The sequence below is a fragment of the Clavibacter sp. B3I6 genome (assembly GCF_030816895.1).
GTDB lineage: Bacteria > Actinomycetota > Actinomycetes > Actinomycetales > Microbacteriaceae > Clavibacter.
Map to the genome: position 1 here is coordinate 1,920,866 of NZ_JAUSYL010000001.1, position 56,046 is coordinate 1,976,911.

The 56,046-nt window shown below is 73.7% G+C and carries 54 protein-coding genes (2 of these 54 only partly in view); 29 read left to right on the plus strand and 25 right to left on the minus strand.

Annotated features, from left to right (window positions below; genetic code table 11):
* The 4 genes in view from QFZ62_RS09140 to QFZ62_RS09155 are tightly spaced (at most 20 nt apart) and all read left to right on the plus strand, a layout consistent with a single transcriptional unit that may run on beyond the window.
* On the plus strand, positions 1–782 hold the 3' portion of the coding sequence (locus tag QFZ62_RS09140; protein WP_307504561.1) for an ABC transporter permease. 208 nt of this gene lie to the left of the window's left edge; only the last 782 of its 990 coding nucleotides appear in the window; its start codon lies beyond the left edge, outside the window; its stop codon occupies positions 780–782.
* 20 nt (positions 783–802) lie between these two features.
* Positions 803–1,798 carry an ABC transporter permease gene (locus QFZ62_RS09145; protein WP_307504563.1) on the plus strand — a complete coding sequence of 332 codons (996 nt, stop codon included), beginning with the start codon at positions 803–805 and terminating at the stop codon, positions 1,796–1,798.
* The gene (locus QFZ62_RS09150) at positions 1,795–2,700 is read left to right on the plus strand and encodes an ABC transporter ATP-binding protein (RefSeq protein ID WP_307504566.1); all 906 of its coding nucleotides are present in this window, start codon (positions 1,795–1,797) and stop codon (positions 2,698–2,700) included. Before QFZ62_RS09145 ends, QFZ62_RS09150 begins: the two co-directional genes overlap by 4 nt.
* Positions 2,697–3,605: an ABC transporter ATP-binding protein gene (locus tag QFZ62_RS09155; RefSeq protein WP_307504569.1), complete on the plus strand. Its 909-nt coding sequence runs from the start codon at positions 2,697–2,699 to the stop codon at positions 3,603–3,605. The genes QFZ62_RS09150 and QFZ62_RS09155 overlap by 4 nt, the downstream gene beginning before the upstream one ends.
* Before the next feature lie 102 nt (positions 3,606–3,707).
* Here QFZ62_RS09155 and QFZ62_RS09160 read toward each other — a convergent pair whose 3' ends face one another.
* From QFZ62_RS09160 to QFZ62_RS09190, 7 genes are all read right to left on the minus strand, one after another.
* A complete protein-coding gene (locus QFZ62_RS09160) occupies positions 3,708–4,280 on the minus strand; it encodes an NADPH-dependent FMN reductase (RefSeq protein WP_307504572.1) in 573 nt (190 codons plus the stop codon).
* Positions 4,281–4,410: 130 nt separating this feature from the next.
* Positions 4,411–7,401: a glycoside hydrolase family 2 TIM barrel-domain containing protein gene (locus QFZ62_RS09165; protein WP_307504575.1), complete on the minus strand. Its 2,991-nt coding sequence runs from the start codon at positions 7,399–7,401 to the stop codon at positions 4,411–4,413.
* Between the two features lie 79 nt (positions 7,402–7,480).
* On the minus strand, positions 7,481–8,242 hold the full coding sequence (locus QFZ62_RS09170) for a glucosamine-6-phosphate deaminase (RefSeq protein WP_307507751.1): 762 nt from the start codon (positions 8,240–8,242) through the stop codon (positions 7,481–7,483).
* Positions 8,242–9,171, minus strand: coding sequence for a carbohydrate ABC transporter permease (locus tag QFZ62_RS09175; RefSeq protein WP_307504578.1), 930 nt, complete (start codon positions 9,169–9,171; stop codon positions 8,242–8,244). The genes QFZ62_RS09170 and QFZ62_RS09175 overlap by 1 nt, the downstream gene beginning before the upstream one ends.
* A complete protein-coding gene (locus QFZ62_RS09180; RefSeq protein WP_307504581.1) occupies positions 9,168–10,202 on the minus strand; it encodes a carbohydrate ABC transporter permease in 1,035 nt (344 codons plus the stop codon). Before QFZ62_RS09180 ends, QFZ62_RS09175 begins: the two co-directional genes overlap by 4 nt.
* Positions 10,199–11,485 (minus strand): extracellular solute-binding protein, encoded by a 1,287-nt coding sequence (locus QFZ62_RS09185; protein WP_307504584.1) that lies wholly within the window; start codon positions 11,483–11,485, stop codon positions 10,199–10,201. Before QFZ62_RS09185 ends, QFZ62_RS09180 begins: the two co-directional genes overlap by 4 nt.
* A gap of 67 nt (positions 11,486–11,552) precedes the next feature.
* Entirely contained in the window at positions 11,553–12,560 is a 1,008-nt protein-coding gene (locus QFZ62_RS09190; RefSeq protein WP_307504587.1) for a carbohydrate kinase family protein, read from the minus strand.
* Positions 12,561–12,767: 207 nt separating this feature from the next.
* On the opposite strand from QFZ62_RS09190, the gene QFZ62_RS09195 reads away from it, so the two are divergent.
* The 3 genes from QFZ62_RS09195 to QFZ62_RS09205 all read left to right on the plus strand — a co-directional run bounded on the left by QFZ62_RS09195 (position 12,768) and on the right by QFZ62_RS09205 (position 18,126).
* Positions 12,768–13,514: a DeoR/GlpR family DNA-binding transcription regulator gene (locus QFZ62_RS09195; RefSeq protein ID WP_307504590.1), complete on the plus strand. Its 747-nt coding sequence runs from the start codon at positions 12,768–12,770 to the stop codon at positions 13,512–13,514.
* Positions 13,511–14,854: a 6-phospho-beta-glucosidase gene (locus QFZ62_RS09200; protein WP_307504593.1), complete on the plus strand. Its 1,344-nt coding sequence runs from the start codon at positions 13,511–13,513 to the stop codon at positions 14,852–14,854. The genes QFZ62_RS09195 and QFZ62_RS09200 overlap by 4 nt, the downstream gene beginning before the upstream one ends.
* A gap of 71 nt (positions 14,855–14,925) precedes the next feature.
* The gene (locus tag QFZ62_RS09205) at positions 14,926–18,126 is read left to right on the plus strand and encodes a glycoside hydrolase family 38 C-terminal domain-containing protein (RefSeq protein WP_307504596.1); all 3,201 of its coding nucleotides are present in this window, start codon (positions 14,926–14,928) and stop codon (positions 18,124–18,126) included.
* An 86-nt stretch (positions 18,127–18,212) separates the two neighbouring features.
* Here QFZ62_RS09205 and QFZ62_RS09210 read toward each other — a convergent pair whose 3' ends face one another.
* Positions 18,213–18,605: a hypothetical protein gene (locus QFZ62_RS09210; protein WP_307504599.1), complete on the minus strand. Its 393-nt coding sequence runs from the start codon at positions 18,603–18,605 to the stop codon at positions 18,213–18,215.
* A gap of 251 nt (positions 18,606–18,856) precedes the next feature.
* Here QFZ62_RS09210 and QFZ62_RS09215 point away from each other — a divergent pair, with 251 nt between their 5' ends.
* Positions 18,857–19,399: a hypothetical protein gene (locus QFZ62_RS09215; RefSeq protein ID WP_307504601.1), complete on the plus strand. Its 543-nt coding sequence runs from the start codon at positions 18,857–18,859 to the stop codon at positions 19,397–19,399.
* 81 nt (positions 19,400–19,480) lie between these two features.
* On the opposite strand, the gene QFZ62_RS09220 is transcribed toward QFZ62_RS09215, so the two are convergent.
* Positions 19,481–20,575: a spore photoproduct lyase family protein gene (locus tag QFZ62_RS09220; protein ID WP_307504604.1), complete on the minus strand. Its 1,095-nt coding sequence runs from the start codon at positions 20,573–20,575 to the stop codon at positions 19,481–19,483.
* A 215-nt stretch (positions 20,576–20,790) separates the two neighbouring features.
* Here QFZ62_RS09220 and QFZ62_RS09225 point away from each other — a divergent pair, with 215 nt between their 5' ends.
* The 12 genes from QFZ62_RS09225 (at position 20,791) to QFZ62_RS09280 (ending at position 31,111) form a co-directional block, all read left to right on the plus strand.
* Positions 20,791–21,732, plus strand: coding sequence for a ferritin-like domain-containing protein (locus QFZ62_RS09225; RefSeq protein ID WP_307504607.1), 942 nt, complete (start codon positions 20,791–20,793; stop codon positions 21,730–21,732).
* A 155-nt stretch (positions 21,733–21,887) separates the two neighbouring features.
* Positions 21,888–23,057: a helix-turn-helix domain-containing protein gene (locus tag QFZ62_RS09230; protein WP_307504610.1), complete on the plus strand. Its 1,170-nt coding sequence runs from the start codon at positions 21,888–21,890 to the stop codon at positions 23,055–23,057.
* 211 nt (positions 23,058–23,268) lie between these two features.
* Positions 23,269–23,703 carry an Asp23/Gls24 family envelope stress response protein gene (locus QFZ62_RS09235; protein ID WP_307504614.1) on the plus strand — a complete coding sequence of 145 codons (435 nt, stop codon included), beginning with the start codon at positions 23,269–23,271 and terminating at the stop codon, positions 23,701–23,703.
* Positions 23,700–23,888, plus strand: coding sequence for a DUF2273 domain-containing protein (locus QFZ62_RS09240; protein WP_307504617.1), 189 nt, complete (start codon positions 23,700–23,702; stop codon positions 23,886–23,888). Before QFZ62_RS09235 ends, QFZ62_RS09240 begins: the two co-directional genes overlap by 4 nt.
* Before the next feature lie 80 nt (positions 23,889–23,968).
* A complete protein-coding gene (locus QFZ62_RS09245; protein ID WP_307504620.1) occupies positions 23,969–24,259 on the plus strand; it encodes a hypothetical protein in 291 nt (96 codons plus the stop codon).
* Positions 24,256–24,831: a DUF6286 domain-containing protein gene (locus QFZ62_RS09250; RefSeq protein WP_307504623.1), complete on the plus strand. Its 576-nt coding sequence runs from the start codon at positions 24,256–24,258 to the stop codon at positions 24,829–24,831. Before QFZ62_RS09245 ends, QFZ62_RS09250 begins: the two co-directional genes overlap by 4 nt.
* Positions 24,831–25,436 carry a hypothetical protein gene (locus tag QFZ62_RS09255; RefSeq protein ID WP_307504626.1) on the plus strand — a complete coding sequence of 202 codons (606 nt, stop codon included), beginning with the start codon at positions 24,831–24,833 and terminating at the stop codon, positions 25,434–25,436. The genes QFZ62_RS09250 and QFZ62_RS09255 overlap by 1 nt, the downstream gene beginning before the upstream one ends.
* A gap of 83 nt (positions 25,437–25,519) precedes the next feature.
* Complete coding sequence (locus QFZ62_RS09260; protein WP_307504629.1) at positions 25,520–25,942, plus strand: phage holin family protein; 423 nt, start codon at positions 25,520–25,522, stop codon at positions 25,940–25,942.
* 178 nt (positions 25,943–26,120) lie between these two features.
* The gene (locus QFZ62_RS09265) at positions 26,121–27,347 is read left to right on the plus strand and encodes a glycoside hydrolase domain-containing protein (protein ID WP_307504635.1); all 1,227 of its coding nucleotides are present in this window, start codon (positions 26,121–26,123) and stop codon (positions 27,345–27,347) included.
* 118 nt (positions 27,348–27,465) lie between these two features.
* A complete protein-coding gene (locus QFZ62_RS09270; RefSeq protein WP_307504638.1) occupies positions 27,466–28,872 on the plus strand; it encodes a serine hydrolase in 1,407 nt (468 codons plus the stop codon).
* Positions 28,873–28,908: 36 nt separating this feature from the next.
* Complete coding sequence (locus QFZ62_RS09275; RefSeq protein WP_307504641.1) at positions 28,909–29,280, plus strand: hypothetical protein; 372 nt, start codon at positions 28,909–28,911, stop codon at positions 29,278–29,280.
* Positions 29,281–29,335: 55 nt separating this feature from the next.
* Complete coding sequence (locus QFZ62_RS09280; RefSeq protein ID WP_307504643.1) at positions 29,336–31,111, plus strand: DUF2207 domain-containing protein; 1,776 nt, start codon at positions 29,336–29,338, stop codon at positions 31,109–31,111.
* Positions 31,112–31,203: 92 nt separating this feature from the next.
* Here QFZ62_RS09280 and QFZ62_RS09285 read toward each other — a convergent pair whose 3' ends face one another.
* From QFZ62_RS09285 to mgrA, 3 genes are read right to left on the minus strand one after another with little or no spacing between them, the layout of a single operon-like run.
* Complete coding sequence (locus tag QFZ62_RS09285; protein ID WP_307504645.1) at positions 31,204–32,052, minus strand: GNAT family N-acetyltransferase; 849 nt, start codon at positions 32,050–32,052, stop codon at positions 31,204–31,206.
* Positions 32,049–33,266, minus strand: coding sequence for a dipeptidase (locus tag QFZ62_RS09290; protein WP_307504647.1), 1,218 nt, complete (start codon positions 33,264–33,266; stop codon positions 32,049–32,051). Before QFZ62_RS09290 ends, QFZ62_RS09285 begins: the two co-directional genes overlap by 4 nt.
* A 7-nt stretch (positions 33,267–33,273) precedes the next feature.
* Positions 33,274–34,278 (minus strand): L-glyceraldehyde 3-phosphate reductase, encoded by a 1,005-nt coding sequence (gene mgrA, locus QFZ62_RS09295; RefSeq protein WP_307504649.1) that lies wholly within the window; start codon positions 34,276–34,278, stop codon positions 33,274–33,276.
* A 112-nt stretch (positions 34,279–34,390) separates the two neighbouring features.
* On the opposite strand from mgrA, the gene QFZ62_RS09300 reads away from it, so the two are divergent.
* Together QFZ62_RS09300 and QFZ62_RS09305 are read left to right on the plus strand one after the other, a co-directional pair.
* A complete protein-coding gene (locus QFZ62_RS09300) occupies positions 34,391–34,744 on the plus strand; it encodes a hypothetical protein (RefSeq protein WP_307504652.1) in 354 nt (117 codons plus the stop codon).
* 93 nt (positions 34,745–34,837) lie between these two features.
* Entirely contained in the window at positions 34,838–37,021 is a 2,184-nt protein-coding gene (locus tag QFZ62_RS09305; protein ID WP_307504654.1) for an alpha-galactosidase, read from the plus strand.
* Positions 37,022–37,112: 91 nt separating this feature from the next.
* Here the strand turns inward: QFZ62_RS09305 and QFZ62_RS09310 are convergent, their stop codons facing one another.
* Positions 37,113–39,305: an ATP-dependent Clp protease ATP-binding subunit gene (locus QFZ62_RS09310; protein WP_307507754.1), complete on the minus strand. Its 2,193-nt coding sequence runs from the start codon at positions 39,303–39,305 to the stop codon at positions 37,113–37,115.
* A 474-nt stretch (positions 39,306–39,779) separates the two neighbouring features.
* Between QFZ62_RS09310 and QFZ62_RS09315 the strand changes: the two genes are divergently transcribed.
* Positions 39,780–40,478: a hypothetical protein gene (locus QFZ62_RS09315; protein WP_307504656.1), complete on the plus strand. Its 699-nt coding sequence runs from the start codon at positions 39,780–39,782 to the stop codon at positions 40,476–40,478.
* A 136-nt stretch (positions 40,479–40,614) separates the two neighbouring features.
* Here QFZ62_RS09315 and QFZ62_RS09320 read toward each other — a convergent pair whose 3' ends face one another.
* The 5 genes from QFZ62_RS09320 to aztB form a co-directional block, all read right to left on the minus strand.
* A complete protein-coding gene (locus QFZ62_RS09320) occupies positions 40,615–41,637 on the minus strand; it encodes an NAD(P)/FAD-dependent oxidoreductase (protein WP_307504658.1) in 1,023 nt (340 codons plus the stop codon).
* Positions 41,638–41,765: 128 nt separating this feature from the next.
* A complete protein-coding gene (gene aztD, locus QFZ62_RS09325; RefSeq protein ID WP_307504662.1) occupies positions 41,766–42,977 on the minus strand; it encodes a zinc metallochaperone AztD in 1,212 nt (403 codons plus the stop codon).
* Between the two features lie 35 nt (positions 42,978–43,012).
* On the minus strand, positions 43,013–43,957 hold the full coding sequence (gene aztC, locus QFZ62_RS09330; protein ID WP_307504665.1) for a zinc ABC transporter substrate-binding protein AztC: 945 nt from the start codon (positions 43,955–43,957) through the stop codon (positions 43,013–43,015).
* Entirely contained in the window at positions 43,954–45,186 is a 1,233-nt protein-coding gene (locus tag QFZ62_RS09335) for an ABC transporter (RefSeq protein ID WP_307504667.1), read from the minus strand. The genes aztC and QFZ62_RS09335 overlap by 4 nt, the downstream gene beginning before the upstream one ends.
* A gap of 56 nt (positions 45,187–45,242) precedes the next feature.
* Positions 45,243–46,178, minus strand: a complete 936-nt coding sequence (gene aztB, locus QFZ62_RS09340; protein ID WP_307504669.1) for a zinc ABC transporter permease AztB — start codon at positions 46,176–46,178, stop codon at positions 45,243–45,245.
* A 56-nt stretch (positions 46,179–46,234) separates the two neighbouring features.
* Here aztB and aztA point away from each other — a divergent pair, with 56 nt between their 5' ends.
* Positions 46,235–46,888 carry a zinc ABC transporter ATP-binding protein AztA gene (aztA, locus tag QFZ62_RS09345; RefSeq protein WP_307504672.1) on the plus strand — a complete coding sequence of 218 codons (654 nt, stop codon included), beginning with the start codon at positions 46,235–46,237 and terminating at the stop codon, positions 46,886–46,888.
* Between the two features lie 26 nt (positions 46,889–46,914).
* On the opposite strand, the gene QFZ62_RS09350 is transcribed toward aztA, so the two are convergent.
* A complete protein-coding gene (locus QFZ62_RS09350) occupies positions 46,915–47,988 on the minus strand; it encodes a GTP-binding protein (protein ID WP_307504675.1) in 1,074 nt (357 codons plus the stop codon).
* Positions 47,989–48,085: 97 nt separating this feature from the next.
* Here QFZ62_RS09350 and QFZ62_RS09355 point away from each other — a divergent pair, with 97 nt between their 5' ends.
* The 3 genes from QFZ62_RS09355 (at position 48,086) to QFZ62_RS09365 (ending at position 49,531) form a co-directional block, all read left to right on the plus strand.
* Positions 48,086–48,454, plus strand: coding sequence for a histone-like nucleoid-structuring protein Lsr2 (locus QFZ62_RS09355; RefSeq protein ID WP_307504678.1), 369 nt, complete (start codon positions 48,086–48,088; stop codon positions 48,452–48,454).
* 52 nt (positions 48,455–48,506) lie between these two features.
* On the plus strand, positions 48,507–49,097 hold the full coding sequence (locus QFZ62_RS09360) for a GNAT family N-acetyltransferase (protein ID WP_307504681.1): 591 nt from the start codon (positions 48,507–48,509) through the stop codon (positions 49,095–49,097).
* A gap of 83 nt (positions 49,098–49,180) precedes the next feature.
* Positions 49,181–49,531 carry a hypothetical protein gene (locus tag QFZ62_RS09365; protein WP_307504683.1) on the plus strand — a complete coding sequence of 117 codons (351 nt, stop codon included), beginning with the start codon at positions 49,181–49,183 and terminating at the stop codon, positions 49,529–49,531.
* A 24-nt stretch (positions 49,532–49,555) separates the two neighbouring features.
* Here QFZ62_RS09365 and QFZ62_RS09370 read toward each other — a convergent pair whose 3' ends face one another.
* From QFZ62_RS09370 to QFZ62_RS09385, 4 genes are all read right to left on the minus strand, one after another.
* Entirely contained in the window at positions 49,556–50,269 is a 714-nt protein-coding gene (locus QFZ62_RS09370) for a GAF and ANTAR domain-containing protein (RefSeq protein WP_307504686.1), read from the minus strand.
* Between the two features lie 83 nt (positions 50,270–50,352).
* On the minus strand, positions 50,353–51,342 hold the full coding sequence (locus QFZ62_RS09375) for a diacylglycerol kinase family protein (RefSeq protein WP_307504690.1): 990 nt from the start codon (positions 51,340–51,342) through the stop codon (positions 50,353–50,355).
* A 122-nt stretch (positions 51,343–51,464) separates the two neighbouring features.
* Positions 51,465–51,746 (minus strand): hypothetical protein, encoded by a 282-nt coding sequence (locus QFZ62_RS09380; RefSeq protein WP_307504693.1) that lies wholly within the window; start codon positions 51,744–51,746, stop codon positions 51,465–51,467.
* Positions 51,747–51,891: 145 nt separating this feature from the next.
* Positions 51,892–52,281 carry a cupin domain-containing protein gene (locus QFZ62_RS09385; protein ID WP_307504695.1) on the minus strand — a complete coding sequence of 130 codons (390 nt, stop codon included), beginning with the start codon at positions 52,279–52,281 and terminating at the stop codon, positions 51,892–51,894.
* A gap of 250 nt (positions 52,282–52,531) precedes the next feature.
* Between QFZ62_RS09385 and QFZ62_RS09390 the strand changes: the two genes are divergently transcribed.
* Positions 52,532–53,398 carry a GyrI-like domain-containing protein gene (locus QFZ62_RS09390; protein WP_307507756.1) on the plus strand — a complete coding sequence of 289 codons (867 nt, stop codon included), beginning with the start codon at positions 52,532–52,534 and terminating at the stop codon, positions 53,396–53,398.
* 117 nt (positions 53,399–53,515) lie between these two features.
* On the opposite strand, the gene QFZ62_RS09395 is transcribed toward QFZ62_RS09390, so the two are convergent.
* A complete protein-coding gene (locus QFZ62_RS09395) occupies positions 53,516–55,039 on the minus strand; it encodes an alpha-N-arabinofuranosidase (RefSeq protein WP_307504698.1) in 1,524 nt (507 codons plus the stop codon).
* Between the two features lie 172 nt (positions 55,040–55,211).
* Here QFZ62_RS09395 and QFZ62_RS09400 point away from each other — a divergent pair, with 172 nt between their 5' ends.
* Positions 55,212–55,769 (plus strand): AAA family ATPase, encoded by a 558-nt coding sequence (locus QFZ62_RS09400; protein ID WP_307504700.1) that lies wholly within the window; start codon positions 55,212–55,214, stop codon positions 55,767–55,769.
* 4 nt (positions 55,770–55,773) lie between these two features.
* Here QFZ62_RS09400 and QFZ62_RS09405 read toward each other — a convergent pair whose 3' ends face one another.
* Positions 55,774–56,046, minus strand: partial view of an AAA family ATPase gene (locus QFZ62_RS09405; protein WP_307504703.1) — the 3' end only. 966 nt of this gene lie beyond the right edge of the window; 273 of the gene's 1,239 nt are visible here — the last part of the coding sequence; the start codon falls outside the window, past its right edge; the stop codon is at positions 55,774–55,776.

Here is a 56,046-nt window from a genome sequence, read left to right on the forward strand (position 1 = left end):
CGCAGTACGGGAGCTACCTCGTCAACGTGTTCCGCGGCGACCTCGGGGTGTCCGTCAGCTACTTCCCCGCCCCCGTGTCGGAGGTCATCGGCGGCTCGCTGCCGTGGACCATCGTGCTGGTCGGGCTCTCGACCGTCGTCGCGGCGGTCATCGGGGTGGCGCTCGGCGCCTTCGTCGGCTGGAAGCCGGGCACCTGGCTCGACTCCCTCGTGCCGGCGACCACGATGCTCGCCGCGGTGCCGTACTTCTGGCTCGCGCTGATCCTCGTGTACGTCTTCGCGACCACCATGCGGCTCTTCCCCTCGCAGGGCGGCTACGACGTGGTGCTCGACCCGGGCTGGAACGCGGAGTTCATCTCCTCGGCCGTCCAGTACGGGATCCTGCCCGCGGCGACCATCGTCATCGCGTCGCTCGGCGGCTGGCTGCTCGGGATGCGCAACATGATGGTGTCGACGCTGAGCGAGGACTACATCCTCACCGCGCAGGCCAAGGGGCTCACGCAGGGCCGGATCCTCCGGGCCTACGCCGCGCGCAACGCCGTGCTGCCGTCGGTCGCGGGCTTCGCCATCTCGCTCGGGTTCGTGGTCTCCGGCTCCATCGTCACGGAGCAGGTCTTCTCCTACCCGGGCATCGGATCGAAGCTCCTCAACGCGGTCACGAACAACGACTACGCGCTCATGCAGGGGATCTTCCTGTTCATCACCCTCGCCGTGCTCGGCGCGAACCTCGTGGTCGACCTCCTCTACGGGATCGTCGACCCGCGCACCCGGGCCCGGGCCTAGGCGCCACGGAAGGAACGGACATGACCGAAATCCAGCCCTCCACCCAGCCGGACGTCGCCCAGGCGACCGAGCGGCTCGCCGCGGAGGCCGCCGACCGGGGGAAGCCGCCGCGCTCCGCCTGGCGCCTGATGCTGCCGACGATGACCCCGTGGCTCGCCGCCGGGATCGCGCTCGTCGGCCTCATCTCCCTCTTCGGCCTCGTCGGGCCCGCGCTCCTGCAGGACCCGACCACCATCCGCGACTCGGGCCTCCAGCCGCCGAGCGCGGACCACCTCCTCGGCACCACCCAGACCGGGCAGGACGTGCTCGCGCAGCTCGCGTACGCCACGCGGGGATCGCTCCAGATCGGCCTGCTCGTGGGCGTGCTCGCGACGGTGCTCTCGGCGTTCTTCGGGATCTTCGGGACGTACGTCGGAGGGTTCGCCGACGAGGCGTTCTCGCTGCTGTCGAACGTGTTCCTCGTGATCCCCGGCCTGCCGCTCGTCATCGTGATCTCCGGCTTCGTGCCGCGCGAGTCCCGCGGCCTCTGGACCATCGCGGTGGTCCTCGCCGTCACCGGATGGGCGGCGTCCGCGCGCGTGCTCCGGGCGCAGACGCTGTCCATCCGCACCCGCGACTACGTGGCCGCCAGCCGCGTCGCCGGGGAGCGGGCGTGGCGGGTGATCGCCGTGGAGATCCTGCCGAACCTGCTGCCGGTGCTCGCGAGCCAGTTCGTGTTCGCGGTGATCGCGGCGATCCTCGGCGAGGCGGGCCTGTCCTTCCTCGGGCTCGGGGCGAGCAACTCCTCGACCCTCGGCACGATGCTCTTCTACGCGCAGAACGGGTTCGCCCTGTCGCTCGGCGCGTGGTGGTGGTTCGGGCCGCCCGGGCTCCTCATCGCCCTGTTCGGCATGGGCCTGTCCCTCATCAACTTCTCGATCGACGAGATCATCAACCCGAAGCTCAAGAACGTGCGCCTGCACCGCAAGCGCGCCCGCCTCGCGAGCCGGCTCGAGCGCAGGAAGGCCGCCTCATGACCGCCACCGTCCCCACCGTCCGACCGGGCGGCGCCGCGGGGGGCCAGCGGTCGAGCGTGCTCACCGTCGACGACCTCACCGTCGTGTACGAGACCGAGAACCCCGTCACGGCCGTGAAGCACGCGTCGTTCACGCTCGCGCCGGGCGAGATCCTCGGCCTCGCGGGTGAGTCCGGCTGCGGCAAGACCACGCTCGCGTACGCGATCAACCGGCTGCACCGGCCGCCGGCCCGCATCGCCTCGGGGTCGGTGACCTTCCACGACCGCGGCGGCCAGGACGTCGACCTGCTCGCGCTCGGCGACGAGGAGCTGCGGGCCTTCCGCTGGTCGAAGCTCTCGATGGTGTTCCAGGGCGCGATGAACGCGCTCAACCCCGTCACGACCGTCCGCGCGCAGCTCGACGACACGCTCCGGGCCCACCGCCCCGGCATGTCGAGGGCCGAGCGGCGCGCGCGCTGCGCCGAGGTCCTGGAGCGCGTGAGCGTGGATCCGGCCCGCCTCTCGTCGTTCCCGCACGAGCTCTCCGGCGGCATGCGGCAGCGCGTGATGATCGCGATGGCGATGCTGCTCGAGCCGCAGATCATGATCATGGACGAGCCGACCACCGCGCTCGACGTGGTCGTGCAGCGCGACATCCTCCGGGAGATCGTGCGGCTGCGCGACGAGCTCGACTTCGCGGTCGTCTTCATCACGCACGACCTGCCGCTGCTGCTGGAGATCAGCGACCGCATCGCGATCATGCTGCGCGGCGAGATCGTGGAGCTGGCGAGCGCCGAGGACATCTACCGCGCGCCCCGGCACGAGTACACGAGGAAGCTGCTGCGCTCGTTCCCGAGCCTCAGCGGCGAGCGCGGCGCGTTCATCCGCAGCGGCGCCGACGAGGACATGGAGGAGACGCGATGACGCGGGTGGCGGTCACCGACCTGACGAAGGACTTCACGATCCGGAAGGGCCTCGGCCGGCAGGCGTTCCGCGCCGTCGACCGGGTCTCGTTCGACCTGCTGCCCGGGCGCACGGTCGCGCTCGTGGGCGAGTCGGGATCCGGCAAGTCGACGATCGCGCGCATGCTCGCGAAGCTGGAGAAGCCGACGTCCGGCCGCATCGAGGTGGAGCTCGACGACGGCACGCCCGTGGTCGGATCCCTCTACCGGCGGCACGTGCAGATGGTGTTCCAGGACCCGTTCGCGTCGCTGAACCCCTTCCACGCGGTCGAGCACCACATCGCGCGACCGCTCCTCCTGCACCAGCGCACGCGCGGACGGGAGCAGACGCATCAGCGCGTGCTCGAGATGCTGGAGCGCGTGAACCTGACGCCGGCCGAGGACATGGCCGCGCGCCGGCCCCACGAGCTCTCGGGCGGACAGCGGCAGCGCGTCGCCATCGCCCGGGCGCTCGCCCCGGGGGCGCAGGTGGTGATCGCCGACGAGCCGGTGTCGATGCTCGATGTGTCCATCCGGCTCGGCGTCCTGAACCTCCTGGGCCGGCTCCAGCGCGAGGACCACCTCGCCGTGCTCTACATCACCCACGACCTCGCGACCGCGCGGCACTTCTCCGACGAGATCCTCGTGCTCTACAAGGGCCGCGTCGTGGAGCGCGGGCCGAGCGACCAGGTGATCCTCGACCCGCACCACGACTACACGAAGCTGCTGGCGCTCGCGGCGCCGGACCCCGAGCGGCTCGGCAAGGTCGTGTCGGGCGAGGCCGCGCCGGATCGCGCGGGCCTCGACGGGAGCGTCTGCTACAACCACCACTCCGGTGCGTGGGAGGGCGTGGGCGACCCGGTGGGCCGGGCGGTGCGCGCCGGCTGACGGACGCGCGGCGGAGCGGAGCGGACGCCGAGGAGGGCAGGGCGACGGTGGTCGTCCCTGCCCTCCTCCGCGTCGCGGTCGCGGTCGCGGTACGCGGTCGCGCTACGCGGCGACGGCCGTGAGGTTCCGCTCGATGTGCGCGTGGAACGCCTGCAGCCAGGTGAGGAGGAACTCCTCGGTGCCCGCGTCCGAGATCGCGCCCTCGGGGGAGATGAGCCCCTCGGTGGTCTGGATGTACGCCTCGGGCTGCGAGAGCTCGGGCGAGGCGAGGAACGACAGGATGCTGCGGAGGTGCTGCTGCGCGACGGCGGTGCCGACCGAGCCGATGGACGTGCCGATGACAGCGCTGGGCTTGCCCTGGAACGCGTTCTCGCCGTAGGGGCGGCTGGCGAAGTCGAGCGCGTTCTTGAGGACGCCGGGCACCGAGCGGTTGTACTCGGGCGTGACGATCATGATCGCGTCGGCGTCGGCGATCGCGGCCTTGAACTCGTTGGCGACCTCGGGGTAGTCGCCGTCCATGTCGGCGCTGTAGAAGGGCAGCGGGGCGATGGGGATCTCGGTGAGCTCGAGGCCGGCTTGGGCGCTGAGTCGCGCGAGGGCGAGCGACAGGGCCCGGTTGATGGAGGTGGACGACAGGCTGCCGACGAGGTAGCCGACGCGGTACGTGGTGCTCATGGTGTGCTCCTTCCCGCATGGACCATTCCATGCGCGCGCATGGAGCCTAGCCGCGGCGGATGGGCGCTCCCTCCGTGTCGCCGAGCCCGCGCGGATCCCGGACAGCCCGCGCGCACGCTGTGCACGCCCCTCACCCCAGCAGCACCTCCCACGTGCGGAGGGACGGCCAGAGCGCGTGGCGCGGGAGGACGTCGGGGCCGCACGCGCGGGATCCGAGCCCGTGCTGCGCGTCGTCGAGGAGGAGGTGCAGGCCCTCGGGGTCGGGCAGCTCGTGCGGGTGGCCGACGTCGGTCATCGCCTGCGGCGTCCAGCGGGAGAGCTGGAAGCCGGCGCGGTGCCCGGCGGCGTCGGGCACGGTCGTGACGATGAGGGGCGTCGCGGATCCGTCGCCGATCTCGAGCGAGCGCAGCTCCGGTCGGTGGCCCGTCTCCTGCGGGCGCGCGTACGCGACGGAGAGGCCGTCGACGCTCGAGGCGAACCGGCCGACGTGCACGGCCGTGCGGCTGTCGGGGTACGACTCCCCCGGCCCGGTGCCGTGCCAGGCGACCGGGTGCTCGGCGAGCGCGGCGGGCAGGTCGATCCGCACGCCGACGCGCGGCCACGTGCAGTCCCACGTGCCGAACGGCACGACCTCCGTCGCGAGCAGCAGGCCGCGGTCGGTGGCGGTCCAGCGGAACGCGACGTCCACGCCCGCCCCCGAGTGGGCGGCCTGCACGCGCAGGCGGGTCTCGAGGCCGTCGGCCGAGCGCTCCGTCCCGAGGAGCCGGTGGGTGAGGCGGTGCAGGCCGCGCTCGCGCCAGCGGTCGGCCGATGGCGGGGTCTCCTCCGCGCCGCGGCCTCGGGTCAGCTCGGGCTCGGCGAGCTCGTACGATCCCTGGCCGGCCCCGCGGTCGTTCTCCGTGGGCGCGCGCCACAGCTCGAGCCGCGGACCGCGCACGGGGACGCCCGCCCACGACACGAGGTCGCCGCGCGCGTCGAACCGGCCGACGCCGAGCTCGTCGCCCCGCCAGCGACCCGCCGGCCGCGGCCGGGGCGCGGGTCGCCGACACACGAGCGCCTGGTGCCGCGCGACCACGTGCGCGGCCTCCGCCCAGGACGCGTCGTGGCGCGTGACCACCTCCACCGTCACGTGCACCTCCTCCGCGTGACCGGCGGCGCGCGCCTCGGCCGGGAGCGGGAGCGTGACCGCCCCGCCGGCCGGGATCGGCGCGTGCTCGAGCACCCCGCGCGCGACCCGCCGACCGTCGTGGTGCGTGGACCAGGACAGGTCGACGTCGTCCGTCGGCGCGGAGTGGCGGCGGTTCTCGACCCGCACCGCGGATCCGTCGTCCGCGACCCGCACGCGCACCGGCACGATGACCGCGGCCAGCTCGGCGAGGCCCGGGGTCGGCGTGCCGTCGGAGAGGAGCAGGCCGTCCATCACGAAGGGCCCGTCGTGCACGGGCTCGCCGAAGTCGCCGCCGTAGGCGTGGAAGGGACGGCCGTCGGGCGTGCGGGCGAGCAGCCCGTGGTCGCGCCACTCCCACACGAAGCCGCCGTGGAGGCGCGGCCAGCGGTCGATCGCGTCCTCGTAGTCGGCGAGGGATCCGGGGCCGTTGCCCATCGCGTGCCCGTACTCGCACAGGATGAACGGCTTCGCGCGCTGCGTCGCGCCGGTCGCGCCCGTCGTCTCGTGGATGCTCGCGACGGGCGTGCCGCACACCGAGTCGATCTCCTCGAGCGTCGGGTACATGCGCGAGTACACGTCGGTGTGCTCGCCCGTGAGGTCGCCCTCGTAGTGCACGGGCCGGGACGGGTCCGCGCGCCGCACCCACGCGGACATCGCCGCGATGTTGCGGCCGGTGCCCGACTCGTTGCCGAGCGACCACATCACGATCGAGGCGTGGTTCCGGTCGCGGCCGACGGTGCGGGCGATCCGGTCGAGGTACGCGTCGCGCCAGCGCGGGTCGTCGGACGGGTTGTCCCGCCACTCGACGTCCCAGAAGCCGTGCGTCTCCAGGTCGCACTCGAGCACGACCCAGAACCCGAGCTCGTCGGCGATGTCGATCAGGCGCGGGTGCGGCGGGTAGTGGGAGGTGCGGATCGCGTTCACGCCGCTCCGCTTCATCAGCTCCAGGTCGGCGCGCGCCTCGGCCTCGTCGAACACGCGGCCGCGCTCGGGGTGCGACTCGTGCCGGTTGACGCCGCGGAAGGTGAGCCGGCGGCCGTCGACGAGGAGGGCGTCGCCCTCGATGCGGACCGTGCGGAAGCCGATCCGGAGCGCCGCCGTCTCGCCGGGCGACGACACGGTCGCGTCGTACAGCCGCGGCCGCTCCGCGCTCCACGCGTCGACCGCGGGGATCGCGATGGGCGCGACGTCGGCGGCCGTCTCCCACGTGGTCCGGATCCCGAGCTCGGGCACGCGCACCACCACCGGGAACGCGCCGTCCACCGCCACGTCGAGGAGGCCCGACCCGTCGGCGGGGTCCCGGTCGGCCCGGACGCGCACGTCGTCGAGGGGTCGAGCCGGGCGGGCGAGCAGCTCGACCGAGCGGAAGATCCCGGGCAGCCACCACTGGTCCTGGTCCTCCAGGTAGGACGCGGCCGACCACTGGTGCACCCGGATCCCGAGCTGGTTGACCCCCGGCACGAGGAGCTCCGTCACGTCGATCTCGGTCGTGAGGCGGCTGCCCGTGGTCCAGCCCGCCTCGACGCCGTTCACCCAGAACGTGGCGAGGCCCTCGATCCCGTCGGTGCGCAGCAGCACGCGCTCCGCGTCCGCGAAGGACGCGGGCAGGGCGAACGACCGCCGGTGCTCGCCGGTGGGGTTCGTGTCGGGCACGTGCGGCGGGTCGATGGGGAACGGGTACTGCAGGTTCGTGTACGCGGGCGCGCCGTGGCCGTGCAGCACCCAGTGCGACGGCACGGGCAGCGTGGTCCAGCCGGCCGCGTCGAGCGCGGCGTCGTCGAGGGCGGGATCCGCCACCGCGGGCGGGCGGCCGGGCTCGTCGACCGGCGCCTCGGGCAGGAGGCGGAACCGCCAGTCGCCGTCGAGCGGGTGGACGGGCGCGTCGGTCGCGAACCGGGCGCGCGGGGCGCGCCGGGAGGCCGATCCGGGGGCGACGTCGTCGAGGTGGGACATGGGTCCTCCGGAGGATCGGTGCGCCGCGGCGCGGGTGGGGGGACGTGCGGGTCGGGGAAGGTGCGGGACGGCGGGCCGGTCAGGCGGGCGACGCGAGCCCCGCCAGCGCGGCCCGGTCGGCGACCACGGTGACGCGCCGGTGGCGCTGGAGCACGGAGGCGGGCACGTCCACCGTCACGGGACCGGTGAGCGCCGCGGCGAGCGCGTGGGCCTTGTGCGCGCCCGAGGCGACCAGCAGGATCCGCCGGGCCGAGAGGATCGTCGCGATGCCCTGCGTGATGGCACGGGTCGGCACGCGCTCCGGATCCCCGCCGAAGTACCGCGCGTTGTCGCGCCGCGTCGCCGCCGCGAGCTCCACCACCCGGCTCGTGCCCGCGAGGGGCGAGCCCGGCTCGTTGAAGCCGAGGTGCCCGTTCGCACCGATGCCCACGATCTGCAGCCCCGCGCCGCCCAGTCGGCGGATGCGGCGCTCGTGCTCCGCGGCGGCCGCCTGCGGATCCGCCGCGCCGCCGTCGGGCACCACGACGCGGGCGTCCGGCACGCCGAGCGGCTCCGCGATGCGCGTGCGCACGAAGGAGAGGTACGACTCCGGGTGCCCGGCCGGCAGCCCCACGTACTCGTCGAGCGCGACGAGCGAGAGCCCGTCGGTGACGAGGCCGCGCTCGCGATGGCGCCGGGCGAGCTCCGCGTAGAGCGGCTCGGGGCTGGATCCCGTCGCCACGCCCAGCACGCCCGCCGGCTCCTCCACGAGGAACGCCTCCACCACGTCGGCCGCGGCGGACCCGAGGCCCGCGAGGTCGTCGACGGCCGTCACCACGACGGACCGCGACGCGAGCGGCATCACTTCAGCGCGCCCTTCGCGATGTCGCCGATGAACTGCTTCGCGCCGATGAGGAACACGATGATGAGCGGGATCACCGCGAGCAGCGCGCCCGCCATGACCATGCCGTAGTCCTTGCCGTGGGCGCTGTTGAGCTGGCTCATCGCCACCTGCAGCGTGAGCGTGCCCGGGTCGTTCAGCACGATGAGCGGCCACAGGTAGTCGTTCCACGCGGCGATGAAGGTGAAGATCCCGAGGAACCCGAGGCCCGGCCGGATGAGCGGCAGGCACACCGTGAGGTACTGCCGGAAGAACCCGGCGCCGTCGATGCGGGCGGCGTCGATGAGCTCGTCCGGCACGCTCGAGACGATGAACTGCCGCAGCCAGAAGATGCCGAACGCGTTCGCCGCCGCCGGCACGATGAGCGCCTGCAGCTGGCCGACCCAGCCGAGGTTGATCATCGTCACGAACTGCGGGATCACCGAGAGCTGCGCGGGCAGCATGAAGGTCACGAGCAGCAGCGCGAACAGCGCGCGCCGGCCGGGGAACTCGTACTTCGCGAACGTGAACGCCGCGATCGAGTCGAAGAACAGCACGAGGACCGTGACGGACACCGCCACGATGACCGTGTTCATCAGCGATCCGCCGAAGTCGATCGTGCGGAACACGGCCTGGATGTTCTCCCACAGGTACGGCCCCGGCACGAGCACGGGCGGCGACTTGTAGATGTCGCTCGTGGTGTTGCTCGCCATCACGACGAGCCAGTAGAGGGGGAACAGGCTCACGATGGATCCGGCGAAGAGCACCCCGTGCAGGATCACGCGGGCGGGCGGCAGCTGCCGACGACCCGCGGGCCGGCCGGTGCGCTCGGCGCGGGTGCGCGGGCGGCCCGCGGCCTCGTCGGCGATGCGGGCCGCGGCGGATCCCGCGGCGTGGACGGTCGTGCTCATGCGCGCTGTCCCTTCCTGGTGCCGGGCGTCCGCACGGGCTTCTCCTTCTTCTCCGCGCCCAGTCGGAAGCTGATGATCGAGAAGATCACGACGAGGAGGAAGACGCCCCAGGCGATGGCGGCGCCGTAGCCGAAGCGGTTGTAGTTGAAGGCCTGCTGGTAGAAGTACAGGACCGTCGTGAGGCCGGCCTGGCCCGCGCCGCCCGAGTTCGGGTTGGTGGTGCTCGAGGAGGCCGTGAGCACCTGCGCCTCGGTGAAGCTCTGCAGGCCGGTGATGGTGGAGACGACGAGCACGAAGAGGATCGTGGGGCGCAGCAGCGGCAGCGTCACCGACCAGAACGTGCGGATCGCGCCGGCGCCGTCGAGCTTGGCGGCCTCGTAGACCTCGGTGCCGATGGCCTGCATGCCCGCGAGGAAGATGATCGCGTTGTAGCCGGTCCACTGGTAGGTGATGAGGATCGCGATGGTGACCTGGATCGCCCACGGCGTCGACAGCCACGCCACGCCGTCCAGCCCGATGGCGCGGAGCCCCGCGTTCACGAGCCCGAAGCTGTCGCCGAAGATCGAGCCGAAGAGCACGGCCATGGCGACCACCGAGGTCACGTTCGGCACGAAGTAGCTGATCTTGTAGAAGGTGCTGAGGCGCTTCGCCGAGTTGAGCATGGCCGCGACCACGACGGAGATCGCCATCATCGGGAAGGTCGAGAGCGCGAAGATCACCAGGGTGTTGCGGATGGACAGCCAGAAGGTGGCGTCGGCCGCGAGGGCCTGGAAGTTCGCGAGGCCCACCCACTCGGCCTCGCCGAGCCCGTTCCAGTCCTGGAAGGAGAGGACGAGCGAGTAGAGGGCGGGGAACAGGCCGAAGATCGCGAACAGCACGAAGAACGGCGCGATGGCCGCGTAGTACGGCCACGTGCGGCGGATGCCGCGGGTGCCGGCGGCCCCGCGGGAGCGCGCGGGGCCCGGGGCGCCCGCGCCCGCCCGGGAGGACGCGCGCAGGCGCCCTCCGGGGCGGACGACGGTGGGGATCACTGCTTCGCGGTCTTCAGCGCGGCCTCGCCCGCGGAGACGGCGTCCTCCCACGCCTGCTCCGGGTCCTTGCCGAGGGAGGTGACGTTCTGCAGCTCCGTGACGAAGGCGGCCTGCACCTGGCTGTCGTAGGGGCTCGTGTAGGCCGTGGGCATCTTCGCGGCGGCGTCGGCGAAGACCCCGACGGTCGACTGGCCGCCGAAGAACGGGTCGCCCTCCTGCAGCTCCGGGGCGTCGTAGGCGGCGGTGGCCGACGGGAAGATGCCCTTGTCGGCGTACGCGGTGACCTGGTTGTCCTGGTCGAGCACGTCCTTGATCACCGCGAACGCGGCCTCGGGGTCCTCGGTGCCGGCCGGGATGGAGAGGAACGAGCCGCCGATGTTGGCCGGGCCGCCGGGCATGGGGGCCACGCGCCAGTCGCCCGAGGTGTCGGCCGTCGCGCTCTTGAGGTCGGCCTGGTACCAGGACGCGCCGAGGAGCGCCGGGAGCGAGCCGTTCGTGATCGCCGACGCCCAGTCGGGGCTGCCGTCGGTCACGTTCGCGGTGAGGCCGTCCTGGTACGCGAGCACGGCGCGGTGCCACGCCTCCTTGATCTCCGCGCTGTCGCCCGTGAACCCGCCCTCCTGGTCGACGAAGCGCGTGGTGCCCTGGCCGATGGACTTGGTGAACACGTCGGAGGCGTCCACGAAGATCGCGCCGCCGGTGGCCTCCTTGAGCTTCTTCCCGAAGGCGAAGTAGTCGTCCCACGTGGCGGTGGCCGCCGCGACGTCGGCCGGCTCGCTCGGGAGGCCGGCCGCCTGGAACACGTCCGCGCGGTAGTAGAGGGCGGTGGGGCCGATGTCGATGGGGAGGCCGATGAGCTCGCCGTCCTCCGTGGTCGCCTCCTTGAGCTTCCACGCCGGGTACTGGTCCGCCACGTCCTGCGCGCCCAGGTCGTCGAGGTTCTCGAACAGACCGTCCTCGCTGAGGAAGTAGGGCATGTCCTCGCCCTTGACGCCCGTGATGGACGGCAGCCCCGAGCGGCCCGTGAACGTGGTGACGAGCTTCTGCTTGAAGTCGCCGCCGACGGTGGAGACGTTGAGCGTCGTGCCGGGCACCTGGTCCGGCACCTGGTCGAGCACCGTCTGGCTGAGGCCGTCCGGCCAGATCCACAGGTCGAGCTCGCCGCCGGCCGAGGATCCCGACGACGACGAGCAGGAGGCGAGGACCGGCGCGAGGAGCGCGAGGGCGGCGGCGCCGACGACGAGGCGCCGGGCACGTGCGCGGCGGGCGGGGTGGTGGGACATGGTGGTTCTCGATTCGGTGGGGGACGGGCGGGTCGGAGCGGACGGGTGGGGAGGCGGGAGGCGCGCGTCAGGCGAGCAGGCGCGCGCCGTCCGGGTGGGCGAGGGCGTCGGAGAGGTAGTCGTAGCGGCCGGGCGCGGCGGCGTCGGGGTGCGCCCGGAGCCACGGCACGAGCTCGTCGAGCCGCGGGGCGCCGGATGCGCCGCCGGGCCGGGTGACCGTGATCCCCGCCACCAGGCACGCGAAGTCGACGCGCTCGGTGAGGCTCCAGGGCGCGCGGGCGGAGGCGGCGAGCGCGGCGCCGAACACGTCGCCGGCGCCCGTGGCGTCGATGGCGCGGACCGCGAGCGGCGGCCGGACCACCTCCTCGCCGCGGGCGGCGTCGACGGCGACGACGCCGCGGGATCCGGCGGTCACGACGCTGAGCGGCACGCGCCGGGCGAGCGCCCGGGCGGCCGCGACGGCCGAGTCGGTGCCGGTGTAGGCGGACGCCTCCAGCTCGTTGGGGAGGAAGGCGTGGCACTCGTCGAGCTGGTCGAGGATCGCGGGGTCCCAGCGCTCGGACGGGTCCCAGCCGACGTCCGCGTACACGTCGGTGCCGGCGGCGGCGGCGCGGCCGACCCAGGAGCTGCGGTGCGGATCCAGGTGCACGAGCGCCGCGGCGGCCGCGGGCACCTCGCCCGGGACGAGCTCGTCGGAGCCGAGCGGGCAGGGCACGCCGCCCGTGACGAGCGCGCGGTCGTCGTCGTAGCCGAGCGAGGCCGTGACGGGCAGCGCCCAGTCGTCGAGGGTCACGAGGTGGTCGAGCGCGACGCCCTCCGCGGCGAGCGCGGCGCGCACCAGGAGGGAGAACGGATCCGTGCCCACGGCCGCGGCGATGGCGGTGGGCACCCCGAGGCGAGCGCCCGCGAGGGCGAAGTTCGCGATGCCGCCCGGCCCGTGGCCGAAGGACGACGTCCAGATCTCGTGACCCGGGCGCGGCTCGCTCGGCAGCTCGCCGAACACGACGTCGGCGAACAGCTGGCCGACGACCAGCAGCCCGGCGGGGCTCTGCTCGGTGCGGGATGCTGCGGACACGTCGGGCCTCGGCTTCTCGGTGGGCCGCGCCGTGCGGGGCACGGGGAGCGGGGAGGGCGGTCCGCCGACGGCGACGCTGCCGGCGGGACGCGGTCGACCAGGGTGGCGACCGGTAGTGACGTTTCTAGCCCATGTGAGCACATGGATGGAAGACTTTGTTTATTACAAGATTGTTTCTGCTCGATCCTGCGCGCTAATGTTCAGTCCATGAGAGACGCCCGAGAGTTCGTGATCCTCGACCGGCTGCGCGCCAGCCGCAGCGCGACGGTCGCGGAGCTCGCCGACGCCGCCGGCACGAGCGAGGCCACCATCCGCCGCGACCTGGCCCGCCTCGACGAGCAGGGGGCGCTCCGGCGCACGCACGGCGGTGCCGTCCTCACCGAGGTCGACGCGCCGTTCGCCGAGGTCGAGCAGGTCAACCGGGAGGCCAAGGAGCGCATAGCCCGGGCCGCCGCGGCGCAGATCCAGGACGGCCAGTCGGTCGTGCTCGACATCGGCACGACCACGCTGCACCTCGCGGAGCAGCTGCGCGGCCGGTCCCTGACGGTGATCACGGCGAGCATCGCCGCGTTCGACGTGCTGCGCGACGACCGGGCCGTGAAGCTCATCCTGCTGCCGGGCGACTGGGATCCGGTCTACCGCTCGGTGTCCGGCCCGCTCACGGCCGAGAGCCTGCGGCTGCTGCACGCCGACCACGCCTTCGTCGGCGTGAGCGGCATCGCCGACAACGGCGACCTGCGCGACACGACGATGGCCCAGGTGCCCATCAAGCGCGCGATGGCGGAGGTGAGCGACCGGGTCACGGTGCTCGCCGACTCCTCCAAGTTCCCGGGCACCGGCGCCGGCCGTGTCGCCCCCACCGCGTCGCTGACGCAGCTGATCACCGAGGCCGCCCCGCACGCGCGGGTGTCGCAGGGCCTCGCGGACAAGGGAGTGTCGGTGACCGTCGCATGAGGTTGACCATCCTGGGCGGGGGCGGCTTCCGCGTCCCGCTCGTGTACTCGGCGCTGCTGCGCGACCACGAGGCCGGCCGCGTCTCGCACGTGGCCCTCTACGACACCGACGAGGTGCGCCTCACGGCCGTCGCGCGCGTGCTCGCCGAGCAGGCAGCGGCCTACCCGGACGCCCCCGTGATCACGCTGCACACCGACCTCGACGAGGCGCTCGCGGGCGCCGCGTTCGTGTTCTCGGCGATCCGCGTGGGCGGCATGGCCGGGCGCTCGTGCGACGAGCGGCTCGGCATGGCGCACGGCGTGATCGGGCAGGAGACCGTCGGCTACGGCGGCATCTCCTACGCGCTGCGGACGCTGCCGGTGGTCATGGACCTGGCCGAGCGGATCCGCGTCCAGGCCCCCGACGCGTGGGTCATCAACTTCACGAACCCCGCGGGCGTCGTGACCGAGGCGATGTCGCGCGTGCTCGGCGACCGCGTCATCGGCATCTGCGACTCCCCCATCGGCCTCGCCCGCCGCGTGCTCGGCGCGCTCGGCGTCGCGGGCGACGACGTGGTCATCGACTACGCCGGCCTCAACCACCTCGGCTGGCTGCGCGGCCTCCGGGTCGACGGCACCGACGTGCTGCCGGACCTCCTGGCCCGCCCCGACCTCATCGGCACGTTCGAGGAGGGCCGGCTCTTCGGCGCCGAGTGGGTCACCGAGCTCGGCGCCGTGCCCAACGAGTACCTGCACTACTACTACTTCAAGCGCGAGGTGCGGCACGCCGACCAGCTCGCCGCGCAGACCCGCGGCGCCTTCCTCGTGGAGCAGCAGGGCCGGTTCTACGAGCAGCTCGAGCACCGGCACGACGTGTCCGCGCTCGCGCTCTGGGAGCGCACGCGCCTCGACCGCGAGACCACCTACATGGCGACGAACCGGCAGTCGGCCGGCATGGGCGACCGCGACGAGGACGACCTCGTCTCCGGCGGCTACGAGGATGTCGCGATCGCGCTCATGCGCGGCATCGCGTACGACCAGAGCGCCCGCCTGATCCTCAACGTCCGCAACCGCGGCACGCTCGCGTCCCTCGACGCGGACGCCGTGGTCGAGGTGCCGTGCATCGTCGACGCCCGCGGCGCGCACCCGGTGGCCGGCACGGAGCTGCCCGACTTCGGCGTGGGCCTCGTGACGAACGCCAAGTACGTGGAGCGGCAGACCATCGAGGCCGGCCTCGGCGGATCCCGCGCCGCCGCCGTCCGCGCCCTCGCGCACCACCCGCTCGTCGACTCCGTCACGGTCGCGCGCTCCCTGCTGGAGGACGCGATGCACGCGTTCCCGGCGCTCTCCTACCTGCGCTGACGCGGGTCCGCCCGCACCCGCACCCGCCCGCTCGCCCGACCGACCGCGTCCCGACGTCCCGGAGGACCCCCATGCACCAGAACCAGAAGCTCGTCCAGGAGCGGATCCTCCGCGCGCTCGACGAGCGGATCACGCCCGCCGTCTACTCGGCGAAGACGCCCGTCTCCCTCCGCGCGTGGATGGCGCCCGACGAGCCCGTGCCCGTCGCGGAGGCCATGCAGCAGGAGTACGCGCCCTTCGAGCTCGGCCAGCCGTGGGGCCGCGCCTGGTCCACGTGGTGGTTCGAGGTCACCGGCGAGGTGCCCGCCGAGTGGGCCGGCCGCACGGTGGAGCTGCTCATCGACCCCGGCTTCATCGGCGACTGGCCGGGCAACCAGGCCGAGTGCCTGGTGCACACGATGGACGGGGTGCCGATCAAGGGGATCCACCCGCGCAACACGTACGTGCGCCTCCACGACGAGGCGGCCGGCGGCGAGCCGGTGCGCTTCCTGATGGAGGCGGCGGGCAACCCCGACATCCTGGTGGACGAGTTCGTGCCCACCCCCTACGGCGACAAGGCGACCGCGCCCGCCGAGCCCATCTACCGGTTCCGCCAGGCCGAGCTCGCCGTGTTCGAGCCCGAGGTCTGGGCGCTCCGCTTCGACGTCGAGGTGCTGTACCAGCTGCTGATGGAGCTGCCCGAGACCGAGCCGCGCCGCCACGAGGTGCTGCGCGCGATCGAGCGCGCGCTCGACGTGCTCGCGATGGACGACATCGTCGGCACGGCGGCCGCCGCCCGCGCCGAGCTCGCCGAGGTCCTGTCCCGCCCCGCCGTGCCGAGCGCCCACACGCTGAGCGGCGTCGGCCACGCCCACATCGACAGCGCCTGGCTCTGGCCCATCCGCGAGACGAAGCGCAAGACGGCGCGCACCTTCTCCAACGTGCTCCGGCTCGCCGAGCAGTACCCCGACTTCCGCTTCGCGTGCTCGCAGGCGCAGCAGTACGTGTGGGTGAAGGAGAACTACCCCACGGTCTTCGAGGGGATCAAGCAGGCCATCGCGGACGGCACCTGGTACCCGGTCGGATCCATGTGGATCGAGCCGGACGGCAACCTGCCGGGCGGCGAGGCGATGATCCGCCAGCTCACCCACGGCATGCGCTTCTTCCAGGAGGAGCTGGGCGTCGAGACCCACGGCGTGTGGCTGCCGGACTCGTTCGGCTACACGGCGTCGTTCCCGCAGATCGCGAAGCTCGCGGGCCTCGACTGGTTCCTCACGCAGAAGCTCTCCTGGAACCAGACCAACACGTTCCCCCACCACACCTTCTTCTGGGAGGGCATCGACGGGTCGCGGATCTTCACCCACTTCCCGCCCATCGACACCTACAACTCCACGCTGGAGGCGGAGGAGACCCACCACGCGGTGCGCCAGTTCCGCGAGAAGGGGCGGGCCACCATGTCGCTCGCGCCCTTCGGATACGGCGACGGCGGTGGCGGGCCCACGCGCGACATGATGGAGCGCCAGCGCCGCACGGCCGACCTCGAGGGGTCGCCGAAGGTCGTCGTCGAGCACCCGGACGAGTTCTTCCGCAAGGCCGAGGCCGAGTACCCCGACGCCCCCGTGTGGGTCGGCGAGCTGTACCTGGAGCTGCACCGCGGCACGTTCACCTCCCACGCCCGCGAGAAGCGCGGCAACCGCCAGGCCGAGCACCGCCTGCGCGAGGCCGAGCTGTGGTGGACCGTCGCGGCGGTCCGCACGGGCGCCGAGTACCCGTACGCCGCGCTCGACCGGCTCTGGAAGCAGACGCTGCTGCAGCAGTTCCACGACATCCTCCCGGGCTCCTCCATCACCTGGGTGCACCGGGAGAACGAGGAGGACTACGCCCGCAGCCTCGCGGAGCTCGACGCGCTCGTGGCCGACGCCATCGCGCGGGTGACGGCGCAGGCCGTCCGCGACGGCGAGGGCGACGGATCCGGCGCGTTCGCGGTGAACTCGACCGGCCACGCGCGCACGGCGCTCGTGGAGGCGCCCGACGGATCCGCGCTCGCGCTCGTCGCGGTGCCCGGCAGCGGGATCGCGCCGCTCGTCGCCGTGGAGCCGGCCTCCCCCGTCGTGACGACGCGCGCCGACGGCGGCACCGTCCTCGACAACGGCCTGCTCCGCGTGACGCTCGACGCGCGCGGCCTCATCACGTCGATCGTCGACCGGCGCTCCGCCGACCGCGAGCTCGTGCCGGCCGGTCGCGTCGCGAACCTGCTGCAGCTGCACGAGGACATCCCCACCGCGTGGGACGCCTGGGACGTCGACGCGCACTACCGCGCGAGCCGCACCGACCTGGTGGACGCCGCCTCGGTCGAGCTCGTCGAGGACTCGCCCCTCCGCGCCACCGTCGAGGTCGTGCGGCAGTTCGGGCGCTCGCGCGTCGTGCAGCGGGTGTCGCTGCACGCCGACGACGCGCGGATCCACGCCACGGCCGACCTCGACTGGCTCGAGGACGAGAAGCTCCTCAAGGTGACCTTCCCGCTGTCGATCCACGCGCAGCACCACAGCGCGGAGATCCAGTTCGGGCACGTCCGCCGCCCCACGCACACGAACACGTCGTGGGACGAGGCGCGCTTCGAGGTCATGGCGCACCGCTTCGTGCACGTGGAGGAGCCCGGCTACGGCGTCGCCCTCACGAACGCGGGCAGCTACGGGCACGACATCACCCGCACGGTCGGCGCGACCGGCGAGGTGGAGACCGAGCTGCGGATCAGCCTGGTCCGGGCGGCCCGCTCCCCCGACCCCGTGCAGGACATCGGCCACCACCGCTTCGAGTACGCGCTCGTGCCGGGCGTGGGCATCGAGGGCGCGGTCGACGCCGGCCTCGAGCAGAACCTGCCCGTGCGGGTCGTGCACCCGGGCGACGCCTCGGCCGCGCCCCTCGGCACGGCGTCCCCCGCCGAGGTCGCCGCCTCCCCCGCTCGCGCCGACGCCGTCCCGTCGTCCCTGCCGACCGCGTCCGGGCTCGTCTCGGTGCACGGCGGCACGGTGCGGATCGAGGCCCTGAAGCTCGCCGACGACGGCTCGGGCGACGTGATCGTCCGGCTCTACGAGTCGACCGGCGCACGCGTCGCGACCCGCCTCGAGGCGCACCTCGACGCCGACCGCTTCACCGAGGTGGACGTGCTCGAGCGCCCGCTCGGCGAGGGCTTCCCGCGGTCGCTCGCATTCGAGCCGGAGACCGACGGCCGCGGCGTGCGGCTGCTCCTCCGGGCGTTCCAGGTGATCACGGTGCGGATCCACCGGAGCTGACCCGGGCCCGGCGCGACGCCGGCGATGACGACGCGAGGGCGCGATCCGGCTGCGGCCGGGTCGCGCCCTCGTCGTCGTGCGGACCGCTAGTTGAGGGCCTTGCCGCCCGTGGTGAGCGGCTCGACCGAGCTGGGGGTCAGCGCGAGGGCGAGGCCCGAGAGGCCGAGGCCGAAGAAGAGGAAGTCGTCGACGATGGTGAAGCCGGTGGGCGTGAGGCCGCCGAGCTCGTTGTCGATGATGCTGAGGATCCCCATGAGCGTGAACAGCCCGCCGAACGCGAGGAGCGTGCCCCGGATCGCGCCGGGTCCGATCTGCCGGGTCCCGGCGAGCAGCAGCACGACCGCGCTGCCGAGGTAGAGGACGTCGACGAAGAAGTCGACGTTGAGGATCTCGAGGAGGTGCGACCCCTCGATGAAGAGCCCCACGAAACCGTGGCCGCCGAGAATCGCCGCGACCATCACCATCCACGCCTTGCCCATGTACCGATCCCCTCGACCGCGGGCCCGCCGCTCGACGGGCACCATGTCCACCGAACCCGGCTCGGGGCGGCGCGCCAAGGTCCGGCGGCCCGACTCCCAGGATCCGTTGAGGTCCGCCGGACGTCCGATCCCCTCGGCGAGCCTGGGCATCCGCCGACGGCCGACACACTGCTCGATCCCGGGCGTAGCGTCCCACGCACAGGACATCGGCCGGCCCCCGCGCGGCCACGAACAACCACTGGGAGATGCACATGTCAGAACGCAACACCGTCATCCGGAGCATGCACGACCTCGGCCTCGCGGCCTGGTTCGGCGGATCGCTGATGGGCGCCGTCGGCCTCAACGGCGCCGCCGCCGCCGCGAAGGACCCGCAGGAGCGCCTGCGCCTCTCGTCCATCGGCTGGGCCAAGTGGGCGCCCGTGCAGCTGGGCTCGCTCGCGATCCACGCCGTCGGCGGCCTCGGCCTCATCTACGCCAACAAGGGCCGCCTCGCGAGCCAGGGCGAGGCCCGCTCCAACACGAACGTCAAGGCCGTGCTGACCATCGTCGCCGCGAGCACGACCCTCTACTCCGCCCTCGTGGGCGGCAAGATGGCCAAGCACGCGGACGAGGGTGCCGAGGGCACGACCGAGCCCGGCGCCGGTGCGTCCAAGGAGCTCGAGGGTGCGCAGAAGCAGCAGAAGGCGCTGCAGTGGCTCATCCCCGCGCTGACCTCGGTGCTCGTCGTCCTCGCCGCGCAGCAGGGCGAGCAGCAGCGTCCCGTCGCCGGCTGGATCGACCGCTTCAAGAGCTAGTCGCGCACGCCACGTCGGCGGGGTGCCCCTCGGGGTACCCCGCCGTCGTGCGTCCGGCGGGCCGTCGGGCCGCGGCCCCACTCAGAACGCGTAGCGGATGCGGCAGTACGGCATGATCCGCCGCACCAGCGCCGTGAACTCGGCCACCGCGTCGCCCTTGAGCCCGCGGCGGTAGCGCACGTTGACCGCGCCGTTCTCGCTGACCTTCTGCTCCTGCATGCCCGGCTGCCAGATGAGCTCCTCGGCCTTCGGGTGCCAGCCCATGTTCACCTCGTGGAGCTGCTCGTTGTGCGTGAGCATGATGACCTCGGCCGCGAGCTGCGCCTTGGTGCGGGCGCTGAGCGTGTCGTCGAGCGTGCGCAGCAGCTGCTCCCACTCGGCGCGCCAGCCCGGCGTGAGGATGACGGGCGAGAAGTTGAGGTGCACCTCGTACCCCGCCTCGACGAAGTCGTCGATGGCGGCGATGCGGTCCGCGATGGGCGACGTGCGGATGTCGGTGACGCGCGCGACGGCCTCCGGCATGAGCGAGAAGCGCACGCGCGTGCGGCCCATGGGGTCCCAGTCGAGCAGGTCGCGGTTGACGTGCTTGGTGGCGAACGAGGCCTTGGCCGTGGGCGACATGCGGAACAGCTCGACGAGGTCCCGCACGTTCGCGCTCACGCGCGCGTCGGCCGAGCAGTCGCTGTTCTCGCCGATGTCGTAGACCCACGCCTCGGGGTCGCACTGGTTCGCCTCGACCTTCGGCCCCTGCTTCGCGATGTGCCGGGCCACGTGGCGGTGGATCTGCTCGATGTTCGCGAACACCGTGATGGGGTTGCTGTAGCCCTTCCGCCTCGGCACGTAGCAGTACGCGCAGGCCATGGCGCAGCCGTTCGCGGTGGACGGCGCGATGAAGTCCGCGGAGCGCCCGTTCGGCCGCGTGACGAGCGACTTCTTGACGCCCACGACGAGCGCCTCCGTCTTGATGCGCACCCAGCGCGCGACGTTCGCCTCGTCGCCGTGCACCTCGGGGATGGCCCAGTGCGAGGCCACCTCCACGATGGTCGCGTCCGGCCAGGCCGCCACGATCTCCTGCCCGCGCGGCAGCTCGAGGGCGGCCGGCTCGGCGTAGATCCGCGTGATGTCGAGCAGGCCGCGGCGGGGACGGGTGTCGACGGAGGGCGCGGGCGTGGTCACGCTCCCTTCCTACCGGCCACCTCCGACACCGCCGACGCCCGGACGCCGGCACCTCCCGGACGGGGGGCAGGGGCCCGGAACCCGGTAGCCGGGGAGCGAATCCCCGTGTCATCCGAGGGCGAAGGCATTGTGCGCGACCCGTCAGGAGCGGATCGTGAGCCCCGCGGATGCTCATGGACGAGCCATGCCCACCGCTGACACCTCCGGAGCGTCACATGTTCGACAAGAAGTTCATCACCCAGGCCATCGACAAGAGCGCGCAGTCGCCGCTCGACCGTCGCCGCTTCTTCACCGCAGCCGGCGTCGCCGGCCTCGGCGTCGGCGCCGCGGCCCTGATCCCCGCGACCGGCGCCCAGGCAGCCGACGCGCAGGCCGAGGCCGCAGCCGGCGCCGTCACCGACGCCGCCGTCCTCAACTTCGCCCTCAACCTCGAGTACCTCGAGGCCGAGTTCTACGTCCGCGCCGTCACCGGCACGGGCCTGCTCCCCAACCTCACCGACGGCGTCGGCACCCCCGGCCCCGTCACCGGCGGCCGCCAGGTCATCTTCCAGGACCGCCTCCTCCGCGAGTACGCCCGCGAGATCGCGAACGACGAGCGCGCCCACGTGAAGTTCCTGCGCGACGCGCTGGGCTCGGCCAAGGTCGCCCGTCCCGCGATCGACCTCGACGCCGCGTTCTCCGCCGCAGCAGCCGCTGCGGGCCTGGTGAAGCCGGGCGAGAAGTTCGACGCGTTCGCGAACCAGGACAACTTCCTGCTCGCGTCCTTCGTGTTCGAGGACGTCGGAGTCACCGCCTACAAGGGCGCGGCGCCGCTGATCACGAACAAGACCTACCTCGAGGCCGCTGCCGGCATCCTCGCGGTCGAGGCGTACCACGCGGGCATCATCCGCACGTCGCTGTACGCGCGCGGCCTGGCCGCGCCCGCGAACGCGATCTCCAACGCCCGCGACTCCCTCGACGGTCCCACGGACCTGGACCAGGGCATCACGATGTCCGGCGGCGCGAACCTCGTGCCCACGGATGCGAACTCGATCGCGTTCAGCCGCACCCCGGGTCAGGTCCTGAACATCGTGTACCTGAACAACAAGGCCGTCACCAAGGGCGGCTTCTACCCCAACGGCGTCAACGGCTCCGTCAACACCAGCGCCGCGAACTAGCGGCACCGGGCGGGCCGGGACGCCGTCGAGGCGTCCCGGCCGTCCCGCCGGGCCTCCCGGCCGACGCGCATCGACCCGGCGCGTGACGAACCCGTCCCCGGGGACGTCCACTCCATGACACGCGACCGCTCCCGGTCGCGGAGGACGGAGATCCCATGAGCACCGCTCCCGTGCCCGACCGGCGCCGACGTGCGGCGTCCCCCCTGCGCGCGCTGCCCCTGCCGGACGGCGTCGCCCCGGACGTGGACCTGCCCGCGCCCGACGTGCGGCCGAGCGGCTCCGACGCCACCGTCGACACCATCGCCCCGGGTGCGCGCCTCCCGGGCGCCCGCGGCACGGACGACCGCGCGGCGGATCCCGGCGACGCCGCCGAGGCGGCCGCCCCCGCGCTCCGCCGCGGCCACATGGCCGGCACCGACCTCGACGAGGCCGTCGCGCGCTACGGCGCGCTCTACCCCGGCACCGAGTTCCACGCCGAGCGGGCCGCGGACGACTTCTCGTACCGGTACTCCTTCGTCGGCGACGAGAACGTGACGCTCCGCTCCTCCACCTTCCGGGCCGAGCACTGGGGCCGCCTGCCCGTGCTGCCCGACTACGTCGTCACCTGGTGGCGCGAGGGATCCGGCGCGGTCGACCTCGGCGAGCACGAGGTGCGCTCGAGCGGATCCCGCCCCTTCCTCCTCCCCTTCGGCCGGCCCGCTGCCTTCCGCTGCACGGCCGGCGTGCAGAACCTCGTGCACATCGACGCCGCCTTCCTCGAGGAGACGGCCGCGGAGGCGCACGAGGGCCGCTCGCGCCCGCTCGTCTTCGACCACGCGCGTCCGCCGTCCGCCGAGAGGACCGCCGCCTGGCGGCGCGCCGTCGGCGAGGCCAGCCCGGCGCTCCAGGACCCCGCGTCGAGCCCGCTGCTCCGGATGCAGGCCGGCCTCCTGGTCGCGCGCGCCACGCTGGAGCTGTTCCCCTGGCACGACGTCCCCTTCAGCGCCGAGATGCGCGCGCCCCGGATGAGCGCCGTCCGCACCGCCGTCGAGTACCTGCACCACCACGCCGACCGGCCCATCACGCCGGCCGACGCGGCGCGCGCCGCGGGGATCAGCACGCGCGTGCTCCAGCTCGCCGTCCGGCGCTACGAGGACACCACGCCGAGCGCCCTGCTCCGCGGGATACGGCTCGACCGCGTGCGCGCCGAGCTGATCGAGGCGACGCCCTCCTCCACGACCGTCCGCGCGGTCGCCGAGCAGTGGGGCTTCGGCCACCTGGGCCGGTTCGCCGCGTCCTACGCCGAGCGATTCGGCGAGCTGCCGAGCGCGACGCTCCGCGGCTGACCCCGCCCGGGCCCGTCCGCGCCTGTCCGCTCACGCCCCGCGGAGCGGGATCCCGTGTCCGGGAGGCGAAGCGGCACGCGGCCTCCCTGGGAGTCGGCTGATCCGCGTGCCGAACCTCCCGGTCCATGCGTCTGAATGACGAGGCGGATCCGCGAGGCACCCCGGATCCGCATCACGCACCACCCCACATCCCCCACGAGAGAGAGACACCATGTCGAGCATCACCCCCACGTCCGCGTCGTCCACCGGCGTCACCGGCACCGCCGGCGGCAAGAACACCATCGCCGACGGCGTGATCGAGAAGGTCGCCGGCATCGCGGCCCGCCAGGTCCCCGGCGTGCACGACCTCGGCAACGGCGCGGCCCGCGCGGTCGGCGCGATCCGCAACGTCATCGGCCAGCAGGACCGCGGCCAGGGCGTCTCCGTCGAGGTCGGCGAGACCCAGGTCGCCGTCGACATCACGCTCATCGCCGAGTACCCCGTCGACCTGCAGCAGGTGGCGGACGACGTGCGCAAGTCCGTCACCGACGCCATCGACCAGGTCGTCGGCATGGAGGTCACCGAGGTCAACGTCACCATCTCCGACGTGAACCTCCCCACCGACAAGCCGTCGGACGACGACGCGGCCGAGAAGCGCGTCCAGTGACCCCCACCGTCACGGGCCTCCTCGTCGGGGCGGTCCTCGCCCTGTCCGGTCTCGCCTTCGGCTTCGGCGGCTTCCTCCTCGTCCTGGTCTTCATGGCCGTGGGCTTCGGCGTCGGCCGCGTGCTCGAGGGCAAGCTGGACATCCGCGGCCTCGCCGACGCCCTCCGCGGGCGTCGGTCGTCGTGACCCGCGCGGTGTCGGCCCCCGGGAGCACCGGGACCCCGTCCGGGGCTCCCCGGGGCCGCACCACGATCACGTCGCGCGCGGTGCGCCGGGTGGTCTCGGCCGTCACCGCCGACGCCCTCGAGGTGCCCGCGCACGATGTCGCCGTCACCCTGACGGACGACCACGGGAAGCTCGCCGTCGAGGCGCGCACCCCCATCCGCATCCCCGCGCTGAACGCCCGCCCCGAGGCGGGCGGCACCCTGGTGGAGCGCCTCGTCGAGGCGCAGACCCAGGTGCGCGACCGCGTGCTCGACCTCACGGGATCCACCGTGGGCCGGGTCGACCTGCGGATCACGGGCGCGCGCATCCAGGAACGCAGGAGGGTCTCATGAGCACCGACAGCACGTACCGCCGCCTCGTGCGGCGCGAGACGCACTCGTCGCGCTCGGGCATCGCCATCACGCTGGCCGTGATCCTGATCCTCGTGCTCGCGTGGCTCGGCACGGAGGCGGTCCTCGCGGCCGTCGGCGCGGCGCCGCTCCTCGCGGCTCCCGCGGACGCCGTCTCGGCCTCCCTCGACGCCGTCGGGGCCCCGGCCGGATGGCTCGTCGCGGCGGGCGCCGTCGTGGCGCTCGTCGGCCTGGCGCTCGTGATCACGGGCCTCGCGCCCGGCCGTCGCGGTCGCCGCGGCGCCGCCTCCACCCGCACCGCCGCGGTGGTCGACGACCGGGTCATCGCCCGCTCGCTCGCCCGCACCGCGAGCTACGCGGGCGGGGTGTCGCCCGAGCAGGTCGACGTCTCCGTGTCGCGTCGCACCGCGCTCGTCCGCCTCACGCCCACCTCGGGCCGCGGCACGGACGTCGGCGCGGTCGAGGAGGCCGTGCGGGCCGAGCTCGCCGGCTACGACTACCGCCCCGCGCTCACCGCCAAGGTGACGCTCGCCGAGGAAGGGAAGGTCGGCTGATGACCGGCACCAACCGCGGGCTCAACCGCCTGCTCGTGATCCTGGTGGGGCTCGTCCTCCTGGTCGTCGGCGCCGCCGTCGCGGTGGGGGTCGTCCTCCCGGACGTGCAGACCGCCGTCGCGGGCGCCGCCTCCGACGCCCGGGGTCCCGCCTCCGACGCGCTCTCGGGCGGGCAGCCGTGGATCCTCTGGGTCGTCGCGGCCGCCGCGCTCGTCCTGATCCTGGTGCTGGCGTGGTTCGCGCTCCGCCAGGGCCACGGCCGCACCGGCACGCTGCTCCGCCGCGCGCCCGGGGAGGACGCGACGTCGCCCACCGGCGGCTCGCTCGTCATCGACGCGAGGGTCGCCGAGCAGATGCTGGAGGAGGCCCTCGGGCACGACCCGGCCATCGTCTCGATCGACGTCAGCGCGTTCGAGGTCAAGCGCTCCACGGTGCTGCGGATCACCGCGGTCGCCCGCCGCGGCGTCTCGCCGGTCGCGGTCCGCCGCACGGTGGACGAGGCCGTGGCACGCTGGGACGCGGTGCTCGGCACCGAGGTCCCGGTCGTCATCCAGATCACCGGCGGCCTCCGCTCGAGCATGACGAGCGGCACCCGCCTGGCCTGATCCGCCGTCCGCCCCGGCACGGATCCCCGCGATCCGCGCCGGGGCGGACGCCTGCCCGACCTCCACGAGAGAAGAGACGCACCATGACCGACGACGACAGCCCCTCCCGCGGCGGCTGGCTCGGCGGGTCCTTCGCCCAGAAGGCCGTCGACTCCCTGCTCCGCGCCGTGCGCGCCGAGATCGACTCGGCGAAGCGCGAGGTCGGGGAGCGCCTCCGCTCCGCCCGCTCGGGCGCGATCCTCCTGGGCGCGGGCATCGCGCTCGGGCTCGTGTCGCTGGGGCTCCTGGCCGCGGTGATCGTGGCGCTCCTGCTGATCGCGCTGCCGCTCTGGGCGGCGACGCTCATCACGCTCGCGCTGTTCGGGATCGCGACGGCGATCGTCGTGCGCGCCGGCCTGTCGGCGCTCGCGCGCGGCGTGCCGCCGGTGCCCTCCGACGCGCTGCACCACGCGCGCGACCGGATGCGCCCCGCCGAGCGGGAGGGCGACGCGCCCGCAGCTCCCTGAGCCCGGCGCGGCCCCGCGCGGGCCGGTCTGTGGACAGTCCCGGCGGGGTGCGTGCGCCGGTACGTAGGGTCCTCGTCATCCATGAGTACCCGGCCCATGGAGCTCACCGCGTCCCGCGTGGTCGCGCTCCCGGTCGTGTGCCCGGCACTCGTCGAGAACGCCCACCGAAAGGCACCCCGTGAACCTCCCCCGCCGCACCCTCCTCGCCAGCGCGCTGGCCGCCATCCCCGCCGCGGCCGTCGCCGCCACCGCCACCGCCACCCCCGCCCTGGCCACGACCTCCCGCATCGGAGCCGACGGCCTCGCGTCCACCGGCCGCCCGGTCGTCCAGCAGATCCAGCGCCAGCTCATCGCGCGCTACGGCGGACGCTCCGGCTTCCCCGCGGTCACCACCGACGGCCTCTGGACGCCGCAGAACCACCGCGCCCTCATCCACGGCCTGCAGCTGGAGCTCGGCCTCAGCGAGGCCATCGCCAACGGCAACTTCGGCAAGACCACCCGGGCGACGCTGAAGGAGCGCGTGGGCGAGCTCGCCGTGGGCGCGACCGACACCACCACCTGGTTCGTGCACCTCCTGCAGGCCGCCCTCGTCGTCAACACCACGTGGGACGGCCCGTTCGACGGCATCTACTCTCCGGACCAGGCGCGCCGCACCATCGACATCCAGCGGATGTTCGCCCTGCCCGAGACCGGCCGCTCCGACTTCGGCACCTGGTCGGTGCTCTTCGCGAGCGACGGCGACACCTCCCGCAGCGGGAGCGCCGCCGACGGCATCACGACCATCACCACGGAACGCGCCGCCACCCTGAAGGCCGCCGGCTACACCATCCTCGGCCGGTACCTCACCGACTCGCAGGTGCCGGACGCGATCAAGAAGCAGATGACCGAGGAGGAGCTCGACACCATCTTCGGCGCCGGCCTCGGCATCTTCCCGATCTTCCAGGAGGGCGGCACGGACGCCGGCTACTTCTCCTACGAGCGCGGCGTGCAGGCAGCCCGCCGCGCCCACGAGGCCGCCACGCGCTTCCGCCTCCGTCCCGACGCCACCATCTACTACGCGGTCGACTTCGACGCCACGGAGCGCGAGGTCGAGAAGGCGATCCAGCCGTACTTCGCGGGCGTCCACGACGGCCTGTCCCAGGTCGGCAGCCGGTTCGACGTCGGCGTCTACGGCGGGCGCCAGGTCTGCACCACCATCTCCGCCGGCCACCTGGCCACGTACAGCTACCTCGCGGGCAGGTCCACCGGGTGGGACTCCAACCTGGGCAAGCGGATCCCCAAGAACTGGGCCTACAACCAGATCCTCAACGAGACCATCGGCGAGGGTGCCGGCCGCATCGAGATCGACAAGAACGTCGCGTCGGGTCGCGACGCCGCCCTGTTCTCGCGACCGCCCGTCAGCTGACGCCCGTCGGCCGACACCCGTCGGCCGACACCTCGCGACGGACCCGATCCGGCCCTCCCGGCGGCGTTCCCCCTCAGGGGGGACGCCGCCGGCGTCGTCCGGGCGATGGGATGGGGACATGAGATCCCGCCGCCGTCCCCGCCCCTCGCGAACCGCCGTGGTGCTGGCCGCCGCCGCCGCGGTCGCCCTGCTCGCGACCGGCTGCAGCTCCCCCGCCGCGGACACGGAGACGAGCCCGGCCGCCGCGGAGCCCGTCGTCCTGCCGGGGTCGCCTGTCGGGATCCAGGCGCGGTGGCTGCTCGACACGATCGGCTCCGACGAGCCGGTGCCCGTGCAGGAGACCGGCGAGCGCCTCGCGCAGGTGATGCTCGACGCGGCGTCCGCGGAGGAGATCGCCGCCGTGCTCGAGGACGTGCGCGACGGCCGCCCGTGGACCGCGACCGCCCACGAGGAGCAGGGCGCGCAGTCGGTGACCACCATCGCGAGCGCGGACGCCGGCACCTTCGACATGCAGGTCGCGGTCGACGACGCGGGCCTCATCACGGGCCTGTTCTTCGGCGAGCCCGAGCCCGAGCGGGAGCCCGCGACCAGCTGGGACGCGCTCGAGGAGCAGGCCGCGGCCCTCGGCGGCGACGTGTCGCTCACCGTCACCCGCGTCGAGGACGGCGCCCTGGGCGAGCGGGTCCTCGAGGTGCTGCCCGACGGCATCGGCGCCTCCGAGGCGCGGCCCATCGGATCCGTCGTGAAGCTCTACGTGCTGGGCGCCCTGGTGCGGGCGGTCGAGGAGGGGCGCGTCGGCTGGGACGACCCGCTCACGGTGACCGACGACGTGCGCAGCCTCCCCTCCGGCGAGCTACAGGACGCCCCGACCGGCACCGTGGTCCCCGTGCGCGAGGCCGCCGGGAAGATGATCTCGATCAGCGACAACACGGCCACCGACATGCTCATCGCCGCGGTCGGGCGGGAGCGCGTCGAGGCGGCGCTCGCGGACCTCGGCCACGCGGATCCGCCGCGCAACGTGCCGCTGATGACGACGCGCGACCTGTTCCGCGTCGGGTGGCAGGACGACGGCGCCCTGCGCGAGCGGTGGGCCGACGCCGACGCGGCCGAGCGCCGCGCGCTCCTCGACGCGCTGCCCCGCGGCGTGGTCGACCTGCCCGCGACCGCGGTGACGGACGTGGCCTGGACCTCCGGCGCCGACTGGTTCGCGACGCCCGACGACGTCGCCCGCGCGCACCTGCGCCTCGCGGAGCTGGCGGCGACGCCGGCCGGGGAGCCCGTGCGCGGGATCCTCGCGGCGAACCCGGGCCTGCCCGAGCCGGAGCGCTTCGACCACGTGGCGTTCAAGGGCGGCAGCTCGGTGGGCACGTTCGCGCTCGCGTACCTCGTGGAGGACGGCGACGACGCGTGGACCGTGGTCGTGCAGGCCGCGGCGCGCGAGGCGTCCGGGCTCGAGCGGCCGTCGGCGTACGCGCGCCTCGCGGCCGACGCGGCGGCCCTGCTGGCGGGATCCGGCCGTGGTTGACTCCGTACGCGGCGGGGGCCGCGCGAGGGGAGCACGATGACGGACGAGCACGCATCCGAGGAGTCGGCGGTGGCCGCGGAGATCCTGGAGGCGTCGCTGGAGACCGGGCCGCGGCGGCCGGTCCGGCGGGCGGTGCGCGCGATCGGCGCCCTCGCGCTGGCGGTGGTCGGCGCCGGGGACGCGGACGACCTCGCCCCGGAGTCGGACCTCGTCGTCCGGCGCCTGGACACGGGACGCGAGGTGCTGCGGACCAACGCCGGAGGCCTGACGGACGCGGACCTCCTGCTGCAGCGCGTGCGCCTCGACCTCGAGACCCGGAGCGTGCGCGACTTCGTGGCCGACTGGCGGCTGATGGACGCCGACCCGGACGCGGGCCGGGGCACCGGCACGGGGGCGACCGGTGCGTGAGCGCGCGGGCGTCCGGCCCGCCCGCGTCCCCTCGGCCCCGTCCTGCCTCGCCCGCGTGCGCCTCGCGCTCGTCACGGCGCTGCTCGCGGTTCTGGCCGTGGTCGCGATCCCGCTCGGGCCCGCCGCACCCGCGCATGCCGACGTCGACGACTTCGCCTTCCGGTCCTTCGACGCCGTCTACCGGCTGTCGACCGACGCGGACGGGCGCTCCGTCCTCCGCACCACGGAGACGCTCGTGGCCGAGTTCCCCGACCGGGACCAGAACCGCGGGATCCGCCGCGAGCTCGTCGCGAGCTACGACGGGCACCCCACCGGGTTGCGCGTGCTCTCCGTGACGGATGAGGCCGGGGATCCGCGCGCCTACGAGTCCGACTCGGACGACGGCGCCCTCGTCCTCACCGTCGCCGACGACGGGTTCGTGCGCGGCGAGCAGACCTACGTCATCGACTACGAGCAGCACGACGTGACCCGGGCCTACGCCGACACGGGCGCCGAGGAGCTCTACTGGGACGTCAACGGCCTCGGCTGGGCGCAGCCGTTCGCGCGCGTCTCCGCGACCGTGGAGATCGCGCCGGACCTCCTCCCCCGGCTCACGGGCGACGCCGACGCGGCCTCCGGTCCCGCGGGCGCGGACGGGCCCGCGGAGATCACCCGCACCCAGGAGGGCTTCCGGGCGTCCGCGGCCGACCTCGGCCCCCGCGAGGGCCTCACCCTCTCGATCGGGTTCGAGCCGGGCACGTTCACGCCGCGCGACTCCTCGTTCCTCGCGGCGCCGTGGCCGTCGCTCTCGCTCGCGGGCGCCCTGCTCGCGCTGGCCGCCGCCGCGGGCGCGCTCGTCCTGCGCCGTCGCCGCCTCCGGGACGCGCCCGGACGCGGCACCATCGTCGCCGAGTACGACCCGCCGGAGGGCGTCGGCCTGCTCGTCGCGTCGGTGGTCTCCGGGAACGCCGCGCGCGCCACGACGGCGCTCCTGCTCGACCTCGCGGTGCGCGGCGCGGTGCGGATCCTCGAGCGCGACGCCGGCCGGAAGCCGTCCTTCGCGCTGGAGCTGGTGGATCCGTCGCGCGTCACCGACCCCGACGAGCGCCGCTTCGTCGCCGCGGTCTTCGGCGACGGCGCGGGGGCCGGTGCGACCACGGACCTGAAGCGCGCGGACGCGAAGATCACCACGCGGATCCAGAAGCTGATGGCGTCGGTCCGGAAGCGCACCGTGACGGACGGCCTGCGGAAGCCGATCCCGGTGCGCCCGATCGTGCTGCTGCTCGTCGCCGCGTCGCTCGGCATGGCCGCCGCGCTCGCGTTCGCGGTGCTCGCGCTGGTCGGCGCCTACGGCGGGCTCGTCGTCGTCGCGTTCCTCGTGGCCGGCGTGGTCGGGCTGACCGTGACGATCGTCGCGGTCGCACGGCACCCGCTCACCGAGCGGGGCGTCGCGCTGCGCGACCACCTGGCGGGCCTCCGCGAGTTCATCCGGCTGGCCGAGGCCGACCGCATCCGCATGCTGCAGTCGCCGGAGGGCGCCGAGCGCCGCGACCTGCCGCGCGACGACCGCGACGTGCTCCGCCTCACCGAGGAGCTGCTGCCGTACGCGGCCATGTTCGGCCAGGAGCGCGCGTGGGGCGACGAGCTGGGCCGCCGCTACGAGCACGAGCGGAGCCGGCCGGGCTGGTACGCCGGCCAGGCGCCGTTCGCGCCCGCGGCGTTCGCCAGCAGCCTCGGCTCGGTGTCGTCGAGCATGCACGGCGCGTACTCCGGGTCGAGCTCGAGCGGCGGATCCACGGGAGGGACGACCTCCGGCGGCGGCGGCGGAGGAGGCGGGGGCGGCGGCGTCTGACCGGGTCGCGGGCCGGTCTGCGCGGGTCGCGGGCGAGCCGGGCTGCGCGGGTCGCGGGCGAGCAGGGCTGCGCGGGTCGCGGGCGGGCCGCGTCAGCCGTCGACCGGCCGCGTCCAGTAGGCGTAGCGCGACACGCTGACGAAGCCGAGGTCCGCGTACAGCGCGCGGGCGCCCGCGTTCCGCTCGACCACCTGCAGCCAGAGCGCGGCGGTCCCCCGGTCCCGCCCGGCGTCGACCGCGGCCGCCATGGCCGCGCGGGACAGGCCGCGCCGCCGGGCCTCGGGCCGGGTCGCGACCGCGAACAGGCCGCCCCAGCCGTCGACGAGGGCGAGCCGGGCGGTCGCGAGGACGCGGGGCGCGGATCCGTCGGCGGCGACCCGCTCGCGGACCGCCGCGTACACGGCGGGGCCGCGGGTGAGGATCCGGCGCGCGACGTCCAGCTCCGCGGGGCCGCCGCGGCCGTCGACGCTCCACCACGCGTCGAGCCAGGCGTCGTCGGGCGCGTCCGCGACCGTGACCGCGAGCGCGGGATCCGCGGGCCGCGCGTCCCCCAGCCGGCCCGCGACCGCGTCCGCGCCGGCCACCTGCGCGAGCGTCCGCGCCTCCTCGACGTAGCCGCGCGCCGCCAGCCGGGCCAAGAGGTCGGCGGGCTCCGACGCGGGCGACACCTGCACGCACGCGGGGATCCCGTGGGCGCGCGCGAAGGCCTCGGCCGCGTCGAGCGCGGCGTCGGGGTCCGCGACCGGCCCCGCGGGCAGCACCGAGTTGGCGCGCATCGTCACGCCCCCGGCGGCGCGGAGGACCCAGCCGCCGTGCCGCTCCCGGTGCTCGGCGGGCCAGCCGCGGTCGGCCAGGTCGTCGAGCAGCGCGGCCGCGGCGCGCGCGTCGAGGCCGCGCACGGCGGCGGCGGAGGCGGCCGCTCCGGGCTCCCCGGCGGTCACGCGAGCGGTCCGGCGTCCGCCTCGCCCCGCGACACGTCGTCGTCCGCGTCCGCCGCCCGCAGCACGCGCAGGGCGTTGCCGCCCGCGAGCGCTCGCAGGTCGCCGTCGGACCAGCCGCGATCCGCGAGCGCCGCGAGGAGCGCCGGGTAGCGGGACACGTCCTCGAGGCCGTCGGGCGTGCGGTCGACGCCGTCGTAGTCGCCGCCGAGGCCCACGTGGCGGGGGCCGGCGACCTCGCGGATCCGCTCCACGTGGCGCACGACGTCGGCGAGCGTCGCGCGAGGCCGCTCGCCGGGGCGACGCGCGGCGACGGCCTGCACGCCCTCATGGTCGCGCGGGTCCACGCCCTCCGCGATCGCGCGCATCAGCGTCTCGTCGTGCCACTCCGCCACGGCGGGCGACACGAACTGCGGCACGAACGTCGCCATGCAGACGCCGTCGTTCCCGGGCAGCGACTGCAGCACGTCGTCGGGCACGTTGCGCGGCACGTCGCACTCCGCGCGCGCCCCCGAGTGGCTGAACAGCACCGGCCGGCGGGCGATCCGCAGCGCGTGCCGCATCACGTCGGCCGACACGTGCGAGAGGTCGACGAGCATGCCGATCCGCTCCATCTCGGCCACGACCCGCTCGCCGGCGGCGCTCAAGCCGTGGTGCACGGGCGCGTCGGTGGCCGAGTCGGCCCAGGCGACGTTCGCGTTGTGCGTGAGCGTCATGTAGCGGACCCCGAGCGCGCGCAGGATGCGGAGCGCGCCGAGGGAGCCGCCGATCGAGTGGCCGCCCTCCATGCCGAGCAGCGACGCGATGCGGCCGGACGCGACGGCGCGGTCGACGTCGTCGGCGGTGACGGCGAGCGCGAGCCGGTCGGGGTGCGCGGCGACGAGGCGCCGCACCACGTCGATCTGCTCGATGGTCGAGCGCACCGGGTCGACGCCCGGCAGGTCGGGCACCCACACCGACCAGAACTGCGCCGCGACCCGGCCGCGCACGAGACGCGGCAGGTCGGTGTGGAGGCCCGGCACGGCGTCCTCGACGGCGAGGCGCGCGAGCACGGCGTCGGACACGGAGGCGCTCGGCCCGCCCTCCCGCACCGCGCGCTCGCGGAGCGCCCACGCGAGGTCGTCGTGCCCGTCGACGACGCCCTGGCCGTCCAGGATCCGGTCGACCCGCTGGGCGGTCGTCGGATGCGCGGGCGCCAGGGCGTCGTCGCTCGTCACGGGCGGATCAGCGCCCGGTGCCGTCGACCGCGAGCGGCTCGATGGCGGCGAGCTCCTCGTCGGTCAGCGCCGGGGCGCCGGCCGCGGCCACGTTCTGCTCCAGCTGCTCGACGCTCGAGGCGCCGATGAGCGCGCTCGTGATCCCCGGGTGCCGCAGCACCCACGACAGCGCGAGCTGCGCGAGCGTCTGCCCGCGCCCCTCGGCGACGGCCTGCAGGCCGCGCGCGCGCTCGAGGTACGTCCCCGAGACGGCGGACTCGTCGAGGAAGCCGCTGGTGGCGGCGCGCGAGTCGGCGGGGATGGATCCGGACAGGTAGCGGTCGGTGAGCAGCCCCTGCGCGAGCGGCGAGAAGACGATGCAGCCGGATCCGGCCTCCTCCAGCACGGGCAGCAGCCCGCCCTCGACGTGCCGGTTGAACATGGAGTAGCTCGGCTGGTGGATCGTCAGCGGCACCTTGTGCTCGGCGAGCGCCTGGACCGCGCGCTCCGTCTGCTCGGGCGAGTAGTTGCTGATGCCGGCGTAGAGCGCCTTGCCCTGCTGCACCGCGGTCGCGAGCGCGCCCATGGTCTCCTCGATGGGCGTCTCGGGGTCGGGGCGGTGCGAGTAGAAGACGTCGACGTACTCGAGGCCCATGCGGCTGAGGCTCTGGTCGAGGGACGCGAGCATGGACTTGCGGGATCCCCACTCTCCGTAGGGGCCCTCCCACATGTGGTAGCCGGCCTTGGAGGAGATGACGATCTCGTCGCGGTACGGGCGGAGGTCCTCGGCGAGGATCCGGCCGAACGCGGTCTCGGCGCTGCCGGGGGGCGGGCCGTAGTTGTTGGCGAGGTCGAAGTGGGTGATGCCGAGGTCGAAGGCGCGGCGCACGATGGCGCGCTGGGTGTCGATCGGGCGGGCGGTGCCGAAGTTGTGCCAGAGACCGAGCGAGAGCTCGGGGAGCTTGAGGCCGCTGCGGCCGGAGCGGCGGTACGGCATGGACGAGTAGCGATCGGGGTGAGCGACGTAGGTCATGTGCCGAGCGTACCGAGGGGTGGCGCCCGCCCCGGCGGCGCGGGTCCTGCCACGGCCGCGCCGCCTCCGCGAGCCCCTAGGCGCGGCGGGCGGGAGGGCATTCACTGGAGGGGTGCACACGATCCACTACGCCGACGGGCGGTACCTGACGGGCGACGAGGTGGCGGCCGCGGTCGTCGACTACGCGGAGGCGCTGGCCCGCGAGGGCACCGCCGCCGCGACCGTCGTGATCCCCGTGCGCGACGACGACGGGGCGATCCGGCGCGTGGAGCTCCTCATCGGACCGGCGAGCCAGATCGTGATCGAGGCCGGCGACCCCTCCGACGACGAGCTGCTGGATCCCGAGCTCGTCGAGCGGATCCGCGAGGCCACCGTGCGCGCCCGCTATCAGCAGGCCGGCACGCGCGTCTCGGAGGACCACCAGGACGGCGCATCCGTCCCCGGGCTCGAGGACCTCGACCGCTAGCTCCCGCGCCGCGCCGCGCCGGTGCGCTGGCCCGGCGTCCTGCGGCACGGGAGGATGGTCCCGCACCCCGACCGCGCCTGAACCAGGAGCAGCATGCCCGACACCGTCGTCCCCTCCGCCCTCCTCCACCTCCGCGCCTCCGGCGTCTCGCTCGTGCTCGACCTCACCGGGGGCCGCCTGCCGGCCGTCGTGCACTGGGGCGCCGACCTCGGCGAGACGACCGCGGCGGACCTCGAGACGATGGCGCTCGCCGCCGTCGAGCCGATCGTGCCCAACGTGGCCGACGACCCCATCCGCCTCGCGATCCTCCCCGAGGCGCACACCTCATGGCTCGGCAAGCCCGGCGTCGAGGGCCACCGCGCCGGTGCCGACTGGTCGCCGCTGTTCCGCGTGACCTCCGCCGCCGTCGGCGGATCCCCCGTGCCCGAGAGCGCGGACGGCCGCCCCGGGTCCGCCACCGTCGGCCCGGCGCTCGTGCGCGTGGACGCGGTCGACGACGTCGCCGGGCTCGGCCTCGCCCTCGACGTGGAGCTGCTGCCGTCCGGGCTCGTCCGCGCACGCGCGGAGATCACGAACCTCCGCGGCGACGTGTACGACGTCCAGGCGCTCAACGTGGCCCTGCCGATCCCGCCCGAGGCGCGGGAGATCCTCGACTTCGCCGGCCGCTGGGGCATGGAGCGCCAGCCGCAGCGCGGGACGCTCCGGGTGGGGATCCACGAGCGCGAGGGCCGCCGCGGACGCACCGGCCCGGACGCGGCGACGGTCCTCTCCGTCGGCGTGCCCGGCTTCGGCTTCCGCCACGGCGACGTGTGGGGCGCGCACGTCGCGTTCAGCGGGCACCATCGCCACTACGCGGAGCGCCTGTCGAACGGCCGCCAGGTGCTGGGCGGCGGCGAGCTGCTGCTGCCCGGCGAGGTCCGCCTGCGCGAGGGCGAGTCGTACCGGGGCCCCTGGGTCTACGCGGCCTACGGGCACGGCCTCGACGACCAGGCGGCCCGCTTCCACCGCTTCCTCCGGGCCCGCGACGTGCACCCGCGCCGCGACCGGCCCGTCACGCTCAACGTGTGGGAGGCCGTGTACTTCGACCACGACCTCGCCCGCCTCACCGACCTCGCCGAGCGCGCGGCGGCGCTGGGCGTGGAGCGCTACGTGCTCGACGACGGCTGGTTCCGCCACCGCCGGGACGACACCGCGGGCCTCGGCGACTGGCACGTCGACGAGGGCGTCTGGCCGGACGGGCTCGACCCGATCATCGACCGCGTCCGCGCGCTCGGCATGGAGTTCGGCCTGTGGTTCGAGCCGGAGATGGTCAACGAGGACTCCGACCTCGCGCGCGAGCACCCCGAGTGGATCATGGCCACCGGCGGCCGCGTCCCGGGCACGCACCGCAAGCAGCAGGTCCTCGACCTCGCGATCCCGGAGGCGTACGCGCACATCCTGGAGCGGATGACGGCGATCCTCACCGAGTACGACATCGCCTACGTGAAGTGGGACCACAACCGCGACCTCGTCGACGCGGGCGTCTCGCCGCGCGGCGAGGCGGGCGTGCACCGGCAGACCCTCGCGGCGTACCGCCTCATGGACGAGCTGAAGGCGCGCTTCCCCGGCCTCGAGATCGAGGCGTGCGCCTCGGGGGGCGCCCGCGTCGACCTGGGCGTGCTCGAGCGCACCGACCGCGTGTGGGTCTCCGACTGCATCGACCCGCTCGAGCGCCAGACGATGAACCGCTGGACGATGCAGCTGCTGCCGCCGGAGCTGATGGGCTCGCACATCGCGTCGGGCGTCAACCACACGACGGGCCGCGCGCACACCCTCGCGTTCCGCGCGGGCACGTCCCTCTTCGCGCACTTCGGCATCGAGTGGGACCTCACACAGGCCACCCCGGAGGAGGAGCGCGACCTCGCCGAGTGGATCGCCCTCTACAAGCAGGAGCGCGCCCTGATGCACACGGGCACGGTCGTCCGCGCCGACGGCTCCGACCCGAGCCTGAACGTCTACGGATCCGTGGCCGAGGACGCCTCCCGGGCGCTGTTCTTCCTCGCGACGGTGGGCCGCTCCGACGTGTCCCCGCGCGGCCGGTTCCTCCTGCCGGGCCTCGACCCGGAGCGCCGCTACCGCGTGGAGCCCGTGCGCGTCGGCACGCCCGACCACGGCTTCACGCCCCCCGCGTGGTGGGACGGCGTCGAGCTCACCGGCCGTGCGCTGGCGGTCTCGGGGCTGCACACCCCGGCGATGTGGCCCGAGACGATCGCGCTCCTGCGGGTGACGGCGGTCTGATCCGCGGCCGCAGCCGCGTCGACGTCCGCGTACGCCGACGGCCCGCCGCGCGCTCCCCGAGGGGGACGCGCGGCGGGCCGCATCGGGTGGATCAGAGGACGGGCGCCGCGTCCTCCGGCTCGTCGTCCCAGGCGCGCGCGACCGTGAGGCTCTCGCCGTCGGGCGCGAGGTCGACCCGCACGGCGTCGCCGTCGCGCACGTCGCCCGCGAGGAGCTCGCGGGCCAGGCGGTCGTCGATCTCGCGCTGCATGAGGCGGCGCAGGGGACGGGCGCCGTACAGCGGGTCGTGGCCGCGCTCGGCGAGCCAGCGGCGCGCGTCGGGCGTGACGCCGAGCGTCAGCCGGCGGTCCGCGAGCCGCGCGCCGAGCCGGTCGATGTAGAGCTCCACGATCTGCCCGAGGTCCTCCATCGACAGCGTCTGGAACACGACGATGTCGTCGAGCCGGTTCACGAACTCCGGCTTGAAGGTCTGGCGCACGAGCTGCTGCACGGCCTGCTCGCGGCTCTCGCGCGGCAGCGACGCGTCGCTCACGAACTGCGAGCCGAGGTTGCTGGTGAGCACGAGGATCACGTTGCGGAAGTCGACCGTGCGGCCCTGGCCGTCGGTGAGGCGGCCGTCGTCGAGCACCTGCAGGAGCACGTCGAACACCTCGGGGTGGGCCTTCTCGACCTCGTCGAGCAGCACCACCGAGTACGGGCGCCGCCGCACGGCCTCGGTGAGCTGGCCGCCCTGCTCGTAGCCGACGTACCCGGGAGGGGCGCCGACCAGGCGCGAGACGGAGAACTTCTCCCCGTACTCGCTCATGTCGATGCGGATCATCGCCTTCTCGTCGTCGAACAGGAACTCCGCCAGCGCCTTCGCGAGCTCCGTCTTGCCGACGCCCGTGGGGCCGAGGAAGAGGAAGGACCCGGTGGGCCGGTCGGGGTCCGAGATGCCGGCGCGCGTGCGGCGCACCGCGTCGGCGACGCTCCGCACCGCCTGCTTCTGGCCGATGAGGCGCTTGCCGAGCTCCTGCTCGAGGTGCAGCAGCTTCTCGGTCTCGCCCTGCAGCAGCCGGCCGACGGGGATCCCCGTCCACGCGGCCACCACCGCGGCGATGTCCTCGCCCGTGACCTGCTCGTTGACGAGGCGCTCCGAGGCGTCCGGCACCGACTCCGCGGCCTCCGCCTGCGCGACCTCGCGCTCGATCACCGGGATCTCGCCGTAGAGCAGGCGCGAAGCCTTCTCCAGGTCGCCCTCGCGCTGGGCCCGCTCCGCGCGGATCCGCAGCTCGTTGAGCTCGTCCTTCAGCTTGCCGACGCGATTGACGCTCGCGCGCTCCGCCTCCCACCGGCGCTGCAGGCCGCCGAGGGCCTCCTCGCGCACGGCGATGTCCTCGCGCAGCTTCTCCAGCCGCGCCTTCGACGCCTCGTCCTTCTCGCGCTTGAGGGCGAGCTCCTCGAGGCGCATGCGGTCGACCGCGCGGCGCAGCTCGTCGATCTCGACGGGCGACGAGTCGATCTCCATCCGCAGCCGCGACGCGGCCTCGTCGATGAGGTCGATGGCCTTGTCGGGCAGCTGGCGGGCGGGGATGTAGCGGTTCGAGAGCGACGCGGCCGCGACGAGCGCCGCGTCCGTGATGGGCACCTGGTGGTGCGCCTCGTACCGGCCCTTGAGCCCGCGGAGGATCGCGACGGTGTCCTCGACGGAGGGCTCGCCGACGTAGACCTGCTGGAAGCGGCGCTCGAGCGCGGCGTCCTTCTCGATGTACTGGCGGTACTCGTCGAGCGTGGTGGCGCCGATGAGCCGCAGCTCGCCGCGCGCGAGCATGGGCTTCAGCATGTTGGACGCCGCGACGGACCCCTCGCCGCCGCCCGCGCCCATGAGCGTGTGCAGCTCGTCGACGAACGTGATGACCTCGCCGTCGGCGTCGTCGATCTCCTTCAGCACCGCCTTGAGGCGCTCCTCGAACTCGCCGCGGTACTTCGCGCCCGCGACGAGCGCGGCGAGGTCGAGCGAGACGAGCTGCTTGCCCTTGAGGGAGTCGGCCACGTCGCCCGCGACGATGCGCTGGGCGAGGCCCTCCACCACGGCGGTCTTGCCGACGCCGGGCTCGCCGATGAGCACCGGGTTGTTCTTGGTGCGCCGCGTGAGCACCTGGCTGATGCGCCGGATCTCCGCGTCGCGTCCGATGACCGGGTCGAGCTTGCCGCTCTTCGCGATCTCGGTCAGGTTCACCCCGTACTGCTCGAGCGCGGTCTTCGCGTTCTCGTCGGTGGCGGGTGCGCCCTGCATGTTGGCCAATGCGTTCCCTTCGGTCGTACTTGAGTCGTGCTGGCTCAAGTTTACTGCCTGGTGCGGCTCGGCGCTAGCCGGCCGTGGTCGACTCATGCCGCGTCAGGTCGGACGCGAGCGCATGCTCGAATCGAGCCGGGGTGCATGACCGCTTGGCGATACACCCTGCTGAAGCTTCAAATCCGTGTAAATGAGCCCCACAAGGAGGGGCTTGAGAAGACGAATACGGACCCGTACTATTAAGCACCGTGGCCACAAAAAGCGAAGCCATATCTCTCATTTATTGCCACCTGGAGGCACCCTTTGACACTCTCTGTGGCATGGATTCGCACAGTGGGCGATGTTTCCGAACTAGTTTTTGCTTCTGACAGTCGACTAAGTGGCAACGGAATGAGGTGGGACAGCTGCCCGAAGCTGATGCCTCTTTCGCGATCCGATTGCATGATTAGCTTTGCAGGAGACACTGCGTATGCGTATCCACTAATGTTGCAGATGATCAATGGCATCAATTACTTTCCGCCTTCACGGGACCGCCACACCGACATTTCTGTCGCTCGACATGTGGCTATCGACGTTTTTAATGCCATGCGGGCTAAAATTGCCAATCATTATCTGGGCAAGAATGGGCCCGGGGATCCCGAGGTGCAATTCATTTTTGGGGGCTACTCATCCCGCTCTCAGGATTTCAAGATCTGGACTTTGCATTACGACGCCCATATAGACCATTTCACCTTTCGTCCCGCCAGGAGCTGGAAAGGGCAAGAGCGGAGCCGAAGCAGTCGGTCGACGAAGGTAATCTCCTGGATTGGAGATGCGCCGGCCGTCGAAGAAGCGAAGCAGCTGCTGGTTAATAAGTTGCGAAGCGCAGAAAAATTGACAAACGGCGGATTCGACATGGAACCATTTGAGGTCCTTCGCGACATCATACGTAGTAAAAATCATGAAAGTGTGGGAGGCGCTCCGCAGCTCGCCAAGGTCTATAGATCCTCGCAGACTCAGCAGTTCGCCATCAAGTGGCCAGACTCCGAAGGCAGCTATTACGCTGCCGGGCGAGAGGAAATGCCATATGAGCACTTCGCTTTACCGTCTCTTGATCCAGACACTCCTAGAGTGCACTCGCGGACTGCCCGTCATAGAGATATGTCCGCACAGCTAGAAGCTCTCGATGACGGATCGCTATGAAGTAGTGGGGCTTAGGGCGAAGTTTAGAACCCGCCGAACCCGCATGTCGGCCGTACGGGAGGGGTGAGGCTAGGGACGCGTTCTACCCCAAGGGCGATAAAGCGCGCGACTTGTAACGCTCTGCACGCAAAGATTGTCAATCGGCGACCCGATCCTTCAATAGGTTGGCGGAGCTGTGAACCGCGATCTCGACGTCCTCCGTCACCATCCCGGCGTTCGCCATCGCGCCCGCCATGGTGCCGGCGGCCATCGCGACCGGCACGTTGGCGGATCCGCTCGACGCGTTGCCCGCGATGAGGAGACCGGGGACGCTCGTCTGGCCGGTCGGATCCGCCGTCACGAACGGACCCCACGGGGTGTCCTCCGTCGCCGCGCCGAGCGCGCGGGCGAACCCGTCGCGCGGGGAGACGCCCGGCATGGCGAAGAGCGAGTCGAGCGGGAGGATCCGCCCGTCGGCGAGCTCGACGCCCTCGAGCGCGCCCCGCTCGCCGAGCACGCGCGTCACGGGCGACTCCTCGACGCGGATCCCGCGAGCGTCGATCCCGGCGCGCGTCGCGGCGTCGATCTCCAGCGGCCGCCCGGACGCGGTGCCGCCCGCGACGAGGAACGTGATGTCGGGCGACCACTGGCGCAGCATCTGCACGTGGTGGAGGCTGCCGGGTCCGGTGGCCAGCACGCCGATGCGGCGGTCGCGCACCTCGTAGCCGTCGCAGTACGGGCAGACGACGACGCCCGCGCCCCAGTGCGCGGCGAGGCCGGGGACCTCGGGGAGGACGTCGGCGAGGCCGGTCGCGAGGATCACGCGGCGGGCGTGGACCTCGACGCCGCCGTCGAGCGCGACGCGGAAGCGCGGGCCGGCCGATGCGTCGACCGCCTCGACCGCCTCGACCGCCTCCACCCGCCCGTCGACCACGACGCCGCCGTAGCCCTCGATCTCCCGGCGCCCCTCGGCGACGAGCTGCCGCGGAGGCTTGCCGTCGTGGCCGAGCACGCCGTGCATGTGCGCGGCGACCGCGTTGCGCGGCTGGCCGGCGTCGACCACGAGCACGCTCCGGCGGGCGCGCGCCAGCATGAGCGCCGCGCTCGATCCCGCCACGCCTCCGCCGACGACGACGGCGTCCCACTCGTTCCGACCTGCGATGCCCTGTGCGATGTCCATGCCTCGAGCCTCGCGGGTCCCGTCGTCTCGCGCACGGCTCCTTGCGGGAACGGCAAGGCCGATCGGCCGGGGACGCGGAAGGGGCGCGGAGCCGCAGCTCCACGCCCCTCACGTGCCGCTCACGGGGATCAGCCCGCGGCGACCGCCATCTCGTTCGGCGTGACCTCGAGCGTGGTGCTCGAGAGCACGTCGCCCGTCGCGAGGTCGACCGCGTGGATCTCCTTCGTGGCCGGCTCCGTGACGTAGCCGATGCCGTCCGCGACCACGATCGCGGGGTGCGGGTCCTGCCACTCGACGGGGCTCTCCCACGCGTCGACGACGGGGAACGCGTCGGTGAGCTCGCCGGTGGCCGGGTCGAGCACGTGGATCGCGCCGTCCGAGGCGAGGATGTAGGCCTTGTCGTCCGGGCCGCGCGCGACGTCGCGGAACGTGTAGCCGACGCCCTCGGGCAGGTCGACGACGCGGAGGGCCTTCGCCTCGGTGTCGATCAGCGTCACGGCGTTCAGCAGGTAGCCCTCGGCGTCCGGGTCGGTCTTGTAGTCGCCGACGACGATGGGGCTGGTCTCGCTGACGTAGGCGTTGCCCATGCGGCCGTACGGCTGGTCGGGCGCCTGGAGCTTCGTGAACCCGCCGTCCGTGTACAGGATCGCGCCGTCCTCGCAGCCGAAGACGACGGCCTCGCCGGATGCGGTGCCCTCGCCGTGCACGCCGGGGCACTGGTCCGTCTGCGCGATGACCGCGCCGGACGCGTCCCGCGCCTCGACGCCGTTCCGGCCGTCCGCGTTCCCGACGGTCGTGAGGAAGGTGCCGTCCTCGAGCACGATCGAGACGCCGTGGTGCGCCTCGACGCCCGCGATGGTCTCCGTCTCGGGCAGGCCGTCGGCGGAGGCGAGCGCGGCGGTGTCGAAGACCGTCGTGTCGCTCGTGCCGTCGGCGTAGAGGATCGTCTTGCCCGCGTGGCGGACGACGTGGCCGGGGGTGTCGGCCTCGAAGACCGTGTCAGTCAGCTCGGCCTCGTCGGCGCTGCCGGCCGCGGTGTCGAGCACCTGGAAGCCGTCGCTCATCGTGACCATCACGCGACGGTCGTCGCCGGCCGGGTTGAGGCGGGTGAACTCCTCGGAGTCGAAGTCCGAGACGGTCTCGAGGGACTGACCGTCGAGGACGAGGATGCCGCCCTCGTACGAGACGGCGACGCGGGCGCCGGCTGCCTCGCCGGATCCGGCCGATGCCTCGGAGGACGTGGCGCCCTCGGGTGCGGGGGTGGAGCAGGCCGCGAGCGTCGCGGCGAGCCCCAGGGTGACGGCGGCGATGCCGGTCCGTCGGAGACGTGGGGTGCGCATGGTGTTCCTTCTCTGTGTGGGTGGATCGCCGGCGCTCACGGGGAGAGACCGGTGGCGATGCGCTGCGTGTTGACGCGCATCATGGCGAGGTAGTCGGGGGCGTCGCCCTCGGGGCCCGTGAGGGACTCCGTGAACAGCTCGACCACCTCCACGCGGATGTCGGCCTCGCTCGCCAGCGCCTGCACGAGGCGGTCGGGCGAGGAGGATTCCGCGAAGATCGTGGGGACGCCGGTCTCCTCGACCGCCGACACGAGGTCGGCGAGGTCGCTGGCGGAGGGCGCGGCGAGGGTGGTGCCGCCGGGGATCACGGCGCCGACGACCTCGAAGCCGAAGCGGTCGGCGAGGTACCCGAAGACGTGGTGGTTGGTGACGAGGGCGCGGCGCTCGGCGGGGATCGCGCCGAACGCGGCGGTCATCTCCGCGTCGAGGGCCTCGAGGTCGGCGCGGTACCCGGCCGTGTGGGCGGCGACGGCGTCGGGATCCACGCCGTCGATCCCCGTGAGCGCCGGCTCGAGCGCGTCGACGACGTCGACCATGCGCGCGGGATCCGTCCAGAAGTGCGAGTCCGGCATGCCCTCCGCGTCGCCCTCGGCGTAGTCGAGGACCTCGATGGCGTCGCCCGCGACGAACATCGGCACGTCCGCCGCGGCGGCCGCATCGAGGTGCTGCTGCAGGCCCTCCTCGAGGCCGAGGCCGTTCGAGACGACGAGGTCCGCCGAGCGGAGGCGCGCGGCCTCCTGCGCGGAGATCTCGAACGAGTGCGGATCCGCGTTCGGCTTCATCAGCGTGACGACCTCGGCCTCGTCGCCCACGAGCCGTTCGACGACGTCGCCCAGGATGTTGGTGGAGACGTACACGGTCGGCCGGTCGCCGCCCGCGGAGGCGCAGCCGGTGAGGGCGAGGGCGGTCGCGGCGGCTGCCGCGGCGCCCGCGAGCGCGGCGGGGAGGCGGCGGGCACGGCTCGTGCGGGCGGCGCTCATCGTCCGGTCTCCGCCGTGAAGGCGGGCTCGGTCGCCGTGTCGAAGGTGCGGGAGACGCGCGCGCCGTCGGCGAAGTCGATCTCGTGCAGCCGGCGCTCGACGGGCCCCGCGAGGTAGGCGCGCTGCTGGTCGGCGACGAGGGTCGGGATCCGGCCGGCCGCGAGCGAGTCGGCGACGAGCGGGCCGGAGTCGGCGACCACCGCGCCGTCCGCGGCCGACATCACGAGCACCCGGCCGTCGGCGGTGAGGGCGAGGAGGGTGTCGTCCGCGTCGTCGACCGCGGTCACGTGCACGAGCGGCGCCGGGGCGGGGAGGAGCGACCAGGAGCGCGCGCGGGTGTCGAGCATCCAGATGCCCTGGTCGCCGGCGAGGCCCGCGACCGTCGGGCGGCCCTCGCGGTTGTCGAAGGACGTGGCGGCGGGGGCGGTCGTCCCCGCGGGGTACGGGATCCGCTCGACGGACAGCTCCTCGCCGTCGACGCTCGCGAGCAGGGCGCCGTCGCCGCAGCCGATGACCGCGCCGACGCGCGTCGTGATGGTGCCCGCGGGATCGGGGCACGCCTCGACGAGGCCGGTGCGCTCGCCGTCGCGTGTGACGCCGACCACCGTGGCGTCGGCCCCCTGGCCCTCGGTGACGAGCGCGAGGGATCCGATGGGCACGACCAGCCCGGGACCGGGCTCGCCGTCGAGGCGGAACAGCTCCTCGACCTCGCCCTTCGCGAGCGCCTCGGTGTCGAGCAGGACGGCCTCGCCGGAGCCGGGGAAGTGGACGCCCGTGCCGCCCGTGGTGGAGAGGTTGGTCGTCGCGATCGTGGCCTCGCCGTCGCCCTCCACGGTGCCGAGGAGGCGCGGATCCGCCTGGTAGTAGTGGAAGTGGTCGACGTGGTCCCAGGTCCAGACGCCGCTGTCGACGATCTCGACGCCCGCGTCCGTCTGCGCGAAGAGGTAGCGGCCGTCGGTGTCCAGGGCGCTCGGCGCGCCGATGCTCCCGAGGTCGGCGACCGACCCGTCGAGGAGGTCGAGGTGCGTGACGGCGCCCGTCGGGTCGACGGAGGTGAGGCCGAGGCGCGGCTCGGCGAGCTCCGCGGCGCCCGTGACGGCGCCGTGCCCCTCCCCCGTCGCCTCGGCGCCCGGGTCCTCCGCGGGTGCGTCCGCGGGCCCCGCGGAGCAGGCGGTCAGGGCGAGCGCGAGGCCGGCCAACAGGGGGATGGTGGGGATGCGGGAGTGCACGTGGTCCTCTCGTCGGGGGATGGGGCGGGGGTCGCGGCGGTCGGCCGTCGCGGGGGTCAGGGGGTGCGCGCCGTCGCGGCGGCGGGCGACCGCGCGGGAGCGGCGGAGGAGGCGGTGGTGGCGGACGCGGCGGGCACCTCGCCGTCCCGCCTCCCGCGGGCGCGCAGCACCGTCAGCCCGGCGCGCGCGGCCCCGGAGAGCGCGGCGACGGCGATCGCGGTGGCCGCCACCGACGCCCCGGCCGCGGTCGCCGCGTGCCACGAGACGAGGAGCCCCACGAACACGGAGACGATGCCGAGCACGGCGGCGAGCGCCATGCGGGTGGGGATCCGGGAGGTCCAGTGCCCGGCCGCGACGGCGGGCGCGAGCAGCAGGCCGACGACGAGCAGGGATCCGACCGCCTGGTACGAGGCGACGACCGCGAGGGTCACCAGCCCGACGAGCGCGGCCTGCGCCGAGCGGGGGCCGAGGCGGAGCACGGCGGCGATCCGGGGATCCAGCGCGAGCGCCACGAGCGGCCGGTGGAAGGCCCACGCGACCCCGAGCCCCACGACCGCGGCACCCGCGAGCAGGGCGACGTCGAGGGAGGTGATCGCGAGGATGTCGCCGAAGAGGATCGCGGTGGCGTCGGTGGCGAAGCTGCCCGAGTGCGAGATCACGACGACGCCGAGGGCGAGCATCGCGACGAACAGCATGCCGATGCTCGTGTCGTAGGAGAGCCGTCCGCGGCGCTGCAGGGCCGCGATGCCGAGGCTCATGGCGACCGCGCTCAGCGCGCCGCCGACGAGCACGGGCAGCCCGAGCACCGTCGCGAGCGCCACGCCGGGGAGCATCCCGTGGGCGAGCGCCTCGCCGAGGAACGCCATGCCGCGGATGACGACCCAGGTGCCCACGACGCCGCAGAGGATCGCGACGAGCCCGCCGCCGACGAGGGCGCGCTGGAGGAAGTCGAGGGCGAAGGGCTCGAGGATCCCGGAGAGGAGGAAGGGCACGATCCCCGACCGTAGTCGAGAATGAGAACGCTTATCAAATGGGTAGGATCGGTCGCATGCCCTCTCCGTCGACCCGCGATCCCGCGGCCGTCCTGCATGCCGTCCATGTGGCGTTCGGCGACCGGCGCGCCCTCGACGGCGTCGACCTGCGCCTGGATCCCGGCACCCTCACGGTGATCGCGGGCCCGAACGGCGCCGGCAAGTCGACCCTCCTGGAGGTCGTCGCGGGCACCCGGATCCCCACGTCCGGCACGCGCACCGCGGTCGCCGACGCGGCATTCGTCCCCCAGCGCGCCGCCGTGCCCGACCACCTCCCCGTCACCGTCCGCGACGTCGTGACGGTCGGCGCGTGGGGCCGCGCCGGACGCTGGCGGCGCCTCGACGCGGAGGCCCGCGCCGCGGTCGACGAGGCCATGGACGGCCTCGGCATCGCGCCCCTCGCGTCGCAGCCGTTCGGCGCCCTCTCCGGCGGCCAGCGCCAGCGCGCGCTCCTCGCGCAGGGCCTCGCGCGCGGTGCCCGGCTGCTGCTGCTCGACGAGCCGACCACCGGCCTCGACGCCGCGAGCGCCGAGCGGATCCGCGCGACGCTGCGCGCCCAGGCCGACCGCGGCGTCGCGGTCGCGTGCGTCTCGCACGACCCGGCGGTGCTCGCCGACGCGGACCGCGTGGTGCGGCTCGAGGACGGCCGCGTCGTCGCGGACGCCGGCTGAGGCGGCGCGCGCCCCGCCGCTCGCCCTCAGTGGCGGTGCTCGGCGCCCCAGGCCGGGAACGGGTCCGCGTAGCCGTGCCACGCGTCCGGCCCGGCCACGAGCTCGTCGGGCGCGAGGAGGCAGGCGCCGAGGATCCGGTCGATCCGCTCCCCGTCGATCCGCTCCCCCGCGAACGCGATCTCCTGGCCCGCCGGCGACTCGGGATCCCAGCTGACCATGCCCGTCGGATCCAGCCGCAGCACGTCGCCCGCGGTCGCCCACGAGCCGACCGTCGCGGGCCGGGACGCGAGGCGCACGAGCCCGCGGGAGCGCACGATCCGGCCGACCGGCCCCGGCACCAGGTGCCGCGCCACGGCCGCGTGCAGTCGCCCGGGATGGAACGGCCGCGGGTCGCGGAAGACGTGGACGCCCATGCCCTCGCCGGGATCCGGCAGCGCGACACCGGCCAGCGCCGCCTGCCAGCCCATCCCCGCGGCGAGGCGTCGCGCGCGCTGCTGGCCGATGCGGATCGGCGCGGCCGCGAGCGACGCCCGGTCACCCACGGGCACGACGCGCGCGGCCGGCGCGAGGAGCGCGAGCAGGGCGGTCGCGCGGCGCGCGTCCGGGCTCGGTCGCGCGGGATCCAGCCCGTCGAGCACGACGACGCTCGCGCACTCGAGGCGCCCGGCCAGCCGCTCGGCCGCGTCCATCGGCGTCCCGTCGTCGTCGCGTGGATCGAGGAGGAGGTCGCGGACCTCGGCGACGGATGTCACGGCGACCACGTCGAGGATCCCGATCGGCGTCGCCCCGGGGTGCCGCGACTCGACGACGTGCTCCAGCACGAGCGCCACCTCGAGCGGATCCGCGGCCGGCTCGAGCGCGACGACCGCGAGCCCGGTGCGGCCGTCGTCCGCGTCGGCCATGAGGCCGTCGGCGAGGTCGGCGCCGAGGTCGCCGCTGTCGCCGCCCGCCGCCTCGACCACCGACGCCGGGTCGGCCTCGGGCGCGCCCACCGCGGCGGCGGCGACGCGCGAGGACGACCGGAGGTCGCTCGCGGAGACGAGGGTCACGGCGAGCCCGCCGCGGACGACGGGGCGCGGGGCGTTCGCGTGGGGATCCATGCGCCGAGTCTAGAAGAGAACCGTTCTCATCAACGGCGCGAGGGGCGGCGTGCGGCGACCTAGGCTGCCGGAGGGGGACCGAGAGCAGGGAGACGGCATGGCCGAGGACGTGGATCCGCGCGACGGCGACGGACGCGGCGGCACGGGCAGCGACGCCGGCGACGTGACCGAGACGGTGCGCTTCGGCCTGGACGGCGTCATCCACGAGGTCGACCTCGACGCCGCCGCGGCTCGCGCCCTGCGCGACGTGCTCGCGCCCTACGTCGCGGCCGGGCGGCGCTCGACCGTGACGGTCGCGCCGATCCACGACGAGCCCGCCGTCCCGCCTCGCCCCGCCGGCGCCGCCCCGACGGGCGAGCGCGCCGCGGCCCGCGCCTGGCTCGAGGCGAACGGCCACCGGCTCGGCCCCGGCGGCCGGATCTCGGCCACGCTCATGACGCTGTACCGCAGCCGCGACGGGCGCTGACGGCCGGTCCGCCCGGCGTCACGGCGTCCCGGCGTCACGGCACGATGGATCCATGAGCACCGAGCCCCGCCTGTTCCCCGCCGTCCCCCGCCTCGAGGGCGAGCGCGTCCTCCTCCGCCCGTTCTCGCCCGCCGACGTCGAGGCGATGGGGCCCGTCCTCGCCGACCCCGGCGTCATCCGCCTCACCGGATCCGCGCACACCACCGCCGAGGTCGACGAGATGGCCGCCCGGCGCGAGCTCGACGACCGGACGCGCACCTGGTACGCGACGCGCGCGGAGCAGACCGACCGGCTCGACCTCGCGCTCGTCGACCGCGCGACGGACGCGTGCGTCGGCGAGGTGGTGGTCAACGAGTGGAGTCCCGAGGACCGCAGCGCCAACCTGCGCATCCTCATCGGCCCGGCCGGCCGCGACCGCGGGCTCGGCTCGGAGGCGGTGCGCCTCACGGTCGACCACGCGTTCGCCGCGACCGACCTGGAGCGGATCTCCCTCGAGGTCATGGACTTCAACCCGCGCGCCCGCCGCGTCTACGAGCGCGCCGGCTTCATCGAGGAGGGCCGTCTCCGCGCGGGCTTCCGCTTCGACGGCGAGCCCGTCGACGTGATCGTCATGGCGCTGCTCCGCACGGATCCGCGGCCCTGAGCCGCGCGTCGGACGCATCCCGCCGCCCGGACGGCATGTCAAGGCCCGTGACGGCCCACCGGGACCCCCGTAGCGTGCGGGTCATGAAGCACATCACCTACGCCGAGAAGTCGCTGCTCGTCGGCGACGCCGCGGCGGACGCGCTCCTGGAGTACGCGGCCGCCCTGTCCAGCCGCGGGCGGGGCGAGCAGGTCACCATCCACGCGATCAGCTCCGACGGCGACGAGGTGGAGGCGACCTTCCTGCTCGGCGCCGGCGCGCCCCTGATGGCGGAGACCACGCACAACAGCTTCCCGGAGCCCGACAACAGCGCCACCGTCGACTCCATCCGCGAGGAGCTCCGGCGGATGGAGCACCCGGAGCCCGTCACCGGCAGCGACCCCGCGCACGACTCTGGCGACTACATCGACTTCGACGCCTTCCAGGACAGCTGACCCGAGGATGCGCCGGGGGTCGCGTCAGACGACGAGCTCCCGCCCGAGGACGCGCCCCGCGACCTCGACCACGCCCAGCCGGTGCGCTCGCGCGTGCTCCCGCATCAGGCCGAAGGCGTGCTGGACGCTCGTGTCGCGGTCGTAGGCCAGGAACCCCTTGGCCTGCTCGACGACCGCCCGTCCCTCGACGGCCTGGTCCAGGAGCCGGTCGAGCGCCGCCCGCTCGTCCTCTCCCGGGCGGGGGACGAGGCTGAGCCCCGCGACCTGCACGAGGGCCTGCACCAGGGCGAGCGCCGCCAGGCTCTGACGTCCCTCGCTCGCGTGGAAGAGGTTCAGTCCTCCGACGGTGCGATCCCCGATCCGCAGCGGGACCGCCACGCCCGACCGGAAGCCCGCGTCCGCGGCGGAGGCGGCGAACGCCGGCCACCGCTCACGGACCCGCTCGATGTCGGGGACCTCGATGAGCTCACCGGTGCGCACGCAATCGACGCAGATCCCCTCCTGCGTCCCGATCTGCGTCTCCTCGACGTCCAGCGTGCGCTCGTTCGACGACGCGACGGCGTGCAGCCCGCCGTCGGCGTCGGTGATCACGATGGCCGCCTCCGCCGCGCCGGTGCGGTCCACGCAGGCCCGCACCAGGACGTCCATCGCGTCGAGGACGCCCACCCCGGAGCGGACGACGCCGACGACGTCCTCGAGTCCGTCCAGCAGGGGGATGGCGGGTGCGCTGTCATCCATGGTCCGACCCTACGGACCCGTCGGCCGCGCGTGCCAGCGCGGTGGCGAACAGGACTCCCCCGCCGCGCCCGTGCCGATCCGCCTCACGCGGCGTCGACGTCCCGCGGCACGCGCACGCGCAGCCCCTGCGGCTCGATGGTCGCCCGGAAGGCGGTGGCCTCGCCGAAGCCGTCGCCGTCGAGCTCGATCTCCTCGGGCCGGTTCAGCTCGACGTGGAGGTCCTGGCCCTTCACGTAGTTGAGGGCGTCGACCTCCTTCGTCATCATCTTCCGGCCGAGGCGGGTCCGGCGGAGGACGCCGTTCTCCCAGAGGACCTTGACGAGGATCTGGCCCCAGCCGACGACGCCCTCGGGGCGCAGCATCACGATCTCGAACTGCCCGTCGTCGATGACGGCGTCGGGCAGGAGCAGGACGTTCCCGGTGAGCGTGCCGCAGTTGCCGACGATGATCGTGTGGGCCCGCATGCGCTTGCTGCGCTTCCCGTCGAGCGTGTACCGCAGGCGGAGCTGGTTGCGGTCGAACACGACCTTCGCGATCGCCGCGACGTAGGCCAGCGGGCCGATCCTCGCCTTGAGGCCCTCGTCGGTGGCGGCGAGCATCTTGGCGTCGATGCCGGCACCGGCCATCACGAGGAACGCGTGGCTGCTGGTCGACCCGTCGCCGTGCGTGATGGCGATGGTGCCGAGGTCCACGCCGCGCACCTGGCCGGTGAACGCCGTGCGGATGGAGTGCTCCAGGTCGTCGAGCGTGAGCTTCATGTTGCGGGCGAGGAGGTTCCCGGTGCCGGAGGGCAGCAGCGCCATCTCGACGTCGAGCTCGTCGACGACCTCCGCGATCGCGCGCACCGTCCCGTCACCACCGGCCGCGATGATCAGGGTCGCCCCCGCCTCGACGGCCGCCGTGGTCGCGCCGCGGCCCGGGTCCTCCTTCGAGGTCGGGAACCACAGCGTCTCCGGCCAGCCGGCCGACTCCTCCTCGACCGCGACGACCGCCTTCACGGCGTCGAGGTCGATCTTGATGGGGTTGTAGACGACGGCGGCGAGCTGCGGTCGCGTCGGGGTGGGCGGGGTCATGTGGTCCTTCGGTGGGCTGTCGGGACGCCGGAGCGCCGGGGGTGCAGGACGACCACGAAGGCCCCCCGCGATGCGGGGGGCCTTCGAGCGGTCGGCGCCGTGTGGGCGCGACGGGTGGTCGACTAGCGGCGGTCGGCGCTCGCGTCGCGGTCGTAGAACTCGCGGCTGCCGGACTTCGCGATGCCGCGGCTGATCATGTAGCCGACGGTCAGCACGGTCGCGTAGAGCCACGCGTGGTCGGCGCCGAAGCCCTGGCCGTCGTCGCCGTTGTCGACCACGGCCGACGCGACGAAGATGCCGATGAGGATCGCGATGTACGCGAAGAACTCGGTCGTCTTGAACGACGCCTTGGTCTCGGTGGAGAGGCGGGTGGTGCGGCCGGTGTTTGCGGGGGTGTTGCTCATGGAAGCGCTCCTCTGTCTCGTGCTGCGGTGTGTGGTGTCACGTGCAGCGACAGAACCGACACTAGCGAACTATTAGGGTCCGAACTAATCGGCTACAAACCAGTAGTGCACCACTGACATCCGGGACGAGCAGCCGGGGACGCGCTCATCTGGCGTCCGACCACCGGTACTCGACGTCCTGGATGGAGTCGGTCGCGTAGACGTAGACGAAGGCGAGCTCCCCGTGGCCGGCGTTGCGGATCCCGTGCTCGTGGTCGCTCGGGATGAAGACGCCCGAGCCCTCCCGGACGTGGTGCTCCTCGCCGTCGAGGGTCACGATCCCGACGCCGGAGAGCACCTGGTACACCTCCGCGGCGGCGTGGCGATGCGGCGCCAGCCACCCGCCGGGCCGGAGGAGCGCGATGCCGGAGCTGAGGGTGTCGGTGGGCGTCCCGCCGTCGCCGATCAGCGTGCGGAACGAGATCGCACCCCGCTCGTCATCCCACACCACGTCGGGGACCGAGTTGACGTGGCGGACCTGGGGCAGCGGTCGCATGGGCGTCCCTCCGTCGTCGTGGCGACCATGCTCGTCGGCGGCGGCCCGTCCGCCGAGGGGGTTGACGCGACGACGCCGCGCGTGGAGGTGGTCGAGGACGGAGGACGCCGACGGACCCCGCGCAGGATGCGATCCTCCGGATGCAGGCCACCATGGGGTGCGCGCCCGGAGGGGACGGCGATCCGATCGGACCGCGATGATCGGGCGCGGATCCATCCGGCGCGGGAGCATGGAATTCGAAGGAGGCGCCATGATCGCGGAGCTGAACAGGCTGGTCGAGCTGGTCGACGCTCGTCTGGACGGCGACCTCGACGTGTCGTCGTGGGCGACGGAGCTCGGCACGACGGAGCACCACCTCCGCAGGATGTTCTCGTCGCTGGCCGGCATGCCGCTGTCGGAGTACGTCCGGCGTCGCCGCATGTCGGTCGCCGCGGCGGACGTGCTCGCGGGCGCTGACCAGCTGAGCATCGCGGTGCGGTACGGATACGGCTCGGCCGAGGCCTTCGGCCGGGCGTTCCGATCCGTCCACGGCGTCAGCCCCGGCGACGTCGCGCGCGACGGCGGCCCCCTTCGGACGCAACCGCAGCTCAGGTTCCGCCTGACCGTAGAAGGGAACACCACCATGGACACCCGCATCACCGACCGACCGGCGTTCCGACTCGTCGGCCACGCCACCCGCGTGCCCCTCATCCACGAGGGCGTCAACCCCCGCATCCGCGACCACATCGCCGCGCTGCCGGCCGCGGAGCACGCACGCCTGAAGGACCTGTCCGACATCGACCCGGGCGGCATCCTCCAGGTGAGCGCGGACGTCGACCCGGACTACGCCGAGGGCAGCGAGCTGACCTACCTGCACGGCGTCGCCGTCGCCGACGCGACAGCGGTGCCCGACGATCTCGACGCGATCGAGGTCCCGCCCGGCACCTGGGCGGTCTTCCGCACCGAGGGCGAGCATCCCGCCGCGCTGCAGGCGACGTGGGCGGCGACGGCCACGGACTGGTTCCCGTCGAACCCGTGGCGGTTGCGACCGGGACCGTCCATCGTCGCCGTCCTCGACCGGTCGGAGGACTTCCGCACGGCCACGTGCGAGCTCTGGCTCCCGGTCGAGCGCGCGTGATCGGGCCGTCCGACGGCGGGCGGGCGAGCCGGCGCCCGGCCGGGACTCCGCGCCGGACGCACGACGCCCGCCGGCCGCGGAGGCGGCGCGACGGGCGCGTGGTGGAGCGGGTGCGGATCAGCCGAGCGAGACGGCCGTCCACGACACGGGCGGCAGCGTGATCGTGAGGGTGCCGTCGACGAGCGTCGCCGACGCGTTCTCCGTCAGGCCCACGCGCTCGCGGTCCGCGAAGGTGTTCTTCGCGTAGACGTCCTCGTCGTGGATCCCCACGGCCTCGAGCACCTCGGAGACCGCGAGGCCCGCGACGTCGACCTCGACGGTCAGCGCGTCGGAGACGCTGCGGTTCACGAGGAAGACCGCGGCGCGGCCGGTGGCCTCGTCGAAGGTCGCGACGGAGTCGACGAGCGGCGCGGTGCCGTGCACGGCGGTCTCGTACGTGCCCACGTCGATGCGCGGACGCAGCACCTCGCCCTGCGCGAGGCGGCTCGTCACCGAGAACGGGAAGAAGGTCGTCTGGCGCCAGGCGCCGCCGCCGGTCTCCGTCATGATCGGCGCGATGACGTTCACGAGCTGCGCGAGGCTGGCCGACGTGACGCGGTCGCTGTGCTTGAGCAGCGTGATCATGAGGTTGCCGAGCACGACAGCGTCGGCGACCGAGTAGACGTCCTCGAGCAGGTGCGGCGCGTAGGGCCAGCCCTCGGTGATGACGCCGGACTCCTGGTGCTCGTCGAGGTACCAGACGTTCCACTCGTCGAAGGAGATGTTGACCGTCTTGTCGCTCTTCAGGCGGTGCTTCACGTGGTCGGCCGTGGAGACGACCGTCGCGATGAAGTACTCCATGTCGAGCGAGGAGGCGAGGAAGCTGCCGAGGTCGCCCTTGCGCTCCTGGTAGTAGGCGTGGGCGGAGATGAAGTCGACCGAGTCGTAGGTCTTCTCCAGCACGATCCGCTCCCACTCGCCGAAGGTCGGCATGCCGGATCCGCTGCTGCCGCACGCGACGAGCTCGAGGGTCGGGTCGACCATCTTCATGGCGCGGGCGGTGCGGCCGGCGAGCGTGCCGTAGTCCTCGGCGGTCATGTTGCCGACCTGCCAGTCGCCGTCCATCTCGTTGCCGAGGCACCACATCTTCACGTTGTGGGGCTCCGGCGAGCCGTTGGCGATGCGCAGGTCGGAGAGCGCGGTGCCGGAGGGGTGGTTGGAGTACTCGAGGATGTCGAGCGCCTCGAGCACGCCGCGCGTGCCGAGGTTGACGGCCATCATCAGCTCGCTGCCGGTGAGCTCGCACCAGCGGGCGAACTCGTCGAGGCCGACCTCGTTGGTCTCGAGCGAGTGCCAGGCGAGGTCGAGGCGCTTCGGGCGCTCGGAGCGCGGGCCGACGCCGTCCTCCCAGCGGTAGCCGGAGACGAAGTTGCCGCCGGGGTAGCGGATGGTGCTCGTGCCGAGCTCCTTGACGAGGTCGACGACGTCGCCGCGGAAGCCGTCGGCGTCGGCCGTGGGGTGGCCGGGTTCGTAGATGCCGTCGTAGACGCAGCGGCCGAGGTGCTCGACGAACGAGCCGAAGGTGCGGCGGTTGACGGGGGCCACGACCGCGGTGCGGTCGATGGCGATGCGGGCGTCGGCCGCGGTGCGGGCGTCGGTCATGGGGTGGTCCTTCACATCATCGGGAATGGGGCCGATCGACGCCGGGGGTGCCGGGTGGATCCGAGCCGTTACAACGTTGTAAGAGCAACGCCCCTCCATTCTCGCGGGGGCGTCGGGGCGGTGTCAACGCGCATCGCCGCTCGTGGGGTCGCGGCCGTGCGACGCTGGCCCGATGGACACGGGATCCCCCACGCAGGCGCTCTTCCTCGGCGGGCGCTCCGGCGTCGGCAAGTCGACGGTGGCGGCGGAGGTGGCGCGGATCCTCACGGCGGCCGACGTCCCCCACGCGCTCATCGAGGGCGACGCGCTCGACCAGGCGCACCCGGAGCCGTGGCGGCACGGCATCCCGCTGGCGGAACGGAACCTGGCCGCGATGTGGCGGAACTACCGGGAGGCGGGCTGGACGCGCGTCGTCTACGCGAACACCGTCAGCGTGCTCGAGCTGCCGGCCCTCACGGCTGCGCTCGGCGGCGAGGTCGACGCGGTCGCCGTGCTGCTCACGGCCGACGACGCGACCGCGGCCGGGCGCCTCGCCGCGCGCGAGATCGGGTCGGGGCTGGCCGAGGCGGTGCAGCGCAGCGCGGCCGCGGCGCCGCGCCTCGCGGCGGGCGCGCCGGACGCGGTGCACCGCGTGGCCACCGACGGCCGGACGGTGGCGGAGATCGCGGCGGAGGTGGTGGCCCTCAGCGGGTGGGTCATCGGCGGACGACCGCGCAGCACGCCGAGCTGACGTCTCATCCGATCCGCGGCCAGCCGCTGGTCAGGTGGGCCTCGATCGCGCGGTGGCGGAAGCCGTAGGACGTGCCGCGGTCGATGATCCCGCGGACCGTGTCCAGGCGCTGGGCCGTCGTGCCGACCTCCGCCGCCTTCGATCGGCCGAGCTCCTTCGCGATGCGCGTGAGCGTGCGCTCGGCGGGGGGCAGCGCCGCCATCGCCTCCACGAAGGCACGCTCCCCAGGAGGGAGCCGCTCGAGGATCCGCTCCACGTGCGCAGCGGCCTCGCGCTC

Coding starts and splice junctions, on each gene's coding strand:
- QFZ62_RS09145 (WP_307504563.1), top strand. CDS start 803: ATGACCGAAATCCAGCCCTCCACCCAGCCGGACGTCGCCCAGGCGACC.
- QFZ62_RS09150 (WP_307504566.1), top strand. CDS start 1,795: ATGACCGCCACCGTCCCCACCGTCCGACCGGGCGGCGCCGCGGGGGGC.
- QFZ62_RS09155 (WP_307504569.1), top strand. CDS start 2,697: ATGACGCGGGTGGCGGTCACCGACCTGACGAAGGACTTCACGATCCGG.
- QFZ62_RS09160 (WP_307504572.1), bottom strand. CDS start 4,280: ATGAGCACCACGTACCGCGTCGGCTACCTCGTCGGCAGCCTGTCGTCC.
- QFZ62_RS09165 (WP_307504575.1), bottom strand. CDS start 7,401: ATGTCCCACCTCGACGACGTCGCCCCCGGATCGGCCTCCCGGCGCGCC.
- QFZ62_RS09170 (WP_307507751.1), bottom strand. CDS start 8,242: ATGCCGCTCGCGTCGCGGTCCGTCGTGGTGACGGCCGTCGACGACCTC.
- QFZ62_RS09175 (WP_307504578.1), bottom strand. CDS start 9,171: ATGAGCACGACCGTCCACGCCGCGGGATCCGCCGCGGCCCGCATCGCC.
- QFZ62_RS09185 (WP_307504584.1), bottom strand. CDS start 11,485: ATGTCCCACCACCCCGCCCGCCGCGCACGTGCCCGGCGCCTCGTCGTC.
- QFZ62_RS09195 (WP_307504590.1), top strand. CDS start 12,768: ATGAGAGACGCCCGAGAGTTCGTGATCCTCGACCGGCTGCGCGCCAGC.
- QFZ62_RS09200 (WP_307504593.1), top strand. CDS start 13,511: ATGAGGTTGACCATCCTGGGCGGGGGCGGCTTCCGCGTCCCGCTCGTG.
- QFZ62_RS09205 (WP_307504596.1), top strand. CDS start 14,926: ATGCACCAGAACCAGAAGCTCGTCCAGGAGCGGATCCTCCGCGCGCTC.
- QFZ62_RS09210 (WP_307504599.1), bottom strand. CDS start 18,605: ATGGGCAAGGCGTGGATGGTGATGGTCGCGGCGATTCTCGGCGGCCAC.
- QFZ62_RS09215 (WP_307504601.1), top strand. CDS start 18,857: ATGTCAGAACGCAACACCGTCATCCGGAGCATGCACGACCTCGGCCTC.
- QFZ62_RS09225 (WP_307504607.1), top strand. CDS start 20,791: ATGTTCGACAAGAAGTTCATCACCCAGGCCATCGACAAGAGCGCGCAG.
- QFZ62_RS09230 (WP_307504610.1), top strand. CDS start 21,888: ATGAGCACCGCTCCCGTGCCCGACCGGCGCCGACGTGCGGCGTCCCCC.
- QFZ62_RS09235 (WP_307504614.1), top strand. CDS start 23,269: ATGTCGAGCATCACCCCCACGTCCGCGTCGTCCACCGGCGTCACCGGC.
- QFZ62_RS09250 (WP_307504623.1), top strand. CDS start 24,256: ATGAGCACCGACAGCACGTACCGCCGCCTCGTGCGGCGCGAGACGCAC.
- QFZ62_RS09255 (WP_307504626.1), top strand. CDS start 24,831: ATGACCGGCACCAACCGCGGGCTCAACCGCCTGCTCGTGATCCTGGTG.
- QFZ62_RS09260 (WP_307504629.1), top strand. CDS start 25,520: ATGACCGACGACGACAGCCCCTCCCGCGGCGGCTGGCTCGGCGGGTCC.
- QFZ62_RS09270 (WP_307504638.1), top strand. CDS start 27,466: ATGAGATCCCGCCGCCGTCCCCGCCCCTCGCGAACCGCCGTGGTGCTG.
- QFZ62_RS09275 (WP_307504641.1), top strand. CDS start 28,909: ATGACGGACGAGCACGCATCCGAGGAGTCGGCGGTGGCCGCGGAGATC.
- mgrA (WP_307504649.1), bottom strand. CDS start 34,278: ATGACCTACGTCGCTCACCCCGATCGCTACTCGTCCATGCCGTACCGC.
- QFZ62_RS09305 (WP_307504654.1), top strand. CDS start 34,838: ATGCCCGACACCGTCGTCCCCTCCGCCCTCCTCCACCTCCGCGCCTCC.
- QFZ62_RS09315 (WP_307504656.1), top strand. CDS start 39,780: ATGTTGCAGATGATCAATGGCATCAATTACTTTCCGCCTTCACGGGAC.
- QFZ62_RS09320 (WP_307504658.1), bottom strand. CDS start 41,637: ATGGACATCGCACAGGGCATCGCAGGTCGGAACGAGTGGGACGCCGTC.
- aztD (WP_307504662.1), bottom strand. CDS start 42,977: ATGCGCACCCCACGTCTCCGACGGACCGGCATCGCCGCCGTCACCCTG.
- aztC (WP_307504665.1), bottom strand. CDS start 43,957: ATGAGCGCCGCCCGCACGAGCCGTGCCCGCCGCCTCCCCGCCGCGCTC.
- aztA (WP_307504672.1), top strand. CDS start 46,235: ATGCCCTCTCCGTCGACCCGCGATCCCGCGGCCGTCCTGCATGCCGTC.
- QFZ62_RS09350 (WP_307504675.1), bottom strand. CDS start 47,988: ATGGATCCCCACGCGAACGCCCCGCGCCCCGTCGTCCGCGGCGGGCTC.
- QFZ62_RS09355 (WP_307504678.1), top strand. CDS start 48,086: ATGGCCGAGGACGTGGATCCGCGCGACGGCGACGGACGCGGCGGCACG.
- QFZ62_RS09360 (WP_307504681.1), top strand. CDS start 48,507: ATGAGCACCGAGCCCCGCCTGTTCCCCGCCGTCCCCCGCCTCGAGGGC.
- QFZ62_RS09365 (WP_307504683.1), top strand. CDS start 49,181: ATGAAGCACATCACCTACGCCGAGAAGTCGCTGCTCGTCGGCGACGCC.
- QFZ62_RS09370 (WP_307504686.1), bottom strand. CDS start 50,269: ATGGATGACAGCGCACCCGCCATCCCCCTGCTGGACGGACTCGAGGAC.
- QFZ62_RS09375 (WP_307504690.1), bottom strand. CDS start 51,342: ATGACCCCGCCCACCCCGACGCGACCGCAGCTCGCCGCCGTCGTCTAC.
- QFZ62_RS09380 (WP_307504693.1), bottom strand. CDS start 51,746: ATGAGCAACACCCCCGCAAACACCGGCCGCACCACCCGCCTCTCCACC.
- QFZ62_RS09385 (WP_307504695.1), bottom strand. CDS start 52,281: ATGCGACCGCTGCCCCAGGTCCGCCACGTCAACTCGGTCCCCGACGTG.
- QFZ62_RS09390 (WP_307507756.1), top strand. CDS start 52,532: ATGATCGCGGAGCTGAACAGGCTGGTCGAGCTGGTCGACGCTCGTCTG.
- QFZ62_RS09395 (WP_307504698.1), bottom strand. CDS start 55,039: ATGACCGACGCCCGCACCGCGGCCGACGCCCGCATCGCCATCGACCGC.
- QFZ62_RS09400 (WP_307504700.1), top strand. CDS start 55,212: ATGGACACGGGATCCCCCACGCAGGCGCTCTTCCTCGGCGGGCGCTCC.